This is a genomic window from Chitinophaga sp. 30R24 (genome assembly GCF_049056765.1).
Classification (GTDB): domain Bacteria; phylum Bacteroidota; class Bacteroidia; order Chitinophagales; family Chitinophagaceae; genus Chitinophaga.
Genome location: NZ_JBJGXX010000001.1, coordinates 1153432 through 1211102, shown reverse-complemented (window position 1 = coordinate 1211102; position 57671 = coordinate 1153432). Strand labels below are relative to the sequence as shown.

General features: G+C 44.7%; 50 protein-coding genes (2 of these 50 only partly in view). 9 read left to right on the top strand and 41 right to left on the bottom strand.

Annotated elements, in window-relative coordinates:
• The 15 genes from ACDQ55_RS05080 to ACDQ55_RS05010 all read right to left on the bottom strand — a co-directional run.
• Positions 1 to 1331, bottom strand: partial view of a BamA/OMP85 family outer membrane protein gene (locus tag ACDQ55_RS05080; RefSeq protein ID WP_420980093.1) — the 5' end (the start) only. 1429 nt of this gene lie to the left of the window's left edge; only the first 1331 of its 2760 coding nucleotides appear in the window; its start codon is at positions 1329 to 1331; its stop codon lies off the left edge, out of view.
• Complete coding sequence (locus ACDQ55_RS05075; protein ID WP_420980092.1) at positions 1312 to 2073, bottom strand: isoprenyl transferase; 762 nt, start codon at positions 2071 to 2073, stop codon at positions 1312 to 1314. The genes ACDQ55_RS05080 and ACDQ55_RS05075 overlap by 20 nt, the downstream gene beginning before the upstream one ends.
• Before the next feature lie 218 nt (positions 2074 to 2291).
• Positions 2292 to 3158 carry a DUF6089 family protein gene (locus ACDQ55_RS05070; RefSeq protein ID WP_420980090.1) on the bottom strand — a complete coding sequence of 289 codons (867 nt, stop codon included), beginning with the start codon at positions 3156 to 3158 and terminating at the stop codon, positions 2292 to 2294.
• 157 nt (positions 3159 to 3315) lie between these two features.
• On the bottom strand, positions 3316 to 4206 hold the full coding sequence (locus ACDQ55_RS05065; RefSeq protein ID WP_420980088.1) for an NAD kinase: 891 nt from the start codon (positions 4204 to 4206) through the stop codon (positions 3316 to 3318).
• A 144-nt stretch (positions 4207 to 4350) separates the two neighbouring features.
• Entirely contained in the window at positions 4351 to 5763 is a 1413-nt protein-coding gene (locus tag ACDQ55_RS05060) for a POTRA domain-containing protein (RefSeq protein ID WP_420980086.1), read from the bottom strand.
• Positions 5764 to 5946: 183 nt separating this feature from the next.
• Entirely contained in the window at positions 5947 to 6606 is a 660-nt protein-coding gene (locus tag ACDQ55_RS05055; protein WP_420980085.1) for a CBS domain-containing protein, read from the bottom strand.
• A gap of 117 nt (positions 6607 to 6723) precedes the next feature.
• The gene (locus ACDQ55_RS05050; RefSeq protein WP_420980083.1) at positions 6724 to 7500 is read right to left on the bottom strand and encodes an alpha/beta fold hydrolase; all 777 of its coding nucleotides are present in this window, start codon (positions 7498 to 7500) and stop codon (positions 6724 to 6726) included.
• A 61-nt stretch (positions 7501 to 7561) separates the two neighbouring features.
• On the bottom strand, positions 7562 to 8104 hold the full coding sequence (locus tag ACDQ55_RS05045; RefSeq protein WP_420980081.1) for a CvpA family protein: 543 nt from the start codon (positions 8102 to 8104) through the stop codon (positions 7562 to 7564).
• A gap of 63 nt (positions 8105 to 8167) precedes the next feature.
• On the bottom strand, positions 8168 to 8617 hold the full coding sequence (locus ACDQ55_RS05040; protein WP_420980079.1) for a GatB/YqeY domain-containing protein: 450 nt from the start codon (positions 8615 to 8617) through the stop codon (positions 8168 to 8170).
• Between the two features lie 18 nt (positions 8618 to 8635).
• Positions 8636 to 8980: a gliding motility protein GldC gene (gene gldC, locus ACDQ55_RS05035; protein WP_420980077.1), complete on the bottom strand. Its 345-nt coding sequence runs from the start codon at positions 8978 to 8980 to the stop codon at positions 8636 to 8638.
• Positions 8981 to 9021: 41 nt separating this feature from the next.
• Complete coding sequence (locus tag ACDQ55_RS05030) at positions 9022 to 10137, bottom strand: glycosyltransferase family 4 protein (RefSeq protein ID WP_420980076.1); 1116 nt, start codon at positions 10135 to 10137, stop codon at positions 9022 to 9024.
• A gap of 73 nt (positions 10138 to 10210) precedes the next feature.
• Entirely contained in the window at positions 10211 to 10645 is a 435-nt protein-coding gene (locus ACDQ55_RS05025; protein ID WP_420980075.1) for a hypothetical protein, read from the bottom strand.
• A 52-nt stretch (positions 10646 to 10697) separates the two neighbouring features.
• Positions 10698 to 11822 carry an ABC transporter permease gene (locus ACDQ55_RS05020; RefSeq protein WP_420980074.1) on the bottom strand — a complete coding sequence of 375 codons (1125 nt, stop codon included), beginning with the start codon at positions 11820 to 11822 and terminating at the stop codon, positions 10698 to 10700.
• Between the two features lie 18 nt (positions 11823 to 11840).
• Positions 11841 to 12983, bottom strand: coding sequence for a glycosyltransferase (locus ACDQ55_RS05015; protein WP_420980073.1), 1143 nt, complete (start codon positions 12981 to 12983; stop codon positions 11841 to 11843).
• A 6-nt stretch (positions 12984 to 12989) separates the two neighbouring features.
• Positions 12990 to 13790: an alpha/beta hydrolase gene (locus ACDQ55_RS05010; RefSeq protein ID WP_420980072.1), complete on the bottom strand. Its 801-nt coding sequence runs from the start codon at positions 13788 to 13790 to the stop codon at positions 12990 to 12992.
• Between the two features lie 160 nt (positions 13791 to 13950).
• On the opposite strand from ACDQ55_RS05010, the gene ACDQ55_RS05005 reads away from it, so the two are divergent.
• Both ACDQ55_RS05005 and ACDQ55_RS05000 read left to right on the top strand, forming a co-directional pair.
• Positions 13951 to 15744 carry an acyl-CoA dehydrogenase family protein gene (locus ACDQ55_RS05005; protein WP_420980071.1) on the top strand — a complete coding sequence of 598 codons (1794 nt, stop codon included), beginning with the start codon at positions 13951 to 13953 and terminating at the stop codon, positions 15742 to 15744.
• Between the two features lie 121 nt (positions 15745 to 15865).
• Complete coding sequence (locus ACDQ55_RS05000; protein WP_420980070.1) at positions 15866 to 17617, top strand: N-acetylmuramoyl-L-alanine amidase; 1752 nt, start codon at positions 15866 to 15868, stop codon at positions 17615 to 17617.
• Positions 17618 to 17672: 55 nt separating this feature from the next.
• Here ACDQ55_RS05000 and ACDQ55_RS04995 read toward each other — a convergent pair whose 3' ends face one another.
• Positions 17673 to 19886: a transferrin receptor-like dimerization domain-containing protein gene (locus ACDQ55_RS04995; RefSeq protein WP_420980069.1), complete on the bottom strand. Its 2214-nt coding sequence runs from the start codon at positions 19884 to 19886 to the stop codon at positions 17673 to 17675.
• A gap of 195 nt (positions 19887 to 20081) precedes the next feature.
• Between ACDQ55_RS04995 and ACDQ55_RS04990 the strand changes: the two genes are divergently transcribed.
• Both ACDQ55_RS04990 and ACDQ55_RS04985 read left to right on the top strand, forming a co-directional pair.
• A complete protein-coding gene (locus ACDQ55_RS04990; RefSeq protein WP_420980068.1) occupies positions 20082 to 20426 on the top strand; it encodes a carboxymuconolactone decarboxylase family protein in 345 nt (114 codons plus the stop codon).
• Between the two features lie 142 nt (positions 20427 to 20568).
• Positions 20569 to 21606: a 2-oxoacid:ferredoxin oxidoreductase subunit beta gene (locus ACDQ55_RS04985; RefSeq protein WP_420980066.1), complete on the top strand. Its 1038-nt coding sequence runs from the start codon at positions 20569 to 20571 to the stop codon at positions 21604 to 21606.
• Positions 21607 to 21676: 70 nt separating this feature from the next.
• Here ACDQ55_RS04985 and ACDQ55_RS04980 read toward each other — a convergent pair whose 3' ends face one another.
• Together ACDQ55_RS04980 and ACDQ55_RS04975 are read right to left on the bottom strand one after the other, a co-directional pair.
• Positions 21677 to 22315 (bottom strand): LysE family translocator, encoded by a 639-nt coding sequence (locus tag ACDQ55_RS04980; RefSeq protein ID WP_420980065.1) that lies wholly within the window; start codon positions 22313 to 22315, stop codon positions 21677 to 21679.
• A 35-nt stretch (positions 22316 to 22350) separates the two neighbouring features.
• Positions 22351 to 23889 carry a GH3 family domain-containing protein gene (locus ACDQ55_RS04975; protein ID WP_420980064.1) on the bottom strand — a complete coding sequence of 513 codons (1539 nt, stop codon included), beginning with the start codon at positions 23887 to 23889 and terminating at the stop codon, positions 22351 to 22353.
• A gap of 180 nt (positions 23890 to 24069) precedes the next feature.
• On the opposite strand from ACDQ55_RS04975, the gene ACDQ55_RS04970 reads away from it, so the two are divergent.
• Positions 24070 to 24840 carry an inositol monophosphatase family protein gene (locus tag ACDQ55_RS04970; protein ID WP_420980063.1) on the top strand — a complete coding sequence of 257 codons (771 nt, stop codon included), beginning with the start codon at positions 24070 to 24072 and terminating at the stop codon, positions 24838 to 24840.
• Between the two features lie 12 nt (positions 24841 to 24852).
• On the top strand, positions 24853 to 25887 hold the full coding sequence (gene thiL, locus ACDQ55_RS04965; RefSeq protein ID WP_420980062.1) for a thiamine-phosphate kinase: 1035 nt from the start codon (positions 24853 to 24855) through the stop codon (positions 25885 to 25887).
• A 79-nt stretch (positions 25888 to 25966) separates the two neighbouring features.
• Here thiL and ACDQ55_RS04960 read toward each other — a convergent pair whose 3' ends face one another.
• From ACDQ55_RS04960 to ACDQ55_RS04880, 17 genes are all read right to left on the bottom strand, one after another.
• Complete coding sequence (locus ACDQ55_RS04960) at positions 25967 to 27643, bottom strand: ArnT family glycosyltransferase (RefSeq protein WP_420980061.1); 1677 nt, start codon at positions 27641 to 27643, stop codon at positions 25967 to 25969.
• 32 nt (positions 27644 to 27675) lie between these two features.
• Positions 27676 to 28407, bottom strand: a complete 732-nt coding sequence (gene nagA / locus ACDQ55_RS04955) for an N-acetylglucosamine-6-phosphate deacetylase (RefSeq protein WP_420980060.1) — start codon at positions 28405 to 28407, stop codon at positions 27676 to 27678.
• Positions 28401 to 28772: a hypothetical protein gene (locus ACDQ55_RS04950; protein ID WP_420980058.1), complete on the bottom strand. Its 372-nt coding sequence runs from the start codon at positions 28770 to 28772 to the stop codon at positions 28401 to 28403. The genes nagA and ACDQ55_RS04950 overlap by 7 nt, the downstream gene beginning before the upstream one ends.
• A 54-nt stretch (positions 28773 to 28826) precedes the next feature.
• Positions 28827 to 29231 carry a VOC family protein gene (locus tag ACDQ55_RS04945; RefSeq protein WP_420980057.1) on the bottom strand — a complete coding sequence of 135 codons (405 nt, stop codon included), beginning with the start codon at positions 29229 to 29231 and terminating at the stop codon, positions 28827 to 28829.
• A gap of 12 nt (positions 29232 to 29243) precedes the next feature.
• Complete coding sequence (locus ACDQ55_RS04940; RefSeq protein WP_420980056.1) at positions 29244 to 30041, bottom strand: amidohydrolase; 798 nt, start codon at positions 30039 to 30041, stop codon at positions 29244 to 29246.
• Positions 30042 to 30107: 66 nt separating this feature from the next.
• Entirely contained in the window at positions 30108 to 30566 is a 459-nt protein-coding gene (locus ACDQ55_RS04935) for a regulatory protein RecX (protein ID WP_420980055.1), read from the bottom strand.
• A 36-nt stretch (positions 30567 to 30602) separates the two neighbouring features.
• Positions 30603 to 32933 (bottom strand): ATP-dependent helicase, encoded by a 2331-nt coding sequence (locus tag ACDQ55_RS04930; protein WP_420980053.1) that lies wholly within the window; start codon positions 32931 to 32933, stop codon positions 30603 to 30605.
• A gap of 163 nt (positions 32934 to 33096) precedes the next feature.
• The gene (locus ACDQ55_RS04925) at positions 33097 to 34170 is read right to left on the bottom strand and encodes a fatty acid desaturase family protein (protein WP_420980051.1); all 1074 of its coding nucleotides are present in this window, start codon (positions 34168 to 34170) and stop codon (positions 33097 to 33099) included.
• Positions 34171 to 34577: 407 nt separating this feature from the next.
• Entirely contained in the window at positions 34578 to 35078 is a 501-nt protein-coding gene (locus tag ACDQ55_RS04920; RefSeq protein ID WP_079471211.1) for an RNA polymerase sigma factor, read from the bottom strand.
• A gap of 286 nt (positions 35079 to 35364) precedes the next feature.
• Positions 35365 to 35916 (bottom strand): HdeD family acid-resistance protein, encoded by a 552-nt coding sequence (locus ACDQ55_RS04915; protein WP_420980049.1) that lies wholly within the window; start codon positions 35914 to 35916, stop codon positions 35365 to 35367.
• Positions 35917 to 36456: 540 nt separating this feature from the next.
• Positions 36457 to 37986 carry a M28 family peptidase gene (locus ACDQ55_RS04910; protein ID WP_420980047.1) on the bottom strand — a complete coding sequence of 510 codons (1530 nt, stop codon included), beginning with the start codon at positions 37984 to 37986 and terminating at the stop codon, positions 36457 to 36459.
• A gap of 109 nt (positions 37987 to 38095) precedes the next feature.
• Positions 38096 to 38554, bottom strand: coding sequence for a ribose 5-phosphate isomerase B (gene rpiB, locus ACDQ55_RS04905; protein ID WP_420980046.1), 459 nt, complete (start codon positions 38552 to 38554; stop codon positions 38096 to 38098).
• Between the two features lie 28 nt (positions 38555 to 38582).
• Positions 38583 to 39440 (bottom strand): twin-arginine translocase subunit TatC, encoded by an 858-nt coding sequence (gene tatC / locus ACDQ55_RS04900; protein ID WP_420980044.1) that lies wholly within the window; start codon positions 39438 to 39440, stop codon positions 38583 to 38585.
• Between the two features lie 592 nt (positions 39441 to 40032).
• Positions 40033 to 41304 (bottom strand): hemolysin family protein, encoded by a 1272-nt coding sequence (locus ACDQ55_RS04895; RefSeq protein WP_420980043.1) that lies wholly within the window; start codon positions 41302 to 41304, stop codon positions 40033 to 40035.
• A 42-nt stretch (positions 41305 to 41346) separates the two neighbouring features.
• Positions 41347 to 41916, bottom strand: coding sequence for a guanylate kinase (gene gmk / locus ACDQ55_RS04890; RefSeq protein WP_420980042.1), 570 nt, complete (start codon positions 41914 to 41916; stop codon positions 41347 to 41349).
• A 105-nt stretch (positions 41917 to 42021) separates the two neighbouring features.
• Positions 42022 to 43335, bottom strand: coding sequence for a UDP-N-acetylglucosamine 1-carboxyvinyltransferase (murA, locus tag ACDQ55_RS04885; protein WP_420980041.1), 1314 nt, complete (start codon positions 43333 to 43335; stop codon positions 42022 to 42024).
• On the bottom strand, positions 43332 to 44045 hold the full coding sequence (locus ACDQ55_RS04880; protein ID WP_420980040.1) for a DUF4290 domain-containing protein: 714 nt from the start codon (positions 44043 to 44045) through the stop codon (positions 43332 to 43334). Before ACDQ55_RS04880 ends, murA begins: the two co-directional genes overlap by 4 nt.
• A gap of 143 nt (positions 44046 to 44188) precedes the next feature.
• On the opposite strand from ACDQ55_RS04880, the gene ACDQ55_RS04875 reads away from it, so the two are divergent.
• Together ACDQ55_RS04875 and ACDQ55_RS04870 are read left to right on the top strand one after the other, a co-directional pair.
• Complete coding sequence (locus ACDQ55_RS04875; protein WP_420980039.1) at positions 44189 to 44941, top strand: SDR family NAD(P)-dependent oxidoreductase; 753 nt, start codon at positions 44189 to 44191, stop codon at positions 44939 to 44941.
• Positions 44942 to 45079: 138 nt separating this feature from the next.
• On the top strand, positions 45080 to 45787 hold the full coding sequence (locus ACDQ55_RS04870) for an alpha/beta fold hydrolase (protein ID WP_420980038.1): 708 nt from the start codon (positions 45080 to 45082) through the stop codon (positions 45785 to 45787).
• Between the two features lie 6 nt (positions 45788 to 45793).
• Here ACDQ55_RS04870 and ACDQ55_RS04865 read toward each other — a convergent pair whose 3' ends face one another.
• The 6 genes from ACDQ55_RS04865 to ACDQ55_RS04840 all read right to left on the bottom strand — a co-directional run bounded on the left by ACDQ55_RS04865 (position 45794) and on the right by ACDQ55_RS04840 (position 56736).
• Positions 45794 to 46723 carry a tryptophan 2,3-dioxygenase family protein gene (locus ACDQ55_RS04865; protein ID WP_420980037.1) on the bottom strand — a complete coding sequence of 310 codons (930 nt, stop codon included), beginning with the start codon at positions 46721 to 46723 and terminating at the stop codon, positions 45794 to 45796.
• Between the two features lie 63 nt (positions 46724 to 46786).
• Positions 46787 to 47254: an Lrp/AsnC ligand binding domain-containing protein gene (locus ACDQ55_RS04860; protein WP_079471223.1), complete on the bottom strand. Its 468-nt coding sequence runs from the start codon at positions 47252 to 47254 to the stop codon at positions 46787 to 46789.
• 367 nt (positions 47255 to 47621) lie between these two features.
• Positions 47622 to 50894 (bottom strand): efflux RND transporter permease subunit, encoded by a 3273-nt coding sequence (locus ACDQ55_RS04855; protein ID WP_420980036.1) that lies wholly within the window; start codon positions 50892 to 50894, stop codon positions 47622 to 47624.
• Positions 50891 to 54151 (bottom strand): efflux RND transporter permease subunit, encoded by a 3261-nt coding sequence (locus ACDQ55_RS04850; protein WP_420980034.1) that lies wholly within the window; start codon positions 54149 to 54151, stop codon positions 50891 to 50893. Before ACDQ55_RS04850 ends, ACDQ55_RS04855 begins: the two co-directional genes overlap by 4 nt.
• 14 nt (positions 54152 to 54165) lie before the next feature.
• Positions 54166 to 55338 (bottom strand): efflux RND transporter periplasmic adaptor subunit, encoded by a 1173-nt coding sequence (locus ACDQ55_RS04845; protein ID WP_420980033.1) that lies wholly within the window; start codon positions 55336 to 55338, stop codon positions 54166 to 54168.
• Positions 55339 to 55356: 18 nt separating this feature from the next.
• Complete coding sequence (locus ACDQ55_RS04840) at positions 55357 to 56736, bottom strand: TolC family protein (protein ID WP_420980032.1); 1380 nt, start codon at positions 56734 to 56736, stop codon at positions 55357 to 55359.
• 281 nt (positions 56737 to 57017) lie between these two features.
• On the opposite strand from ACDQ55_RS04840, the gene ACDQ55_RS04835 reads away from it, so the two are divergent.
• On the top strand, positions 57018 to 57671 hold the 5' portion of the coding sequence (locus tag ACDQ55_RS04835; protein WP_420980031.1) for a DUF6600 domain-containing protein. Its footprint extends 315 nt past the window's final position; only the first 654 of its 969 coding nucleotides appear in the window; the start codon lies at positions 57018 to 57020; its stop codon lies beyond the right edge, outside the window.

The window sequence follows — 57671 nt, the reverse complement described above, 5'->3', positions numbered from 1 at the left end:
GTTTTTTCGTTACCGGCAATACGCACTTCCTTAATCCTGGCCTGCGGACCTTCACGCAAACGAATTTCATAATCAATGGTATCGCCCCGGATACCTATCTCTACGGGGTCTATCTGGAAGAACAGGTAGCCAAAGTCCATGTAATAGCCGCTAATATCGCCGCCTTCCTGTGACATTTGTTTACCCAGTCTTTTTTCCAGCAGCTCCAGGTTATACACATCTCCTTTTTTGATACCCAAAATGCGGGTCAGTACGGAGTCGGAATACCGGGTATTACCTTTCCAGGTGATATCGCCGAAGTAATATTTTTTACCTTCAGCAATCTGCATATCGATGTTCTGATTCTGATTATGGGTTTTATAGGTAGTATCCCTTGTAATCAACGCATCGCGATAACCTTTGGAGTTATACAGGCTGATTACCTTTCCTTTATCTTCCTGGTATTTGTTTTCATTGAATTTGGAAGAACTGAACAACTTAAAGCGGAAATAAGGATCCAGTTTTTCCAGCGCTCTGGTAGGCTGCAGGAACCCGTAGGTTTGCCAGAAATCATCTGGCGCTGCCAGAGAATCCACATAAACATGCTCAATATCCGGATGCAGGGTAATACGGGTGCGTTCTTTAGTACCCTTCATCCGTTTTTTGATCTTTGAATCCGGGATGTTATAGTTACCTACTATATTGATGTTCTCTGTGTGTACTTTATTTCCTTTATCTACTATAAAGATAAGGCGCATGGAATTTACCTGGCCTGTATCTACTTTTTCATCAATCTTTACGGTAGCATTGCCAAAACCTTTATCAGCATAAAATTTGTGAACAGTGCCGATCACATTTTGCTTGAGGCCTGGGGTTACTACGCTTCCTTTACGTAAAGTAGCCTTGGTAGCGATATCTTCGCCTTCCGACTTCTTGATACCTTTAAAAGAGAAAGAAGACATACGGGGCATTTCCGTTAGTCCTATTTCGAGCCAGATTTTATCATCTTCTATTTTAGTCACATAAATAGTAACATCAGCAAAAAGCCGTTGCGACCACAGGCTTTGGATGGCCTTGGTAAACTGGTCGCCACCAGGATAGGTTACCTTGTCGCCTACACTTAGGCCGGAAAGGGACAGCAGCAACGACTTATCCAGGTATTGCGTACCGGCAACGGTGATATCGGCAATTTCGTACTGTTGCGGAATGCCCGGACTGATCGGAGCAATGGCCGGCGGATTAGCAGGCGGCTGTGTCGGAAGCACGGTATCTTTCTGCTGAGCGGATACACGAATGCCTGCACTGCAACATAATGCTATAGCCAGAAGGCCCTTAGGAAATAATTTCTTCATTCTGCTGAATTTGTTCGCTTGTTTTGCCAAAGCGCCGTTCTCTGGTCTGATAATTTAAGATGGCTTGGTAAAGATGTTCATTGCGGAAATCCGGCCAGCGGGTATCTGTGAAATACAGCTCCGCATAGGCCAGTTGATAGAGAAGGAAGTTACTGATCCTGCATTCTCCACTAGTACGAATCATTAATTCAGGGTCCGGCAGTCCATAAGTACAGAGATATTTTTCCCATACCTCAGGTGTAACAGCTATCGGGTCCAGGGCTCCATTTTTCACATCCAGGGCTATTTTCCTGGCTGCATTCACGATTTCCCACCTTGCACTGTAGCTGAGAGCCATAATGAGATTTAGGCCGGTATTCTGGCTGGTAAGGGCAATGGCTTCTTCCATTTCCTGCTGACATTGGGGTGGCAGCATTTCCATATCGCCAATAACACTCAACCGTATATTATTTTTTGATAACGTATTCACTTCCCGGCGGATAGTGTTTACGAGTAACTCCATGATGCCATTAACTTCATAAACCGGGCGATCCCAGTTCTCGGTGGAAAACGCGTATAGGGTAAGATAACCTATTCCCAGTTCTGCACAGGTTTCCACTATATTGCGCACACTTTCTACCCCTTCGTGGTGCCCGTACAGCCTGTCTTGTCCCCGCTCTTTTGCCCAACGGCCATTCCCGTCCATAATAATGGCTATATGGCGCGGTAACCGTTGTAAGTCCAATTTATCCTTCAAGCTCATTTTGTGTCAGGCGAATTATACAGATTTAACAGATCTACTAAAAGGGTGCAAAGATACAAAAATAGAGTAATGACTTTTTTGGCAAAGCCTGAGAAGGTGTTTTAACGTAGTTTTAACAGCGAATGCAATACCAGTGGGGATCTCGGCAAATTCGGAGATTTATCGGGGCGGTTCGCAGGCGTAGAAAGGTCGCCGGCAGAAAGTAATTTCTTTATAAATTAAAATTTACAGTGGTAAGCAGTAAACAGAATACTGATAGTCAGCTCAATGGTCAGATACTGGTCTTTATCCCGGCTGTTACCCCGCTGCCGCCCCATTACTCCTATAGGCGCACCTTTAGCCCCTGAACGGTCCTGCAATTGGGCTGCTACACTAGGCTGCCCGTTTGCCAATGTCGGAAAAACCGCCATGCCGGCGTAAGTAGTGCTCACATCATCCAGGTAATCCGTTTGGGTAAAGCGGTATAACGCCTCTAACCCCACGTTTACCTTACTGGAAAGATTATATTTAAACCCTCCTCCTATCAACCAGGCATAAGAAACCAGACTATAAGGCTTACGGTCTGGATACATCGCCGTTCCCTGCCCCTCTGTGCGCATGGGCTGCAAATAATATTTCACCCCATTCAGATAGGCGTAAGGGTCAAAATAAAAAATACTGGCGCCACCAGTCAGATAAGGAGAAAACCGCTCGTATAAACTCCCCGGTTCAAACCGGAAAAAATTAAAATCCCCCTGTAAAGATAATTCCCACAAGTTAGTATTGAAACTAAGATTTCTGCGGTTCTCGAACTCATTTTTATTATACACATCTGAATACCCCAACTGCATAAACCTGCCATGGGCACGAACACCCACATAATCGTTCAGGTATTTCCGGTAATAGATACCTACCGCCGGCTTCGGAGTATTTAAAGCCCCCCTGGTATTAAGATCGCCAAAGTATTGCGCTCCCCCAACAGACACCCCTAACTCCCCTACGTATTGCAGCTCATTTTGGGCAATCAACCGCTTAGCAGGTAAACACGCTACCGCTAACAACAACAAGAAAATAATATATTCAGGATATCGGAAAGATTTCAGCATAAATCAGTTCAAGCTTAAACGCTAAAATGCCGGATTTATTTAATGTATGACTGACGATTATGCTGGCTATAATACTCACCTTTACTGTCGCGGGGCATAATTGACATTACTATCAGCAGCAAATATATTTGTAAATATAACAATATAATTTATATTTCTATATTTTAATCATGTTTCTTGCGTCAATCCCCCATAATAGTTTATTTCGCAGGGTATGTAGGAAGTTACTATCGTCTAATCTTAAAAGGCTGATTTTGAAGCGTTCTTTCTTAATGGCTAGTTGCACCGTGCTATCAATGGTCTCCATTCTGCTATCCAGCGTACATAAAAACTGATCACTACGACCCTCTACTTCAAAAGAAATAATATTGTCGCTAGGCACTATAATAGGTCTTACATTAAGGTTATGCGGGGCTACCGGGGTAATAATAAAGTTACCTGCGTCTGGGAACACAATAGGACCACCACAGCTCAACGAATATCCTGTAGAACCGGTAGGTGTGGCCACAATCAAACCATCCGCCCAATAAGTATTCAAAAACTCCCCATTTAAATAAGTATGGATCTTCACCATAGCAGAAGTATCCTTCTTATGGATGGTAAACTCATTAAGGGCATATGGCACTTCACCAAACAAAGGAATATTGGCGTCGAGGTGTAATAACGACCGCTGGTCTACTATGTAGGTCCGGTTCAGGAGCGCCTGTACCAGTGCATGTATTTCTTCTTTACCAATACTGGCTAAAAATCCCAGGCGCCCGAAATTGATTCCGATCACCGGGATGTTGGTATCCCGTATAAAACTCACTGTATCCAGGAGGGTTCCATCCCCACCAAGGCTCATTAAAAATTCTATCTTTCCTGGCAGGTCTGCTGCTGTGGAAAATAAAGTCGGAATAGTGTCGAAAGGAATATGCTGTTGCAGGGTACCGAAAAAAGGCTCATAAATGATCGCCTCTATTTCTGCGCGTTTTAGTTCCTCCAGCAATAGGCGGATGTTGCCAATATCTTCTGTAATAAATCCCCTACTATATAGTGCTACCTGCATGTTGTTAACTTTTAGCGGCTAGTTGCCAGCTCCTAATGGTTAAAGCCTGATGGCCAATATCTCCCGCCAGCCGTTGGGCTACTGATCTCAGCACCTGGCGAAGCTGCGCTGAAAGGATAGTCTGCAGCCAGTTCCCTGTGCTGGCTACATATCTACACTTGCGTGTAAAAATAATCCTTTTTGTCCTAACTGATTAAAGCTGTACTCAATCCGCAAGTTGGTATCGTAGAAGGAAACAATGTCTAGCCCCAACCCGCCTGTATATAGCATACGGTTATTTAAGAAACTGTTGCCAGGATATTTATTATATACATACCCTCCATCACCAAACACTTTTGCAAAAATGCGGATGGGCACAGTACTAAACTTCTTTGGCACTACCGGTAGTCTGAATTTAAAAGACAATATCTCTTGCCGCAGGGTTGTTTTCAAAATTGCGAAAGCTGTTCCGTCTATCACGTAATATTCGAGCCCCCGCAGATAGTCGTCTCTATATCCCAGTGCAAACTGGTTCATGTAGGGTTGCTCATTGGAAAACTTGAGCATACCACGTACCCCCACCGCGGCAAAGGTTTTGGGTAATAATTGCCAATACCGCACTGCATTAACACGGAAGTGAATATCGCTGATATCATTGAAGGGAGGGATACCCCGTTTGGCGATTTCCCCCATCAGGCTAAATCCTCTGAGTGGAAATACCCAGCTATCGGCATCTATGTAGGTATACCGGTAAATGAGGTCCATAAAATTTACCCGGGTACGCCCTTTCCCGAGGTAGTTGGGATTTAGGATAGCTACCGAATCAGCCACTTCCTCAAAATTATAGTTCAAAAAAACCTGGTGCCGGCCGTTGATCGCCTTGCGGTAAGTATAATTGAGCCCTATAGTATATACTTGCCGCAGAAATTCGTCTTTACGGAAAAATTGTTGTTTGTTACCACTAGTACTATCATTCACCTCGTGGTTCCGGTTATACGAAACAGTTATACCCACCCCATGTCGGAATGTTTTATCGATATACGGTAAATTATATTGTAACGCAAAACGCTGGGTGTATCCAAACTGTACTACCGCATCCACGGCATCGTTCCGGCCGGTAAGATTTCCCTGGATACCGGTTACTCCTATGTTAATCCGGTTAAAGCTGTGATTTTTCTCTACCCACCACTGGTTGAAGTTACGATCGGCCAGGTGCACAATAGGAAAAGCGAAAGTATACCAACGCTCCCACACGTCAAATACCAGATCGGCTTCATTACCGCTCCAGTTTTTAACGTTGGCAGAAACACTCAGGAAAAGAGAAGTATTCAATAATTGTTTCCTGGTAGCCTCCAGGGTATTAGACAGGTCACTGAGATACACCGTATCTCCAGGCACGGTACGGATTTCCCGTAAAATTACGGAAGTACGTGTTTTCTTATTGCCGGCAATTACAATATTCCGTACCACCAGATAACTGCTATCTTTTGCAGGTACAGACTGTCCACGAGCAAGTTCAGGTAACGCTAATCCCAGCAGGCAAATGATGGCCAGCAGGCAGTGACAGCATCTCAGCATGTAGGTCCGGTAATATTAGTTTAAAAGTAATGACGATCTCCAAATATAATAAAAAGCTTTTAGCAGATATTGAATACATAGATTTTCCTCATTTATTTTATACCCGGCAAAACATCAAAAAAGCAAGGGGGAAACCATAGTCTCCCCCTTGCTTTTTTGATAAATATCTATAAACCAAGCTGGTTACATACCAATATAGTTCATCAGCAGATCGTAGTTTTTCTTTAGCAGCTCTTCTTCTTCCTCTTCGGTAAATACGTATTTGATTACATAATTAAACCGCTCAAAAGTAGCGATCAGCCCTTGTAATTCCTGGCGGTTTGTTTTCAGTACCACTTCCAGCTTACCTGTTGTAGGGTTGCTGATCGTATTTACGCTCAGGAGCGTCACATCATTGGATTCAGCAATGCGGGCAATTTCACTGAGGGCATAGTCACGCGGCTCTACATCGAAAGCAACGATACCGCCAGGTTCCTTTACCCCGTTGTATCTTGCGAGGGCAGCCAACAGGTTGTCTGTAGTAATAATGCCCAGGTATTCATTTTCCCTGGTAACTACAGGCAATACAGACAATCTAAAATCGTAAAACAGCTTAAGCGCTTCAAATAAGTGGGCGTATTCCATAACAGCCGGGTGAGGACTCCTGGTAGCAATGCCTTCCAGGGGAACTTCCGGGTTTTCTAAGTCCAGGATATCATCTTCTTCAATCAGCGCCAGGTATTTGCTATCCACTACCAGCGGCAGTTGCGTCAGATGGTATTCATTCATCAGACGCAGCGCTTTAGAACCTGTATCCGAAGGATGCAGGGCGGGTAATGAAGATATGAGTTCTCTGGCGATCATGGTTTGCGTATTCTTATACAATAATAGTAAAGAATATGCCAACAGAAAAACAAATTACATGTACGCGAAACCAATGCACCTTTCGGCGCAGTCATAAGCAAGCTGACAGCTTCATTTTTAACTGACAGGCTGATGTTTCAGCTTCTCCAAGAAGGCATGAAGTATTTTGTTGAATTCATCCGGTACTTCCATCATAGGAGCATGTCCGCACTTATCTATAAACTGCAGCTCAGAATTAGGGATCAGCCTTTGGAATTCTTCTCCCACCATAGGAGGCGTTACGGTGTCGTTCTCACCCCATATTAACAGAGTGGGCTGTTTAATATCTTTCAACTCATCCCCCAGATTGTGACGGATAGCAGATTTAGCCAGTGTAATAATCTTAATTACCTTCAGCCGGTTGTTCACAATTTCGAACATTTCATCTACCAGTTCTTTGGTAGCGATTTTTGGATCGTAAAATGTGAGCTCCGCTTTTTTACGGATATACTCATAGTCTCCGCGTTTAGGATAGGTTTCTCCCATTCCATTCTCAAACAGGCCGGAACTGCCTGTGAGAATCAATGATTTAATAGGTGCTTCGGGATGCTTCAGCAGGTATACCAATGCTACGTGCCCACCTAGTGAATTGCCCAGCAGGTGTACATCTGTATAACCCCTGGTTTCAATAAACTTATGCACAAATTTAGCCAGTCCTCCTACCGATGTTTCCAGGATGTTTAAATCATACAGGGGTAACATCGGGATCACAACCTTATTATACTGCCTGAAATATTCGATCATGTGCGAGAAATTGCTCAACGCACCAAAAAGTCCATGCAATAATACCAGCGGCTCTCCTTCTCCTTCTTCTATAAAATTAAACTTACCCTGTGTTTTGATTTCGTAATCCATTGCCAAATCTTGAAAGTCAATTTTACGCTAAAATAATTCTTTTTATTAATCTAAATAACCCTCAGCGCATGTGAATATGCTGAGCTGCCTTCTCAAAAAATGCCTGTAGTTGGGAAAAAGTATCCTTAAAGATTGGTATCACATAGGCCATATGATCCAATGCCCATGGGCCAATATGCTCAATATAAGGATATACAACAGATTGCAGCTTGGTTTCGGGACTCAACCAATATACCTGATTGGCAATCCACAACATTACACTATAAATTATTATAAATATAACGCTGTATAACAAAATTCCGCCCAGTTTATTTAGCCAACCTAACATCACGGCCTCTACCAGTCGCTGTAAGATACTTGCTCCCAGCCTTACTACCAATACTACCCCCATAAACGGGAACAAGAAAGAAAAAACAGGTAACCAGCGGGAGTGGAAGTCCCAATGCTGCTGTACATATAAAGCGGTAACCGCCGAAAGTTTCAGGGCTGCAGCCAACCCTAGCATCACAGCCAGGAATGAAAACAACGCTACTATTAATCCACGTGTATAACCCCTATAAAGGGCAAATACTATAATAATAGCGAAAATAATATCAATAGGCATAATGGAATTATTGTTACCCGGCACCTGATAAAGTGGAGCCGGGTAACAATATAATCAATGTGTTTATTTAAGCAGTTCTTTTACCAATGCGGAAATGGCTTTCCCATCAGCCTGACCGGCCAGTTGCTTGGTAGCCACGCCCATTACTTTACCCATATCGGCAGCAGAAGCCGCGCCGGTAGTAGCTATAATATCGGTGATGGCTGCACGTAATTCTGCTTCACTCATCTGTTTAGGTAGGAAACGTTCAATTACTGCCAGTTCTTCTTCTTCTTTTGATGCCAGGTCTTCGCGATGCTGAGTCCGGAAAATTTCGAGGGAATCCTTCCTTTGCTTAGCCAGCTTCTGTAACAGCTTGGATTCCTCCGCAGCGGTAAGCTCACCGGTGGCGCCTTCTGCCGTTTTAGCTACCAGGATGGCGGCCTTGATAGCGCGCAATGCACGCAGATCAGCTTCCTTTTTCCCCAGCATCGCAGTTTTGATCTCTGCGTTGATATTTAATTCTAATGACATATAGTAAGGTTTAATGGATTATTGTTCCGCTTCCTGTTTTTCCTGGAATTTTTTGAAGAAATCCCGGGCAAACACGCGCATATCCTCTGCCTGATCCCTATAAGGCGTAGCCCTGGCGTAAGTATCGGCCATGGTCATCATTGTCTGAAAAAAGAAATCCGCCATTTCGTCTACCATCATGTCTTTTGTCCATAAATCAATACGCAGGGCGGCTTTCTCTGCCGGGTCCCAAAAAGATACAATCATCCCTTTAGCCTTCATCATCTGCTCATCCTTATTATCTGTAGCGCTCCATTGAATAGACTCGGGCACCTTCTGTTCGTCCAGTCCAACCTGGATCTGTATGGTAGATACTTTACTCATTTTTTTATAATTAAAGCGCAAAAATAGCCACATTTACTGATTTACGTGGTCAAATGTGCCCATAACTGTATAGCCGCGTGTTCCCAGCTGTTATAAGGCTTTATGGGCGGCTCTTTCACCAGTAAACGGGAGCGCAATTGTTCATCTTTATATAACAGACTCATTTTCTCTGACAAATCATCCTGGCTTGCCGGATTCACATATAATACGCTATCACCGCCAGCTTCCCTCGCGGCTGCACTGTCCAGGGCAATCACCGGCACCTGGCAACGCTGGGCGGCATATACTGGCAATGCCAGCCCATCCAACCGGGCCGGGTATATCAGGGCATAAGCCCCCCCCGTTAGCTTTGCCAATGAAGCCTCGTCTGGATTTTCAACGAGCACCACATCCTGCCGGAACTTATAACTTTGCAGGGCAGTGGAAATTTCGGCGCCGGCCGGTGTAATGCTACCCGCTAATACTAACCGGATATTACTGCGCTGCCGCTTTTTAAGCGCTGAAAATGCTTTTAGCACGGGTATAATATTATTCCGGGGATGCAGGCTGCCGGTTACCAGAAAATATTCTGCCCCATTGGTAAATTCTTTCTTCACCGCCTCCCGTTCTTCCCATTCCAGGGGTTTATATAAGTGACTTAAGCCAGTATCCAGCCGGGCAGTTTTATCTGCTACTGCTGGTGCTAAACGCAATAGCTCCTCCCTACTAACGTCAGACAATACCGCCACTCTTCTGGCCTGTGCGAGGTACTTGACGATATTTTTTCTCAGCCCCCGCTGCTGGGCGGCTGGTTGCAGACCAGCGTCCTGTAAAAAAGAAAGGTCCCGGATCAATAAACCAGCAGGCACCTGGCTGCGCAATGGTAAAGCTCCCCCCAATCCCAGAAACAAGTCTGGATGAAAGGGCCTCATGGCGTGCACTAGTTGCCACTCCTGCCACCAGTAATAATGCCAGGGCTTATTACCTTTCCGCGGTAATAATACGGTGGTAACATTTGCCGGGAAATGCAAATCCACCGGAACAGGCCCATCAAAAAAAAGAGTGAACTGATGTTCCGGTTGCTGCCGGCACATCGCCAATATAATCTCTGTAGCTACCCTCCCGGTATCGGCAGGCATATCCTGTTGTAGGTAGGCAGCATTAACAGCAATTTGCATAAACGAATCCTTTGTCTGCGAGGATGCAAACCTACATAATTTTTTTGCACAGGGCGGCAAAGGGTTTTGCTACCTATTCAGCCGATTTATTGGTAAGATAAAATATCTTAGGTGTGGCTACATTGGCAGTATTTCCCAACGAGGCCAGGGTTACCGTTACCTCATACGTTTTTAAGGGCTTCAAATGCCGCAGTGTAATGATAAAAGGCGTATTTTTTGTATCTGGCACAGTATCCTGTGGCAATGGGATCGTATTTATTTCCGTCGCTACATTCACTGTCACCTTTACGCCTTTGTCTGGTATCTTAGAGGTAATATTTACTTTCAAGGCGTATGTACTGTCCAACGCAGTATTATATTTTCCTATCTGTATTTCAGGCAATTCAAAGCTAAGCGCTTCTTCCTGCACACTGGGCGCAGGAGTATCTCCATTATTCTTCTTCTTACAGGAAGTAAAAGGCAGTAATGCAATAGCAATAAAAAAAGGGAAAAAGGTTCTCAATAACATATTTCAAAATTGTATGCCGGGAATATAAAATTATAATTTTATTATATATAAATCAAATTTTACTTCTTACATCCAGCGCATCCCGCAATCCGTTCCCCAATAAATTGAAAGCCAGTACCAACAACATAATGGCAATACCTGGGGCTAATGCCAATAATGGATTGTGGGTAATGATGAAATTATAATTTTCCTTAATCATGAGCCCCCAGGAAGGTTGGGGCGGCTGCACGCCCACTCCCAGGAAACTTAACCCGGCCTCTATTACAATCGCGGTGGCAAAATTGCCGGCGGCTACCACCATTACCGGGCCCATGATGTTGGGTAAAATATGTTTCACTATAATACGGGCATGCCCGTAACCCAGTGCCCGTGCGGCCTCCACAAACTCCAGTTCACGGATGGCCATTACCTGCCCCCTGATAATACGGGCCACACCTACCCACATGGTAAGGCCTACAGCGATAAATACTTGCCAAAACCCTTTACCCAGCGCTAGCGTAAGGGCAAATACCAGCAACAGGGTGGGCATAGACCAAACTACGTTTACCCACCACATCACCAGATAATCTGCACGTCCCCTGAAATAACCCGCTACCGCGCCCAACGCCACACCAATGCTCAGAGAGATCATCACAGCAATGCATCCCACTCCCAGGCTTACCCGGGTACCTATAAGCAGGCGGCTCAGGATATCGCGGCCAAATTTATCTGTACCTAACCAATAAGTTTGCGTGAAAATACGGGCGCCAACAATGTTTTCCTGAAGGCGATTTACTTCCAGCGGATGTGCAGGCGATTTGCCATACCAAACGGTTGTAAGGGGGTATGCTTCTTCCCTACTGGTGGATTCATCTACATACCGTTGCACCACCAACATAGTGTCGCGGAAATGCCAGGAACGCAAAGGTATCCAGGTCATTTCCGACTCCTGTCCATGCAAGAAAAATTGGAAAAAAGAACCACGGGGAACAGTACGGCCATTTTTCATGGCCAGCATCGTAACGCGGAAGCCTGGGTGCTGCCCTTCTATTTCCAGCACCATCCGGTTGGCATCCGGTGTATGGTCGGGCGCTATGAAGTAGGCCGCCATGGCCACTACTGCCGCTACTACAATAACCAGTAAACCGGCCACTGCACCCTTGTTCCGTAACAATCGTTTCCAGGAAGATGATTGCATAAATGATCGGGAAGCATTTTAGTTCACCCGGCGGCCTTTCCATTGATAACTGCCAAACTTACCCAGCCAACCGGCAACAACAATATAAGGAATATGGAATAACTGCCCCGGAATAAACCACAGCAACAGCTCCGTTTTATGGAAGAACCGCGCCACCGGCAACAGAAAATATAATTCCAGCGTAACCTTAAACAATAATACGATCAGGAACCAGGGCGCCCAATCAGGCAGGAACAACACACTAATTCCCATTGCCAACATGGCTGCATTAAAGAGATATACCAGCAACAACACCCAGGTAAGGCGCTTGTCTTCGTACTTATCCGCTTTGGAAGACCAACGGATACGCTGGTTCATAAAGTCCTTCAACGTATCTACTGCCAGGGTACGCACAACTACGTCTTCACATTTCAGGTACTTTACTTTATCCGGATAAGCATTGTAAATTTTATACATCAGCAACATATCATCGCCGGAGGCGATATTATCGATACCTGCAAAACCACCTACATCATGAAAGGCCTGCTTTTCGTATGCCAGGTTAGCGCCATTGCACATGGTGCCGGAGGCCAGTTGAGCCACCGCACCGGTAATGCCTTGCATAGTCATAAAATCCAGCGACTGCAACCTTTTAAAAAAATTATGTTCTTTATAAAAACTCACCGGCGCTGCAATGAATTTTGGCTGATGATGTTCATAGTATTGTACAATTGTTTCTATCCAGCGGGGGCCCATCACACAATCTGCATCCGTAGTAACGATCAACTGCCCCTTGGCCTGAGAAATGGCTATTTCAATCGCTTTTTTCTTGTAAGAATTTAACCGCTCCTGCTCATTGAGATACTCTTTTAATGCCAGCAGCCGAACATTCTCTGCCGGAAAGCGGCAAACTATGGCAGCAGTATCATCTGTAGAAAAATCATCGATCACGATCACTTCCAATAAACCAGGGTCATAGGTTTGCCGTTCCAAAGCTTCCAGTAACGCAGGCAAATTACTGGCTTCATCCCTGGCTGGGATAATAACAGTAACGGGCGTACGACCAGGGTGTGGGTGCGCTACAGAAAAATCTTTCAGCCGTTTCCAGCCAAGACTATACCATAGCATTAATATACCATAGCCTAAAGCCAGTACAACCAATATGATAATAAAAAACTGCATCCGGGTTTATAAATTTGATTTAATAACAACGCCCAGTTGTGTTGATATCAACTGGTGCCCTTTCTCCAATATTACTATCTTACAGGGAAAAGAGCCATCGGCAAAACGGGTACCCAATACAGGAGGAATAACACGGTCGTACTTCCCGAATACCAGAAGTGTTAAAACGTTATATTGAGATAATAATTGTTTCACCCGTTTTTTATCAGGCATCATGCGACGCAGGTTTGTCCATACGTTATACACCAGCTCCCGTTTATATGTTTCATTCATCCGGTTCAGCGCAAATTTATAAATGCTCTGGTTCAGCCATCCTAGCGACTTCCCGGTATTTAACAAGGTAAAGAACAACCTGGGATGATAAGTATTGTATTTAAACAACTGGTTACCCAACCTGGTTTGCGTAACAAACAGATGCCAGGGATTATTCTTCAGGCCATCTCCGGCCACCATGATCAGATGATCCATATGGTTGGCCATCAGTTCTACCAGGCATAAAGCCAAACGTCCGCCCATGCTGTAACCCAGCAGTGAAAAACGCTCCTGTCCTTGTTGCGCCAATACCAACCGTACCACTGCCGCCAAGTCTTCTTTTTCAAATGCCCGCTGTTCCTGCCAGATAGTATCACCATGCAAGGGCATGTCCAAAGACACGAGGGTAAACAAATCTCCTAGTGTGTCGGACAATGGATGAAAACTCACTGCCCGCTCGCCGAAACCATGTAAACAGATCAGCAATGCTTTACCCTTACCCTCACAGGTACCATGAAAGCGGCTATTCAAATATGACAAATAAAAATCAGACATATAGGCGGACAATGATAGTGAATTAACTTTAGAATGGAAAGTTACAACCGTAAGTCGTTGTAACTGTGATTTTAACGTTTCTTTATTCTTTCCTCTTCTCCCTGCGCCCCAGCTTTCTGCTTTTTTCAGTAAATTACAGAACTACCAAAAATTCAGTAACATGGACGCAACAGTAGATCATAAAACTGCGTTGAAAGGCGCAGAATTCCTGGTAAAGGAAAGCACTCCTGAGGAAGTGTTTACTCCCGAAGATTTTTCGGAAGAACAACTGATGATTAAAGATATGGCCGATCAGTTCATCAGTAAGGAGATAACGCCTATTGTAGAGCGAATAGATAAACAGGAAGAAGGCCTCATGCAATCGCTGCTGGAAAAAGCAGGAGAACAAGGACTGTTAGGGGCTTCTTTTCCGGAAGAATATGGAGGATTAGGAAAGGATTTTGTAACAGCCACCATCATCAATGAAGGCCTGGGCGCCGGTCACTCATTTTCTGTAGCCATGGCTGCCCACACGGGAATCGGTTCTTTGCCGATCCTTTATTTTGGTACCGAAGAGCAAAAACAAAAGTATATACCCAAACTGGCCACCGGCGAAATGAAAGGCGCTTACGCCCTTACCGAACCAGATTCCGGATCAGATGCCCTGGGCGCCAAAACTACCGCCAAACTAGTAGAAGATGGCAAGTACTACTTACTGAACGGACAAAAGAGCTGGATCACCAATTCCGGTTTTGCAGATGTTTTTACCGTATTTGCTAAAATAGATGGAGACAAGTTCACCGCCTTCATTGTAGATAAAGGTACCCCCGGCTTCACCCTGGGCCAGGAAGAACATAAAATGGGTATCAAAGGCTCCTCTACCCGCCAGATCTATTTCCAGGATGCTAAAATCCCTGCGGAAAACGTGTTAGGCGAAATTGGAAAGGGCCACCTGATCGCTTTTAATATCCTGAACATCGGTCGTTTAAAACTTTGCGCCGCTGCATTGGGCGCTTCCAAAAAGTGTATTAATACCTCCGTTCAATATGCCAATGCCCGTGTACAGTTTAAGCAGCCCATCGCCAACTTTGGCGCTATTAAGCATAAACTGGCGGAAATGGCAATACGCACATGGACTTCAGAAGCAGCCCTGTTCCGTACCGCCCAGCTCATCGACGATAAGGAAAAAGAATTACTGGCAGCTGGCCAACCTTTTAATGAAGCCTTACTAGGCGCTGCAGAAGAATATGCAGTGGAATGCGCCATCCTGAAAGTAAATGGCTCCGAAGTACTCGACTTCGTGGTGGATGAAGGCGTGCAAATACACGGCGGTAACGGTTTTAGCGACGAATACATCATCTCAAAAGCCTACCGTGATTCCCGTATCAACCGCATCTTTGAAGGCACCAACGAAATTAACCGCCTGCTCACGCTAGACATGACCTTAAAACGTGCAATGAAAGGCAGACTGGATCTGATGAACCCAGCCATGAACGTCATGAAGGAACTGATGGATATCCCCAGCTTTGGCGACGATGACGATAGCAGCTTCAGTAAAGAAAAGCAACTGATCTCCAACTTCAAAAAAGCTATCCTGATGACAGCTGGCGCTGCTGCACAGAAACTCATGGTAAAATTGGAAAACGAACAGGAAATCCTTATGGATATTGCTGACATGGCCATTGAAACTTACCTGGCCGAAAGCGCCCTGCTACGCCTCATGAAGCTGACCAGCCACCAGGGCGAAGATGCCGCCTCCATCCAGGCAAACATTGTACGCACCTTCCTCTACGACGCGGCAGACCGTATCAATAAATCAGGTAAAGATGCCATAAACGGCTTTGCTGAAGGCGACGAACAACGCATGATGCTGCTAGGCCTCAAACGGTTTACCAAAGCTGAACCTTTTAATGCAAAAGAAGCCCGCAGAAACATCGCGGACAAACTAATTGCAGATAATAAGTACAGCCTTTAAATAACTTTTTGCATCCAACCTTTACTAATTAAAGGTTGGATGCTTCATTTTTCTACCGGTTTGTTTCCTATTCCCTTCACCTGCTTATCTTTACATTCTTTCAGGATATTGATGACAGGTTATGATGCTATCAGCAAAGTTTTTACTTCAGATTTTAATAGCGGTTTGTATCCCCTTATTTGCTGCCAGCCAGGCTACACTGCGAATCAGCCAGCCTTCCCGGGAACAAAATAATGTAAGCAGCGCCAAACAGTTCATCGCCGGCCGTACTTGCACAGGCTGTATGGTGACTATCAACAACGATAGCGTACACGTATATACGACAGGGACGTTTGCCGCTAAATTTGAACTCAGCAACGGAAAAAACACCTTCTCTGTAACAGCCGCCACACCTAACGGAGAAACCACTACGAAAAATATCACTTACTATTACAATCCACCTCCGGCACCTGCCGCCACCAGCGCTTTCCGGATCGATTTCATGGAAATAACGCCCTCCGGCAACCTGTTGCTTTCGGAAGGGGACACCCTGCGTATAAGAATGAAGGGATATCCTGGCGTAACCGCCACCTGGCTCAACAACATAGTATTAAAAGAAATACCCGCTTCCCAAACAGGCGGCGTGCCAGGCTATTACAGTGGTATGTATGTGATAAAAGCCGCCGACTCGCTGCTAAATGGCAAAATCACCGCCCACTTGCACCGGCCTAACGGGGAAACCACTACGCTCGTCAGCCCCTATCATTATAGTGTAATGCACAACGAGATTCCCTTTACCGGGCGCGCCATAGACAACATGACCTATTTAACTTCCAGTCCCCGTGGCGACCGCCTCGGGCCCAATAAAATCGGCTACCTGGACAAAGGCGTATTACTGCATATTGTAGGTAAACAAGATGACTATTATAAAGTAAAGCTATCTTCCAAAACGAATGCCTTTATTCCGGAACCGCTGGTAGACACGGAAATTCCACAGGAAGAACTACCCGTAAGCATCGCTGATGATGCCAAAATATGGGGCGACGAACAAGCCGATTACATTTCCGTTGCTTTATCCGATAAACTACCTTACACTTCCACCCAGCTAGTAGCCGCCAAAAAAATTATGGTAGACATCCACGGCGTATACTCAGAAAAAGGACTGAGCACCCTGCTGCAAAATACCAAAGAGATCGCCTCCGTATCCTGGGGACAACCTGCTCCGGATGTATGCCGCATGGTGATTTCCTTAAAACATGCTCCCTGGGGCTACCAGATCTATTACGACAACCACCGTATAACGGTAAAGATTAAACGCGTTCCGGAAAAATTATCCCTTTCCCGTTTGGTGATCGGCATAGATCCCGGGCATGGAGGCAATAATCCGGGAGCCGCCGGCCTTACCGGCGCCGTAGAAAAAAATTATACCCTCCTGCTCTCCCTCCTATTGAAAACCATGTTGGAGAGGGAAGGCGCTACCGTTATTATGTCGCGCACTACCGAAAAATTTGTCGCCAATGAAGACCGGCTCTCCTTCTTCCGGCGGGCTAATCCGGATCTGTTATTAAGTATTCACCTGAATTCCTCTGTAAACCCGGTAGATGTATCGGGTACCGCTACCTATTATAAATGGCCCTTCTGCGAACCACTCTGCAGCGCTATCCACAAACGCCTGCTGGAAACAGGATTACAGGACTTCGGCAACAACCCCGACTTTAATTTTATACTAAATAACCCTACCGAGTTTCCGGACGCACTCATAGAAACCCTTTTTCTCAGTAATCCCGGAGATGAAGAAAAGTTGTTACAACCGGCTTTCCAGCAACTGCTGGTAGAAAAGATCATAGCCGGCCTGAAAGACTACTTACAGGAAGAAGCTGCTTCTGGCAAATAAATACAAAGCCCGTTGCAAAATGCAACGGGCTTTGTATTTATTTTTTTTCAATTTATCATCGACGCGCCACAGCATATAAATATGCCGACAACCGATTAATTGCTGTGGCTACCACAGTAATCTGTTCCTGCGCTTCCTGCCACCGCCGTTGCTCTATTGCTTCCCTAACTCCTGGGATCGTTTTTACACCGTAACCAGTGTAAAAGCCGGGAGCATAAAGCGTATGTTTATACCAGGAGCGGGCAGGCAATCCTTTATCATCCAACAACTGTTGCTCTGCCTGATACAAGGCTTTATTGAAAGCGGCAGTTGCCGGCCAACGGGAAACCGCTAGTACCAGTGTAACGGTATCCAGTCCTTGCACCGCATTTTGCAGGGCGGAGAAATCCAGATAAGGCACAGTTGATTTAAGCATCGGTGGCAATAAATGTTTTGCAGTATCGGTGGCTAACTGGTATTTATATTCTCTGATCAATTGATTTTCTATTGCTGTTGATTCCCGCATGGTGGCAGCCAGTTCTGTGAGCTCGTTTACATAACCGCTTACCGTTTCGTACAGCTTACGGAAATCGAATGGCAATGTGGTAGCATCAGCGATACGCAATACCGTATGGCCGGCCATTTTCGACAAAGCCACTCCATAATTAAATCCGGGATCTTTAAACCGGATATAGTCATCATAAGAATCATAGATAGAGTGATATTCACCACCAGCATCTTCTCCTCCAAAACCCAGGTCTAGCGATGGTACACCCAAATGTTGCAGAAAGGAAGAATAATCCGAGCCAGACCCCATAGCACCAATAGCCATCCCTGTTTTATTGAGGCGTTCCTTTTTCAGTTTGGGGGTAGTGGCTTTTAATACGTCTGCAGCCTGTTTGCGAGCCAGCAGGGTTACCTCTGTTTGGGGATCGGTAATATCCCTGGCTACTTCATTCACCAGTGTTTCCAGCGCATGGGAGCCACTGGCACTCAAAAAGCCACGGCCATTGTTATCTGAGTTGATATATACTACCGCTTTTTCTCTCAATTCAGCGGCATGGTCTTCTACCCACTCCGTAGAACCCAGCAGGCCTGGTTCTTCTCCATCCCAGGCGCAGTATACCAAGGTGCGGCGGGGCTGGTAACCCTGTTGGTGCAAGGCGCCAATGGCTTTGGCTTCTTCTAGCAGGGCAGCCAAGCCACTCACTGGATCTGCTGCACCGTTTACCCAGGCATCGTGGTGATTGCCACGGATCACCCATTCATCCGGCGCTTCACTGCCTTTCAGCCTGGCGATCACATTGTAGCAAGGCCTGATCTGCCAGTCGAACAACAATTTCAGATGCACTGTCCCTTTTCCACCACCGATATGATAGGTAAAAGGCAGCGCACCTCGCCAGTCTTCCGGCGCCACAGGGCCATCGAGCGCTTTCAGCAAAGGAGTAGCATCATGATAACTAATCGGCAATACGGGTATTTTGAGCAGATTGGGAGCTTGCAGGCGGTTTAACCGCTGGGCATCGGCAGTAGCCCCTTTGTTGGGCGTGAGCGGATCTCCGGGGTATATCACAATATCCATTACAGACCCCCTTTGCACTCCATATTCATTTTTAAAGGCGCCTTGGGGGTATACATCGCCATTATAATAACCATCATCCTTGGGATCAGAGTAAATAATACAGCCAACAGCGCCATGTTCCTGGGCTACTTTAGGCTTGCTGCCCCGCCAGGAACGGCCATACTTGGCTATAACTATTTTTCCTTTCACGCTGATGCCGGCACGATCGAGGTATTCATAATCTTCTGGTAATCCATAATTTACGTATATTAGCCCTGCCTCTACATCTCCATCGGCGCTCCAGGCGTTGTAGGTAGGCAGCTGCCCTTCCTCACCGGAAGTAGCGTCTTCTTTCAAGGCAGGTTCTTTTAACAGGGCTTTATAGGCAACAGGCGCCTTCAGTTCCAACACCCTTTCTTTAGGCGTGGGAAACAATACCTGGTAAGTAACAATTTCCGCGTCCCAACCATAACTTTGAAAACGCTGCAAGATATCTTCCGCCACAGCCTTGCCCCTGGCGGAACCAATATGATGCGGCTGCGAGGATAATGCTTTAATAGTTTCTCCAATGTGGGCGCTGCTCAATTGTTGATCGAAACGGGATTCCAGCTCCAGTTGGTTAACGGCGCTGCTGTCGGCATATCCCAACAATTTTTTCTCTTGTGCTTTACTGATGGCGCCTATGCATAGTAATAAGGCCAATAGCCGGGAAAAGAGGGTTGTTCTCATAAGTAATGTAGATCTTGTTTGATATTGGTGGGTAGATACAAGATAGCGAAAATAGAAATAACTTTTAGCTATGCGCCATAAATAGAGGTTATAGCCCTAATAGTCTACCTAAAAAGTAGATTAGTCTATATTTGTAAATCCTTTCATAGCTTTATTGCGTGAATTGAAAACTATAACAATATAAACCACAGTGATATGGGCAATGCGATTCAGGAGTTTAACGACTACCGTGCTAAAATGAATGAGGTTATACTGGGCAAACAAAATAAAGTGATCAACCGCTTGTTTAACCTGGATACCAACACCTATGCAGAAGGCGCTTTAAGCACAAAAACCAAGGAAATGCTGGGCCTGGTGGCGTCTATGGTATTACGCTGCGATGATTGTATCAAATACCATCTGGGAAAAGCCTTTGAACAGGGTGTTACTACAGCAGAAATGTATGAAATATTTGCTGTAGCCAATATTGTAGGTGGTACCATTGTTATTCCGCATACCCGCCGGGCGGCAGAATACTGGGAAGAGCTGCAGGCGCAATAATACGCCGTTCCCTTTACCGGAATTATGCTATTTTATCCCACCGCTGAGGTTAGTGGGAACTGCAGGCACAGACCTTATATTTACAGGGATCTGTTGTAACTTTACAGCAGCTATATCATAATATTATCATTAACTCATACAAATGTCAACAGCAACTATAGTTCCACCCGCAGCATTAACGGCAAAAGACTTTGCAACAGACCAGGAAGTACGCTGGTGCCCTGGTTGCGGTGACTACTCTATACTTAAACAGGTACAAACCATTATGCCTACGCTGGGCGTTCCCCGCGAAAATATTGTGATCATTTCCGGTATTGGCTGCTCGTCCCGCTTTCCATACTACATGAATACGTATGGCATGCACTCTATCCACGGCCGCGCTACCGCTATTGCTTCTGGCCTAAAGGCTGCCCGTCCGGAACTAAGCGTATGGATCGTAACCGGCGACGGTGACGGCTTGTCTATTGGAGGTAACCACACCATTCACCTGCTGCGCCGTAATTTTGATGTAAACATTATGCTGTTCAATAACCAGATCTATGGTTTAACCAAAGGACAGTATTCTCCTACCTCAGAAGAGAACAAGGTCACTAAATCTACCCCTATGGGTAGTATCGACCATCCGTTTAACCCAATGGCCCTGGCCTTGGGTGCAGACGCTACCTTCATTGCCCGCAGTATGGACCGTGATCCTAAACACCTGCAGGAAATGCTGAAACGAAGCCATGCGCACAAAGGTGCTTCCTTCCTGGAAATATACCAGAACTGTAACATCTTCAACGATGGCGCTTTTGAAGCTTTTACAGAAAAAGGCACCAAAGCAGAAGAAACCCTTTTTGTGGAGCACGGTAAACCATTTGTATTTGGCGCCCAGAAAAACAAAGGCGTCCGTTTGGACGGCTTAAAGCCCATAGTAGTGGAGCTGGGAAATGAATTTACAGAAAGCGACCTGTGGATACACGATGAAAATGACTTTTATAAGGCGCAACTGCTCACCCGCATGTTCGACGATCCCCGTATTGAAGGTCATCTACCCCGTCCTTTCGGCGTGTTTTACCAGGTATACCGCCCTACTTATGAAGAGATTATGTTGGCCCAATTAACAGAAGCGATAGCTAAAAAAGGTGAAGGCGACCTGGATAAGTTACTGGCTGGTAACGAAACCTGGACCATTAAATAAATAACGAAACTAAAAATAAAGGGCTAAATGAATAATCATTTAGCCCTTTATTTTTATAGCACATTGATAATCAATGCCCCAAGGCACCTACATCAAACAATACCTTATACAACAACACCACCCCAAAAATGATCATACTGGCCCCGGCAATGCGATTCAACCACTCTACATTGGTTAACGTAAGCTTATGGCGGATTTTATTAGACACAAACACTTTAAGGATATCTGCCGATAATACCATACTCAAACAAATGGTATACATGATAATACGGTGACCGACAGGAGTAGCGCTATTCGCTACACAAACACCTAACCAGAAAATGACCACTCCTGGATTCAGGGTGTTCATTAAAAAACCAGCCAGCCATATCTTCAGATAGTCATGCGTACGGAACATTTCGGGCTTCTCATCTCCCGTACTGATCCTCACTTTCTTAAACAACAATCCGTAAATGCCCATACCTATCAATAAACAGCCGCCTACTATACCTATATGTTTTTTATAATCTTCCAACCCGCTAATGAAAGAAGTAGCCAGGTTACCGATAAGTACAAACGCAATATCACTGAAAGACACGCCCAGTGCGAAACTGATGCCTGCCTTAAAGCCATTGTTAATGCTGTACTTTATAATGGCGAATATTACGGGGCCTACCGATAATGAAAGAAATAATCCAAGTCCCAGTCCCGCTACAATTGCTGCTATCATGCTTATAATTTCCGTGTCACAAGTACTACTTATACTTAATACTTAACGGTTTTGCCAGCCAGAAATTTTTCCCAATCCTTCAATTTCTCTCCCTTCATCACCCGTGGAAACTTGTTCATAGCCCCCTCCTTGCCTTTGCAACGGAGATAATCTATAAACATTTCATTTGGCAATATTTCTACAAATACTTCTTTCAATGCCGCAGAACGCTCTACCGCATAGTCGTCGTTCACCTCGCAAAGCGTTTGATCGATGATCTCCCGAACTTTTTCAGCATCCACCCCCGGCGTATCTGTGCCTACATACCAGCGGTGAGCAAACAGGTTTTGGTAAGGGAAACCCGCTACGGTAAACTCTCTGACAGTAATGCCTAATTTCTTTTGTACATTGTCAATGGCCTTGTTCATGTTGTCGATACTCATGTGTTCCCCACAAAGGCTCAGGAACTGTTTGGTACGGCCAACAATCACAATTTCATGCTCTTTTACAGAAGTAAACTTCACCACATCACCAATCAGGTAACGCCATGCGCCGGCACAGGTAGACAGCATCACCGCGTATTCCACATCTTCCACTACCTCATGCACCATGTAAGACTTAGGATTAGGCTTCACCTCTCCTTCGGTATCAAAGTTTTCTTCGTTAAAAGGTATGAATTCGAAGAAAATACCGGCATTTAACACCAGTTTGATCCCTTTAGTACCCGGACGGGCCTGGAAACCGAAAGACCCTTCTGAGGCCATATAGGTTTCAATGAACGCAATGGGCTTTCCGAGCAGCTTCTGGAAGCTGTCGCGATACGGCTCAAAGGACACACCTCCGTGTATATATACAGCCAAATTAGGCCATATTTCGTGTATATGCTTAACGCCGTGATATTTGATAATTTCTTCTAATACAATCTGTACCCACGCAGGCACTCCGCAAACGGTACCTACATCCCAATCTTTGGCCTTGCGCACAATGAGCTTGATACGCTGTTCCCAATTAGGCTTCCGGGAGATTTTCCCCCCAGGCTTATAGAAACGGCGAAACCAACGGGGAATATTCTTGGCCTGAATGCCACTCATATCGCCCTCATAATAATCGCCTTTCTCATACAAGGAAGTAGTACCCCCCAACATCAGAATGCCTTTTTCGAAAGAACGGGGTGGAATATTGAAATTAGCCATAGAATACAGCTGTTTCACACCCACTTTCTTCACCGTTTTCAACATCGCCCTGGTAACAGGGATGTGTTTACTGGCAGACTCCGAAGTACCAGAGCTCAATGCAAAATATTTGATCTTCTCAGGCCAGCTCACATTCGCTTCCCCTTCCAAACAGCGATACCACCATTCCTTGTGCATTTTAGTGTAATTATGCACCGGTACTTTCTCACGGTATTGTCCTATAAAGTTTGGACTATCCAGTATCTCCTGAAATTGGTAGTGGCGACCAAAGTCAGTCTCCTTAGCCTTTTCCAGTAAGCGGTGCAGCACCTGCAACTGGTATTGGCGCGGTGTACCTAATTTAAATGTGAACTTCTTCCTGATACGCAGTGACCTGGAAATAAGATTACCTATAATGGCCATTAACTTACCCTCTCTTTAATTGAACTACAAAAATAAGTGGAATATTGAATATAAGATGACTGAGAATTTCGAATTACAGGCTATGAGTTATCGATAAATCGTCTATACATATAAAATATCCCTAAGATGTAGGTTAGAAATCGCAATCTATAATTCGTAATTCATAATTACCTTTGCGGCATGCTAAAAACAACTTTACTCAAAGCTACTGAAGCCAGCGGAAAAATACTGCAACAATATTTCAATGGCCCTTTCGAGGTGAGCAGTAAAAGTACGGTAAACGACCTTGTAACAGAGGTGGATAAAAGGTCGGAAGCAGCCATCATAGCTATTATCCGGGAAACTTACCCAGATCATTTTATCCTGAGTGAAGAAGCAGGAGAAATAAAAACAAACTCCACAATAAAATGGATCATTGACCCTATAGACGGTACCGTGAACTACGCCAATGGTATTCCCATCTGCTGTGTATCCATAGGTGTGGAAAAAGACGGTGAAATGATACTGGGAGCGGTGTACAACCCTTTCATGAATGAACTGTTTGTAGCGGAAAAAGGCCAGGGCGCCACCCTGAATGGCCAACCCATTCACGTATCCAGGAAAACAGAAGTCGCCAAATCCTGCCTGGTAACCGGTTTCCCTTACCAATGGGAAGATATGCCCAATAACCCATTGCAGATGTTTGAACGGGTCATTAAAGCGGGCATACCTTTACGGCGCTTAGGTTCTGCCGCTATAGACCTCTGTTGGGTGGCCTGTGGCCGCTTCGACGGCTTTTATGAACACCACCTGCAGCCCTGGGACTCCGCTGCCGGCGCCCTTATCGTGGAAGAAGCAGGCGGCTTGGTAACCGACTTCTCCGGAAATAAATATACACCCTGGCAAAAACAGGTATTGGCTACTAACGGCCATATACATACTGCCTTACAAGAACTTGTTAACGCTAAATAAGCATTGGGAAAAATGGAACAAGAAAGAACTGAAATACAAGACCTGGGCGAATTTGGCCTGATAGACTATCTCACCCGGAATATAGAAATACAAAATGCCAGCACTGTATTGGGCGTAGGCGATGATGCTGCCGTGATAGACCACTTTGGCAAACAAACCGTGATCAGCACCGATATGCTGGTAGAAGGCATCCACTTCGACCTGATGTATACTCCCCTGAAACACCTGGGCTATAAATCAGTGGTAGTAAACCTTTCGGATATCTACGCTATGAATGCCACCCCTACACAGATCACTATCAGCATCGCCTTTTCTAACCGCTTCTCCCTGGAAGCGATGAACGAGTTCTATGAAGGCGTATATGCTGCTTGCGAAAAATATGGGGTAGACCTGGTGGGCGGTGATACCAGTAACTCACAAAAAGGATTTATCATTAGCGTTACCGCCATAGGCGAAGTAGCCCCCGACCAATTCGTAAAGAGATCTACCGCCCAAAAAGGCGACCTGCTCTGCGTAACCGGCGATCTGGGAGCAGCCTACCTGGGCCTTACCCTGCTTGAAAGAGAAAAAAAGATCTTCCTCGAAAGCCCGGATATAAAACCGGATCTGGAAAATCAAACCTATATTATCGGCCGCCAGCTAAAGCCGGAAGCCCGTAAAGATATCATCGAATTCCTGCAGCAGGAAGATATTGTACCTACCGCAATGATGGACGTAAGCGATGGCCTCAGCTCTGAAATATTGCACATCGCCAAACAAAGCAACCTGGGCGTAGTATTGTATGAAGAAAAGATACCAATTGCACAGGAAAGCCGGGAAATAGCCATGAAATTTGGCCTGGACCCTACCGCAGCTGCATTGAGCGGCGGAGAAGACTATGAACTGCTGTTCACTATGAAACAGCAAGACTACGATAAAATTGTACTCAACGAACAAATCAGCGTGATCGGCTACATGACCGATATCGCTGATGGCGCCCATATCCTTACTAAAGGAGGCAACAAATTTAAACTAGTAGCCCAGGGCTGGAACGCTTTCCAACAGTAAGAACTCACGATATGCAAAAATGGCTGGCCCCTAACCTGGCCAGCCATTTTTTATTGAACCTCCCTTCATAAAGGACAGCTTATTCTACTATCAATGGAATTAACCGGCTATTATGGGTAGGTGGCAACACTCCGGCAAATACAGAAAATTTAAGGTGGTATTTTCCTGGCTTATCTGGCATCACCACTTCCAGGTTGGTTAGCTGGCGCTGTACCGCTGCTTCCAATGTAATAGCGGTTTTCACCGGCGGAAACAACTCCCCTTCAGCCAAGATGCCATACCCCAATACAGATGCAGTATTCCGGTCCCAAGAGATAGGCTGATGGTAATTATTATCTACCTGTAACATCACATTTACATGCGCACCACGCTTTGCCCTAATCACTCTTAAAGCAGGCTTTAATTGTATCAGCGAATATGAATAGTACTGCGGCATAAGGTAATAATCCCAGGTGCCACGCACCGTTTTCAGGCTATCTGTAACCGGCATATCCAGCCCCGGATCAAATACTACCATCACCGGCCGGCCCCATAACCGGGTTTCTGTATCCCAGAAATTATATTGGCTTCTCCGGGAGTACCAGGTATTAAGACTATAAGACAATTGGCCTGTATAGAACATATACTTGGAAGGCTCCTGGTAACTGTTAATAAATACTACAGGCCTCCCCTGGGCGCGGGCAGCTATCTGGGAAGTCCATTCACGATTGTGGTGGATCTCAGGCCTTATTTTTACCCCTGGCATAAAATCCCAGATCATGTACACCCTGGCAGCCAGTACCAACAGTAAGGTTAATGGCAATGTATACAACCACCACCGCTGCGACCAACCTTTCCGCACAATTGCCTGATGAGCCAGTATCACTACCGGAGTAAACAACATCACCGTCCAATTGGCCTCTACCCTACCTTTAAAAGTACTGAGAAGGAAAAAAGCCAGCACACCTACAACACAATATTTCAATGCCCGCTCAAATGAATTTTGCACAGGACTGCGGAAAGCATAGTACAATATCAGCCAACCCAGTAAAGGACCAAATAAAAGCAATTGCCCGGCAAGGTAATCCAGCGAAAAACTGATTTGATAGGCAGATGCGTTCCGCTCTATCAGATGGTATTGCAAGGAAGGAAAACCATGTGTATACTGCCAGTAAATATGCGGAAAAAATAACAACGTGGTGATAATACAAGCGATATAGAACTTGAAAACCTTCAGTAGGTTAATATTGGATAACAAAGTAAAAAATACCAGCAGTACACCGTGATATTTACTGTAAAACATCAATGCCATGGCAACACCCAACAGCAAAGTATTTTTCCAGTTTTGCTCTTGAAGGAAATTACGGTATACCCAGAAGTATACAGCAGCAAAGAATATGAGCGGCACATCCGGCACCGCCAATATACCACCAATCTGCATGGCGCCCATGGCGCCTATAATGAGGTAAAAAAGCTTATTATCTTTCGAGGCAATCAACCTGGCCGTGATCCATAAGGTAAGTGTATTGATAATCACGATCAGCAAACGTACGCCCAACTCATTATGAAAAATGCCGTATCCCGTTTTGATCAACAGTGCTATCATGGGCGGATGATCAAAATACCCCCAGTCGAGATGACGGGAATATACCCAGTAATAAGCTTCATCGTCCCATAGCTCAGAGAAGCCAGCCTGTATAAGACCCAATACCAGCCAGGTAAACAGGAACAAATTTTTATACCGGTCTTTTTTAAAAAAACGAGTCAATGCACTCATGTTGCTTTATTAATGCTACGAAGATAGGGCTATTAACAGTATACTATTGTATTCCAGTTGGAGCGAATCGCTACCAGCGAGGCATCGTATCCTACTGCAATCCTTCCAAGCGACTGTTCCCGGCCTATCGCCCGTGCAGGATACAGGGAGGCCATACGCAAAGCCTCTTCCAGCGGAACACCTACTTGTTCCACACAATTATGCACTGCATTTACCATAGTCAGGCAAGAACCTGAGAGCACGCCAGTAGCATTCACATAGCGGTCTTTTTCCCGGAAATATACATAAGCGCCATCCTTACTTTCCTCTACCGCGTCTGTGATCAGGAACAAACGGTCCTGCATGATCTTTTTACTGATACGCACTGCGGCAAAATCTACGTGCACGCCATCTGCTACAATGCTGGCCATTACCTGCGGATGGTCATATACCGCGCCTACCAGGCCTGGGGCACGGCTTTCTAGCGGCGACATGGCATTAAAAAGGTGGGTAGCGTGCCGGATACCATTATCAAAAAACGTATAGGCCTGGGAGTAAGTGGCATTGCTATGCCCGGCAAACACCGTAATACCCGCTGCCTGTAATTGCCTTACCAGTTCAGGACTACAGCATTCCGGAGCCAAAGTCATGATTTTCACCACGCCACCGCCGTTTTCAAGTATCCAGTTAATATCTTCCTGTGTAGGCGGATGGATATACTGCTCCAGATGAGCGCCTTTTTTTACAGGATTTATAAAAGGGCCTTCCAGATGCAACCCTAACACACCCTCTCCCCCTGCTCCCAATAGGCGCGCACGGCTTGCATAGCAGCCAACACCACTTCGGGCGCCGAAGTAGGTACAGTAGGCATTATCCAGGCAGCGCCACCTGCTTTACTGTAAGCTACTGTGGCGGCAAGGGAAGTAATAGACGGATGCTGGAAAAACACGTGGCCATTGCCACCATAAATCTGCAGATCTATAAATGCCGGTGCCAGCAGCGCCCCACCCATATCTGTTTCATGACCATCGGAGGTCCATTCCGATACTGGCACAATACCGGTGATCTTTCCCTGCCAGGTACTTAATACATGATCATCTAATATTTCTTCTCCTGTAAATATCCTGGCATTAATGTAGTGCGCTAACATAAACTGCTGTCTTTAATAAGAGATGATGCTATTGGGAACCATCCGAAAACATGACTACACCTGAGTGGAAATCATTACTTCGTAAAGTTCCAGGGGCAACCCGTCTGGGTCCGCAAAAAAGGTAAATCGTTGTTGGGTGTGCGGATCAACGCGCAAGGGTTCCGTTGTTACGCCTTTCTGCAGCAGCTGTTGTACAGCCGCTTCAATATCGCTAACGGCAAAAGCCAGATGACGTAGCCCACAGGCTTCCGGACGACTTACCCTCGGCGGGGGATCAGGAAAAGAAAACAATTCAATGATATATTGGTTGCCCAGTGCGAGATCCAGTTTCCAGGAATCGCGTTCTTCGCGATATATTTCACGTATTATCTGCAGACCCAGCACATCGGTGTAAAAAGCTTTGCTACGGGCATAATCAGCGCAGATTACAGCGATGTGATGAACAGCCTGTAATAACATAAGTAGGTTGTTTTAAGAAAGGATGGTAAATGCATCAGCATCTTTCAGAAAAGGAATATTTTTCCTTACCTCATCCAGGTGCTCACGCTGAAGGGTATACGTAAAAATATCTTCATCATGCGATTTACGGTAGATGATCTCTCCCATAGGATCAATCAGGCTGGTTTCTCCGCTGTGATAAATATTGTTGCCATCATTGCCAACACGGTTAACACCAATAGCAAAAGACTGATTTTCAATTGCGCGGGCCTGCAACAGGGTAGTCCAGGCCGTTTTACGTCTTTCCGGCCAGTTAGCCACATATACCAACACATCGTAAGCCGGTTCCTGGGTATCTGGCTGTATGGTATTGCGCGCCCAAACCGGGAAACGCATATCATAACAGATATTGAGATTTATTTTCCAACCTTTTACCTGAGCGATCAAACGTTTGTGGCCAGGCTGGTAATGATTGTTTTCTCCTGCGTAACCAAACAAATGTCGTTTATCGTAGGTGCCATAAGTACCATTAGGTAACATCCAGATAAGGCGGTTCAGGTATTCGCCATTTTCTTCTATGATGAGACTGCCCGTAATAATAATATTTTTCTCCGCGGCCTTCTGCTTCATCCACCTTACAGCACTGCCATCCATGGTTTCTGCCAGGCGTTCGGGCTGCATGCTGAAGCCGGTGCTGAACATCTCTGGTAAAAAAACTACTTCCATTTTTTCTTTGATGCTGTTGATCTTCTCATCAAACATGCGCAAATTGGCGGCTTTATCTTCCCAGTGCAATTGCGACTGTATAAGCGTTACTTTCAGATCTGACATTGGTTGGTAATTATATCTACAAAATTACGGCCTGACCGGTTAAAAACTTTTAAAATTATTGCCTGCTCAGGCTTCATTATTTGCGATTTGTTCAAGCGCATCGTTGATCAAATCCGGTTCATATCCCCGCTGTAGCAGGTATTGCATGGTTTTATACTTCCGTTTGATAGCTGGTTCCCGCTGCAGCAACGCATATTTCTTTTCTGTAAGCTTATAGAGCACAGCAGCATAGTCGTCTTCATCTATTTCGGCCAACCCTTTCTTAATGCAATAAGCAGATACCTGGCGTTGTTTTAGTTCCATCAGTATTTTCTTCCGGCCCCATTGTTTGATACGGAATTTCCCTCCGGCAAAGGCTTTGGCAAATCGTTCTTCATTAAGAAAATTTTCCGCTATCAGTTCCGCAAGGGCCTCCTCTACCTCGTTGCCCCGCAATCCAAGCTCAAAACATTTATATTTTGTTTCCTGATGGCTTCTCTCCTGGTAAGCGCAAAACTGGCGGAGCTTTAACATAGCTGTTTCCATGGAATCGATGTTGGCTACTGGTGTAGCTAATAGTATTTATCTTACTATCCGCAATTTGGCGTAATTGAGCATAATTTTCTTCTCGCCCCCACCTTTCGGGAACACGATGGTAGCAATTCTGTTATTGGGTGCACCTTCCATACCGGTAATAGTACCAAAGCCAAATTTCTGGTGCTCTACCTCCATGCCAGGTTGCATACCTGCCGGATCATCCGGGGTAAAGTTGGCAGAAGGCACATGTGAAGTAGCTGCTGTAAACGTAGGCTTAGGAGCTGATTGCTTTGCCATAGGCTGTTGTTGGGCCGGCGCTTTTTTCTGCATCCGGTCAAACATGTTGTTGCTATTGCTCCAACCGTTGGTACTGCCGCCACCAAAAGCATTGCGCACACTGCCACCACCAGCATAACTACGGTCGATGAATTTTTCCGGCATTTCCTCCAGAAAGCGACTAGGCTCATTCTGCACCAGGTTACCGAAACGATAACGGCTATTGGCGTAAGTAAGCCACAAACGGGTTTTTGCACGGGTGATAGCAACATAGAACAGCCGTCTTTCCTCTTCCAGTTCTTCCCGGGTATTGATAGACATTCCACTGGGGAACAGGGTTTCTTCCAGCCCTACGGTAAATACCACCGGAAACTCCAATCCTTTCGCCGCATGGATGGTCATCAGCTTTACCACATCACTGTTTTCATCGTTACCCTGATCGGCATCGGTGAGCAGAGTGATCTGCTGCAGGTAGGAGCCCATGCTTTTATCCAGTAACTCTCCTTCTTCGTCGGGAGTTTCAGTAAACTCTTTGATAGAGTTCAATAATTCCTGCACGTTCTCATAACGGGCAAGACCCTCCGTAGTTTTATCGTTAAACAGCTCTTTTACAATATTGGTAGACTTACCCACTGTTACAGCCACATCATAGGCATTCTGGGCAGTGAGTAATGCCTGAAAGCTCTTGATCATTACCACAAAAGCCTCAATAGCTTCCACAGTACCTCCTTTAAAACCAAATTCCCGGGCTCTTTCCAGCACTTCCCACATGGTGATATTGTGTTCGTTACTCAGTACAATGGTTTTTTCTATGGTAGTTTTACCGATGCCACGTACCGGATAATTGACGATCCTTTTCAGGCTCTCTTCATCCCGGGTGTTCATTACCACACGGAGGTAGGCCACAAAATCTTTGATCTCCTTGCGCTGGTAGAACGACAGGCCACCGAAAATGCGATAAGGAATGGCTTTACGGCGAAGGCTTTCCTCGAAAGAGCGGCTTTGGGCGTTAGTACGGTAAAGAATCACGAAATCGCGATTGTCGTAATGGTTACGCAATTTCTGTTCAGCAATAGTATCCGCTACAAACTTCCCTTCTTCATTATCCGTCATAGTACGCACCAGCTTAATGGTGTCGCCCTCGGTATTATCTGTCCACAGATTTTTTTCGATCTGTCCTTTATTATGGGCAATTACTTCATTGGCCACATTCAGGATGGATTTGGTACTGCGATAATTCTGTTCCAGCTTCACTACTTTCACATCATCATAATCTTTCTCAAACTGGAGGATGTTTTCTATAGTAGCGCCACGGAAAGAGTAAATACTTTGCGCATCATCTCCCACCACACAAATATTTTCATGAACAGCGCCCAGCAGTTTGATGATCTCATACTGAGCCGGATTGGTATCCTGGTACTCATCGATCATTATGTATTTGAACTTATGCTGGTATTTATGCAGTACTTCCGGGAATGTTTTGAGCAATACGTACATTTTAAACAGGAGATCATCGAAATCCATGGCGCCATTTTTAAAAGTGCGCTTGGCGTACATATCATAGATTTTCCCGATAAGGGGCCTGTTCGCGCGCATGTCTTCCTGCTGTACAAGACTATCTAGCTGATAAGCTTCTGGGCCCATCAGGCTGTTTTTGGCAGCGGAAATGCGGTTGTATACAAAAGTAGGTTTATAGTGTTTATCGTCCAGATTCAGTTCATTGATGATTGTTTTGATCACGCTTTTAGCGTCGTCTGTATCATAAATGGTGAAATCATTGGGATAACCAAGCCGGTAGGCTTCTGCACGGAGCAGCCTGGCAAATACGGAGTGAAAGGTGCCAATGTAGAGGTTACGGGCTTCACTGCTGCCAAGTATCCTTTCCACACGTTCTTTCATTTCCCGGGCAGCCTTGTTGGTAAAGGTCAGAGACAAAATATTAAACGCATCCACACCATTGCGCATCAGGTGCGCAATACGGGTGGTCAGCACCTTGGTTTTTCCCGAACCGGCGCCTGCTACAATCATCAAGGGGCCATTGATATGTATTACTGCTTCCCGCTGTTGTTCGTTAAGCTCGTCTAAGTAGTTTGCCTTCATCACGACTGTTTATAATAAAATTTATATATAGAAAGATGTAGTATTTAAGAAGGGTGTAAAAGTACGAAAAAGGAGGGAAGGATGGAAACATAGGGTCTTGTCTTAATCAAAATAGAACGGCGCGCCTATGCTATCATAGGCGCGCCGCTTTGTTCACAAAAGTTTAGTGGGGTTTTACTCCTAACGTCTTCATAAAACGAAAATGCGAAGCTACCGCTCCCTGCATTGTAGGGATTGAATTATATACCAAACCATGCTCTATACATTTGGCTTCCACTATCTTACTTAACGCAGGATAATGAACGTGGCTAATACGCGGAAAAAGATGGTGTTCCACCTGGTAATTCAGTCCACCAGCGAACCATGAAATCAGCTTATGCCCGGGAGCAAAGTTGGAAGTTGTTTTGATTTGATGTATAGCCCATTCATTTTCAATCACTTTAGCATCATCCCCTACCACTTCAAATTGGGTTTCTTCCACTACATGGGCTAATTGGAATACGATACCCAATGTAAAGCCCATAATCACATGCATTACAGCAAAGCCAATCGCCCAAGCTTGCCAACCCATCAGTACAACTGGCAGTACTATGTAAAAAAGTACATATAGCAATTTGCTTACCCAGAACGTTACATGGTCTGATAGCTTCATAGACTGAAGAGGCGTTCTATATACCTTGCGACTCAAATATTTTGTAAAATCCATGATAAAGATCCAGGCAAAAGACGATATCGCATATACAGCCACCACATAGATATGCTGTAAGCGATGCATAGGTACCCATTTTTGAGAACCGCATTGTCTCATCAGCGGACTCTTAGCAATATCATCATCCAAACCGTCTACATTAGTATAAGTATGATGTATAATATTATGTTTCTGTTTCCAAATAAAAGCATTACCACCAAGTGCATTAAGGGTGAGCCCTAAAGTATCGTTGACCTGACTACGGGAAGAATAACTACCATGGCAGGCGTCGTGCATCACATTAAATCCTATACAGGCCAATACAAAGCCAAGCACTGCGCATAGGCTAATGGAAAGAGCTGCCGGCATAGGGATCAGCAATACAGAAAGATAAAGGGTAATAGCAGCAGGAATCAGGACCACTGTTTTAAGGTATAATTCCCAATTCCCTGTTTTAGGAATGTTGTTAATACTAAAATACTCCTCCACAGCAGACTTAAGGGCAGGGAAAAAGAGTGCATTCTTGTTGTTAAAAGTAACTTTTGGCATAGATAGATAAGAATTATTAAGCGACTACAGGCAGTAGCAGAAATTTCTGAAGCAATAAATAATAGTGCTAATTAACGGTTTAAAAACCAGTAATACTATTTTCAGGGACTACAAAACGTTTATTTAACAAAGAATTGTGCCTTAGGGACAAAAGCAATATAACAGCCAAGCGGGCTGGAATCTGGAAGTTGGCAGCTAGCAACAGGAGTCTGCAAACAAGCGTACAGCAAGTGCACTGCTTACTTATAAGGATCAAGACAGCTATGCCGTGGAGCGTATCATCGACAATCTTAAGCTCACTACCGGGTGTTCATAGTACTTTTAGCAACAGCTGACAATGGTCTTTGCTGAGGGTTTGCAGACTTCTGCTATCCAAAAGTCTGATTAGTGTATTCAGATATGATCCATCAATGCCGGGTGATGCGTGTTTTCAACATTTTACGTGCAAAGTGGATGCGGCTTTTTACGGTTCCTAAAGGTTCATTGAGAATAGCGGCGATCTCATAGTATTTATATCCTTCAAAATATAACAGAAACGGTTGTTTAAAGATAACAGGGAGGTTATAAACAGCCATTTGTACATCTTTAACCCGCAGGTCCGATTCTGCAAAGTTCCCGATAGCAGAGGGTTGATGGCTCAACAAATAATCACCAACAGCATTATCCAATAAACGGTATTGCCGGTTACCACGACGATAGTTATTAATGAAGATATTTCTCATGATGGTATACAACCAGGCCCGGATATTAGTGCCTGCAAGGTATTTATCACGATTAGACAATGCCCTGAACAGCGTTTCCTGGTAAAGGTCTTTAGCTGATTCTGAGTCTTTAGTTAAAGTAACAGCGTAAGGGCGCAGAAAATCTGCATTTCCAAGTAACAAATTATTGAATTCGGTGGATGACATAACGGTTAACTTTAAATTATTCATAAAATAACCATGGCAGCGGCCTGTAAGGTGCTGGGAGAAGAAAACTTAGACAGTAATGGTAAAACACCGGATTCTCCGCCGGCGAGTACTGTCGGCACCTGCAGCGCTTATTGATACAGGGAGGTATCAACACCCTGAAAAGCAGCAGCAACAGGTGCCTTAGTCAGGTGTAACGGTAATCATTAGGAATAGTTTTTAGTTAAAGAATAAGCTTGCATATGGGGTACTTTAAAAATAGTAAACAGGGTACCGGATCTTTCGTCTAAGCTATCGTTCTAGGCCTGCTATGTCTACGTAGTCTCACGGATAGTATTATCAAAAATAAACCGGTGAATATGGCGTAAATACCAAATATCCAGGTAAGTGTTACTGCGGGGGCAACGGGGTTTGCGGCTAAAAGAGTTCCAAACAAGATCGTCAGCAAACCTCCTAAAATATACCAACCTTCACCAGTAACAACCCTTCGCAATCGGATAGCAATGATCAGTTCCAATAAACCAGCTATCAAAGCCCAGCATGCTATCAGATAAATCAACGCAGCACCTGTTGCAAAGGGATTATAAAATGTGAGGATACCTAATATAATGCCGAAGATGGCTGAAAAGAGAAAAACACTCCAGTTTTCGCTTGTTTTCCGGGCCGCTATAACACCAATGACAGCCAAAATACCTGCTATAAAAAGATAAGTCCCGAAGAAAACAATCAAAGTAGTAAAAGTAGCTTCCGGCCACCCTACCGCTAAAATGCCTAATACCAAAGCAAAAATTCCTCTCAACAAAAAAATCCACCAATAAGCATTATAAAAACCGTGCATGCATTCTCTATTTTATTTTAGATTTCACCATGAGCATAGCAGGTATACCAAATTGCGTGCAGTGAGCATTTCCGTTTAATCATTCTGAACAACCAGGACAACTAATAAATAAGGTTAAAAATGCATGTATACTAAGTGTTTCCGTCAAGATATCTATCTATAAAGCACACAAGTGCGATCGCCTTGCTGAATCAAAAATGCATAAACTTGAAAAGGTGGCAGGTGTTTTCATAATGGTAATTTATATGGTTACAGATAGCGATATCCAGCAAGAAAACTCATTGCCGGTAAAAGCCATTTGATCCTATAAATACCGACTGAACAACAACAGCTTAGTTAAAAATGTTTAATAAGTATCCGGATGTTCAAAAACCATTTTTAACCAATCCCTACATTCACCAATCACTATATCAAGTGAAAAAATAATTATGTTTTGATACTGAAAACAAAGACTCTATACACAATTTAAAATAAATTGTTAAAATAAACAAAAAGGATTTGGGTTAATTATAAGGGGTGCTACCTATTTGTTGCAAACGCTTATTTGTCATGCTTGTCCACTACCAATCTATGTTCACGGTTAGCAATATCCCAGGCGGTAAAAAAAACAAGCTGTGCTCTCTTTGCCAATAAGCTAAAATTAATCTTCTCTACCGTATCTGTTGGCTGATGATAATCGGCATGCGTGCCGTTAAAATAAAAGATGATAGGAATACCATGCTGTGCAAACATGTAGTGGTCGGACCTGTAGTAGAATTGCTCGGGGTCGTTGGGATCGTTGTATTTATAATCCAATTGCAATTTCGTATAGGCGTTGTTAGCGCTTTCATTGATGGTGCGCAATGTTGAACTAAGCTTATTATCCCCAATAATGTACAGGTAATTAGTATCCTTTTCATGTGCAGGATCAATACGCCCGATCATATCAATATTCAGGTCGGTTACGGTTTCCTTTAAAGGATATACCGGATGTTCTGTGTAATACTGAGAGCCCAGAAGGCCTTTCTCTTCGCCCGATACCGTCATAAACACTATACTTCTGCGCGGGCCATGCCCCTCTTGTTTCGCTAGTGCAAATGCCCTGGCAATCTCTATTACAGCGCTGGTACCAGAGCCATCGTCGTCTGCGCCATAAAAAATATTACCGCCATTCTTTCCCAAATGGTCGTAATGCGCCGTTATAAAAACAACCTCATCTTTCTTGTCTGTTCCTTCCAGATAGCCCAATACATTAGATGGCAACAACGTAGTGCCCTTTTTATTCAACGTAAGCTGCAACGTCGTTTTTACCAATGCTGGCGCCTGTATTTTTTCGATGTGCAACAAAGGCTCTCCCTTACTGCCAACGCCTAAAATAACGGCCGCCATGGCAGGAGAAATATAATAGACATTAGGGGATTGAATACTATCTTTTTTTAGATAGATACCTGTTGTACGCAATTTATCCTGATTGATGCCACTTGCATAAGGCGTAATCACCATCAAAGCGGCCACTCCTTTCTCATCGGCCGTTTTAATCCTCTCCTGCAAACTGCTCCTGTTGCGGGACAACTCATGTTTTACTTCCTCCCTGATCAACACTACCTGGTCTTTCACTTCCAGGCGGTCGTAATCGTCGCGCTCATTATTAACAATGCCCTGGCCTGCGTAAACTACCTGGTGCACAGCAAGCACCTGGCTGGCGCCGGCGCGCAGATCTGCATAAAAGTCACGCCCATATATAAAAGTGCTATCACCAACTATAATAGCGCTGTTGAGCAATGAATCCGTATATAAGGGATAATACTGTTCCCATTTGCCCTGTACGCCAGGCTGCAAACCTGCCTGCTCAAACTGGCTGATAATATAGGCAGCGGCCTTTTGCTGCCCGCGGGTAGCCGTTTCTCTTCCTTCCATTTCAGGCCCCGCTATAATATGTAGTTGCTTGCTCAACGCTGCCGGTGTAATGCCCTCCCCATAGCGAACTGCCGTAGGGTCGAATCCCGGCTCTGACCGGTGATGTGGGTTTACTTGCGCACAAGCTGCGGTAACAAACAATAAACAACTACTTAAAATAGCAATCCTTCTCATGGTATATTTTTTTGAAGTATCGTTTTCCTTCCCTTCAACAAAAAAAGCCGGATATACTCCCGGCTCTTTTTTTATTCAGATATTTTCGTTTACATGTTATTAAGAGTGCTTAAAGGCAAGCCATTTTACGCACTCTATCCTGATGACGGCCACCTTCGAATGGAGTATTGATAAACACTTCCACCATTTGGTTAGCCATCGGCATATCTACAAAACGGGCCGGGATACACAACACATTAGCATTATTGTGGGAACGGGCCAGCCTAGACAGCTCTTCTCCCCAACAGATCGCTGCGCGTATACCCTGGTGCTTGTTAGCAGTAATTGCCACACCATTCGCACTACCGCATATCAGGATACCAAAAGCTGCCTGCCCTGTTTCTACCGCTGTAGACACCGGATGTGCATAATCTGGATAATCCACCGAATCCTTAGCATACGTGCCATAATCTTTCACCGCTACTCCTTTTGATTCCAGATAAGAGATCACAGCTTCTTTATATTCAAATCCTGCATGGTCGGAACCAATAGCAACAGGCAGTGTCAGATCAAATACGGTATTTTCCATTCACTTTACTTATTTACAATTGATGATATTAAGACCACTCTTCTACTTCTACTTTGGTCAGCTTGTCTTCCCGGTCTTTCAACGCCTTCTTGGATATAAAGATACTAATTTCATAAAGACAGTATAAAGGCACGAATACGATCAGCTGGTCTACCAGATCTGGAGGCGTAATAATTGCCGCCAGAATAAGGATCACCACAATAGCATGCCTTCTGTATGTTCGCAGGAAGTCAGGCGTAAGGATGCCAATTTTTGTGAGGAAGAATACCAGGATGGGCAATTGGAACAAGAGCCCCATACCCAATACAATCTGGGTCATCAGATCAAAGTAATCGGCAATAAAAAACTGGTTTACTGCTTTTGTGGTTACCGTATAGGAAGCCAGGAAGTTAATGGTAAAAGGCGCCATCAGGAAATAAGCGAAGCTGATGCCCAAGAAAAACTGGAACGACACCCAGAAAATAATACCACGTGCTCCCTTCAGCTCCCTTTCTTTCAAGGCAGGTTTTACAAAACGCCAGAACTCCCAGAATATATAGGGGAAGGCGCAAACAAAGCCAATGATAAAGGCGAGCTTAAACTGTAGCATGATCTGCCCTACCATTTGAGAATTCAGGAACTGCACCTTTACCGGAGTAATACACAAACGATCACCCAAACCCACCCAGTGACCCAGTTTACATAATATGATATAAGAAGGGAAGTTGGCGTTGGTAGGTCCAAAAATTACATTATCCAGGATCTCCTCTGTATACAAGAAGCCGAATATACTGAATACAACAAGCGCCAGGGCTGATCTTACGAGATGCCACCTAAGGTCTTCCAGGTGGTCGAAAAAAGACATTTCAGCCTTGTCCTCATTATTCGAAAATAATTTTTTTAACATACTTTACTTTATACGGTCGATGTTGAATACAGTTGCATTAAGGATCACAAATATAGCGGTTGAGCACTACAAATTACAGTAAGCCAGGGATAAAGTCCCCTAATTTTACAAGGCTTTAACTTGTTGCTTGCTATGTGCAGGATCAGATACGAAATAAAGCAGGAGAAAGATGAGATAGGGTAAAAAAAAGAGCCAGCCCGAGAAGAATCAAGAGCCGGCCTTTCATCCATTGTTTGTTAACCCCAAAAAAGTTGAATTCGAGAATGTCTTTAGCTTCCAGTGACGCTACTTACCTAATTGATGGCAAGCGTTCAGAATAAGTAAGAATCGCTGGTTGCGTTTTATATTGTAATACAAAAATAACAAGAATTATTTTATTATCAATGTTGGAACACTTTTTTTACAACCTTTTAACAAAAATCAAATCATTGTGTTACATCAACAGGAGCAAATGTATACAATCCGTGTTAAATTCCTACTACTTTTTTAAAAAAAGGCCCTGTAAAATTGTTATTGACTCGTTAATACGGATATTATAAAAAGATTTATATCATATTAATATCTGATAAATGCCCCTGATTAACGGTATAGGCTATATCAGCATCTTCATTTTCACCATTTCAATTCTGGTATCCGTAACATTCAGAATATCAAACTCATAGTCATCAATTATGATACGTTCTTTGATCTTCGGAATTGTTTCGTGATGGTTGATAATATACCCTGATAGTGTTTCACTTTCATCTTCCGGAAAATCCAGTCCATATTTTTCATTCAAGTAATCAAGCTCCAATCTGCCGGAAAAAATATATTCTTTTTCTGCAATCTGCTTTTCTACAAATTCTTCTTCATCATGTTCATCTTTGATTTCCCCGAAAATTTCTTCCAGCACATCTTCGATGGTAACAATACCTGCAGTACCACCAAATTCATCTACCACCCAAGCAATGCTCTTCCGTTCTTTATTGAACTTACTAAGCAAGTCTATTGCACTCATGGTTTCAGGCACGGCCAAAATAGGATGAATAATGCTGTTGATATCTTCCGGATTCTTGAACATATCTAACTGGTGGATATAGCCGAGGATGTTATCAATAGACCCTTCGTAGATGATGATCTTGGATAATTTGGTATCCATGAACTTCTTCCGTGCGTCATTAATAGGCCGTTGGATTTCCAGCGCCTCAATCTCCTTACGGGGAATTAAGCAGCCACGGATCTTTACGTGCGCCAGTGATAAGGCATTTTCAAACAGTTCCGCATTCAGCTCCTGATTATTTTCACCAAAGTGCTGTTGGGATTGCCTGATAAAATGTTCTACATCTACCCGGGTAAAAGACTCTCCGTTGTCTAGGAGGCGTACATTGAAAAGGTATTTCAGCATCCATTCTGCAATAGAGGCCAGCAAATTGCCGATCACATACAGCGGTTTGGCTACCAGCGAAAGCGGCAGTGCAAAAAAGCCCAACAATGTTTCTGGCCGGGACCTGAAAATAGCCCTGGGAATAAAAAAACCCAGGAATAGGATGATCAGGGTGGCCAATATCACTTCCAGGAAAATAACAAAAGGCTGGATGCCTGTTAACTCCGACTGCCCTACCACTGCATCCCAAGCCGGTTGAAATGCGCCAGCTACCATAATACCATAAATAACAATGGTAATAGTAAACCCTACCAGGCTGGTGGCCAGAAAACGACTGGGATGCTCATTCAAACCAGCTAATATCTTGCCGGTAGACCTGCCCTGCTTCTTTTTAAGCTCAATACTCAGCTTATTAACATTGGCAAAAGCGGCTTCTATACCGGAAAAGAAACCTGCCAGCAAGATCAGGAAAACTAGAATAATTATTGTGTATCCGTCCATCCTAACAAAAATAATGAATTAGGAAAACCAACAATCAAGCGGCTATTTTATATTTAAAAAATCTGTCACCAGCTTTTTTACTTCTTCGTATGCCTTTTCCAATTGGTCGTTTACTACAATACAGTCGAATTCATGTGCGAAAGACAGCTCATACCGGGCTTTAGCCAACCTTTCTTCCAGGGAATCCTGGGTTTCGGTACCCCTTTCACTGAGCCTTTCCCGTAGCGCATCCAATGAAGGAGGCTGTATAAAGATGGTCAGCGCATGCTGATGATATTTCTCCTTGATGGATAATGCCCCTTTTACATCAATATCTACCATCGGGATATGCTCATTGCTCCAAATACGCTCCAGTTCGCTTTTGAGCGTACCATAATATTTACCGGCATATACCATTTCGTATTCCGCAAAAGCATTTTCTTCTATCTGCTGGTGAAAATCGTCGGCAGACATAAAATAATAATCCCTTCCATGTACTTCGTTAGCACGGGGCGTACGGGTACTGGCAGAAATTGAAAAAGCCAGTACTGGCATATTAGCCAGCAATTTTTTTACGATGGTGGTTTTACCGGCTCCGGAGGGTGCCGTTACGATGATGATCTTTTTTTCCATTATTAAATTAAAATCAAGGTAGCGATCACTTCAAATGCAAAACCCAAAAACCAGTAAAAAGTTTTGCTGGAATTTGGGTGCTTATAAAAAGTAAGAATAACTATTTTACACTCTTTTGATGTCGGCGCCCAGATTTCTGAGGCGTTCATCGATATACTGGTAGCCCCGGTCTATCTGGTCGATGTTCTGGATAATGCTTTTCCCTTCTGCACTCAATGCAGCAATAAGCAGGGATACGCCGGCGCGGATATCCGGCGATGACATAGTAATACCGCGCAGTGCATGCTGCCGGCCCAAACCAATCACCACAGCGCGGTGCGGATCGCATAATACGATCTGGGCGCCCATATCTATCAGCTTATCTACAAAGAACAAGCGGCTCTCAAACATTTTCTGATGGATCATCACACTGCCTTTTGCCTGGGTAGCTACTACCAGCACTATGCTTAGCAGGTCTGGAGTGAAGCCCGGCCAGGGATGATCGGATATGGTAAGAATAGAGCCATCGAGGAAGGTTTGGATCTCGTAGGAATCCTGGGAAGGAATATAAATATCATTACCCCGGATGTCTATTTGTATACCTAACTGGCGGAATTTTTCCGGGATGATCCCCAGATGTTCCACACCGGCATTTTTAATGGTAATCTCGCTTTGTGTCATGGCAGCCAAACCGATGAAAGAGCCTATCTCAATCATATCTGGCAACATGCTATGCTCGCAACCACCCAGGTATTTTACGCCTTCAATAGTAAGCAGATTGGAGCCTATACCACTAATACGTGCGCCCATACGGTTCAGCATCTTACAAAGCTGTTGCAAATAAGGCTCGCAGGCAGCGTTATAAATAGTGGTAACACCCGACGCCATTACTGCCGCCATCACAATATTGGCGGTACCAGTAACGCTGGGCTCATCCAACAGCATATAAGTTCCTTTAAGGCCACCGGTATCGGTTTCCAGACGAAAGTAGTTATCGTCTGCATCATATACAAAACGGGCCCCCAGGTTTTGGAACCCAATAATATGGGTATCCAGCCGGCGACGGCCTATTTTGTCTCCTCCGGGCTTCGGTATAAATGCCCGTCCGAATCTGGCCAGCAAAGGACCGGCGATCATCACAGATCCACGGAGCTTTCCTGATTTCTTTTTGTATTCGGGACCTTCCAGGTATTTCAGATCAACATTGTCTGCCTGGAATTCGCAGGTATCCCTGCTAATACGATTAATTTTTACGCCAGCATCTCCTAACAGCTCAATCAATAGATTTACATCTACGATATCCGGGATATTGGTGATAGTAACCTTTTCCGGGGTCAGCATCACGGCACTGATGATTTGTAAAGCTTCGTTTTTGGCACCCTGGGGCACAATTTCCCCTTTTAAGCGGTTGCCACCTCTTACTTCAAAAGCACTGCTCACTTGTTCCTGTTTTTGTATTTATTATTGTGCTTGTTACTACTGTTTTTGCCGCTGTTATTGCTGCTTTTGAATTTGTTTTGCTGGAAATTCTTGCGTTTGCCAGAACGGAACTGTTCTCCGCCGCCGCTGGTGATGGTATTTCCGCTAACACCAAAGCCTACCGGAGCAGCCGGTTGCTGACTACTACTATGACCAGGATGATATTCCAACTGGCCCTCAGAAATAGCCATTAATTCACCCCGGATAGCATCGTCGTGTACACTTTCTTTATGCCAATTAGTGTAGGCTAATTTCATATAGTTACCGATACATTGGGTAAATCCCTCTTTCTTTTCAGGACTTTCTTCATGTACGGCTTTATCAATAATCATTTCCAGGTTTTTGCCGAAGTGACGGTTTCTGGGGTATTTTTTAGGATATGGCAGCCTTTCCGGTCTGGCTCTCAACTTTTCCAATGTAGGCACCGGGTAAGGAGATTCAACCTTTAAAGTAAAACCGGAAATATTAAAGATATGGTCCCATAATTTATGCCTGAAGTCTTCCACATTACGTAAATGCGGGTTCAGCGTACCCATAAGCTCAATAACCGCCATGGCATTACGCTGACGCTCATAGTCGTCTTCTATGGTTCCCAGGTATTCCACCATTTTCTGGATATTCCTGCCATACTCCTTCATTATCAGGTGATTACGCGTGGTATTGTATTCCATTACTAGTATTTAAAAAACATGATTCGATGATGGGACATCTTAAGTGAAGAAAAATTCATCGGCAACATCTATGCAAACATAATAAAAAAAAACGAGGAACATTTCATCGGGATGTATTGTTTATAAGGGCAAAAAAGTTTGAAATGGAACTATTGAAAAACAAGGTTGCGCTAGTTACCGGCGGTAGTTCTGGCATTGGCAAGTGTGTTGCAGAACTGTATGCCAAGCATGGCGCCAGCGTAGTACTCAGCGATATCGACGAAGAAGGTGGGAACAGCGTGGCAAATGGCATCAAAAACCAGGGCGGCAAGGCCATTTTCATCAAATCGGATACCAGCAACGCAGCAGATTGCGAACAACTGGTAGCCACCACCCTGGCCGAATTCAAACAACTGGATATTGCCTGCAACAACGCCGGCATTGGCGGCACTTCCGCCCTCACTGGTGAATACCAACTGGAAGACTGGAAAAAAGTAATTGATATAAACCTGAACGGCGTTTTTTACGGAATGCGCTACCAACTTCCGGTAATGGAAAAAGCCGGCGGCGGCGTAATCGTGAACATGGCATCTATATTAGGCGCCGTAGCATTTGCCGGCTCCTGTGCCTACGTTTCGGCCAAGCATGCCATCGTAGGACTTACCCAAACTGCCGCGGTAGAATATGCTATGAAGGGCATCCGGATCAATGCGGTAGGCCCCGGATTCATAGACACTCCTTTATTAACCAAACATCTGAGCCAGCAGGAGATGCAGGCCCTCGTAGGATTGCATCCCATAGGCAGGTTAGGCAAGCCGGAAGAAGTGGCGGAACTTGTGTTATGGCTTAGTACTCCGCTCTCTTCTTTCGTAACCGGAAGCTATTATCCCATTGATGGGGCATATCTGGCCAGATGATTTGGTTAATTACCCTTCCTCCCCATCATTACAAAGCCCGCAGCAAAAAAAATTCGCCGCGGGCTTTTCTTATCTTATCACTTACTTTGCGTCTCTTATCACTTACTTTGCGTCAAAATAATTTGCTAGTTTTAATCAATGCAGAACAATAAACTCCCCATACTCTTTTTACACGGTACATTAGGCGCATCCTCACAGTTTGAACGCCTCGCTGAAGAGCTGTCGGCATATTACGATGTACATCAACTTAATTTCAGTGGACACGGCAATATGCCTTTTTCTGAACAAGGCTTCAGCATACAGGTATTTGCGGCAGAAGTACTCTCCTACCTGGAACAACGTCAACTGGATTTCATACATATTTTCGGATACAGCATGGGTGGGTACGTTGCCCTATACTTGGCCAGGCATTACCCCGAAAAAACCGGCCGGATCATTACCCTCGCCACTAAATTCAATTGGAACGAGGCCACTGCCGGGAAAGAAATAAAGCAACTAGACCCTGTGCTGATAGAAGAAAAAGTGCCCGCTTTTGCGCAAGCACTGCAACAACGGCATATGGCCAACAACTGGAAAATGGTGGTCTCCCGCACAGCCCAGCTCATAGAAGAACTGGGACACCAGTCTTTGCTGAAACAAACCGACTATGCCCAAATTGTGACTCCCTGCATGCTGATTATGGGAGATAGCGACAATATGGTATCTTTCCAGGAAACCATTGAAGTGTACAAATCGTTGCCCCTAGCACAACTAACCGTGCTACCAAACACGGCACATCCGCTGGAAAAAGCAGATGTACCGCTATTGGCTTACTATATAAGAAGATTTACTACACAGGATATTTAGACCACCTTATTCGCCCATGGCCATTTTCCCCCAATTATTGTACTCTTCCTCAGACCAGAGTTCCGGGAAAAATACTATACGCTTGTTTTTCGGAGGCAAATACTGCTGCCAGTTAGTACCACCGGTAGCGGCAATATCCTCTGGCTTTTTATGGAGATATCTCACGGCAGATTTATAATGCATCAGTGGCCAGCGCACATTGATATTCAGGTCATATTCTTTTAAGAGTGGAATCACGTCGGCCTGTTCTTCCAGCGTTAACTGCTGGTAACGGGCCTGCATATTATTGTGCTCATAGCGGGTAGCCAGGTGGAAAAAAGCATCCATATATTTCAGCTCAAACTGGCGCAAGGTCAGGGTTTTCTTGCCTGTGGCCAGCTCTGTGGCGCCACTTCTCCAGTAAATGCTATCCAGCACTTCATTCAGGGGGAGATGCGCTACCTGGGGCCGCAAGGGCTCATATACCAGGTTAGATAAACGGGTGGAACAGATCTCGATCATGCGGAACTGCCCACTTTGGAAACCACTGGCAGGTAACAACGCCATGCGGAATTGCAGAAACTGTTCCTTATCCATCCCATCCACCATGATCTCGAAAGAGTTGATGAGATTACGGAAATAATTATTAATCCTTTTTAACTGGGTTTTAAATATATCGGCCGTTACTACCGGCGCCTGGCAAATCTGTTCGATAGCCTGCAGCGATAGCTTAAAATATAATTCCGTAATCTGGTGGTAAATGATGAAAATATTTTCATCCGGAATCGGCGTGCGTGGATGTTGTAAATTCAGCAATACATCCAATTGAATATAATCCCAATAGGTAAGGTAATCCGCATACAGCAAGCCATCCAGATAGGATGACAGATTCTGGCCCATGGCGGCATACTTTTCTTCCAGCCGTTGTATTTTCTCGGCAATTTCTGTTGTAACCATGGACGAAAATTAATAATTAAGAATGAAAAAGCAACCAGGTTCCTCCTCATTCCCAAAAACCAACTATTCTACCACGTTAATAGTCCGGTAAAAACTCTCTTCGAGGGATATCAGGGTTTCGGTTCTTTCAATACCTTTTATTTTCTGCAGCTCATCATGGAGAATACGACGGAGCTGCGTAATATCTTTACAAATAATCTCAGCAAACATGCTATAGCTGCCAGTAGTATAATTGAGACGTACCATTTCCGGTATCTTCCTTAGTTCTTTTGCAACGGTATCATACATGGAACTTTTTTCAAGATAAATACCTATAAAGGCTATTACATCATAGCCGATCATTTTTAAATCCACATGTAATTTAGTACCTTTAACTACACCCAGTTCTTGCAATTTCTTCATTCTAACGTGGATAGTCCCGCCGGAAACGAACAATTTCTTCCCCAGATCAGCGTAAGAAATCTCAGCATTCGACATCATCTCGCTGATAATCTGTAAATCGAGTTTGTCAATATTCAAATTGTGGCTCATTTTTACAATTTGTTTTTGAAAGCTTTAAAGTTATATGCAAATATTTAAAAAATATCGAAAATTCCAAAATTTCTCTTAAAAAATTTGCAATAAATTAGTCCTCTCGTTAGATTTGCATCACAATCACTAACGAACCGGTTAACGAAAAGCAATAACCAGAAGTGATGATAAAACATACTGTGGGATGATGAAATTGGCAGACATGCCCTCTTGTCTCGAGGGTGGGGATCACAGGATAAACGTAGTATAATTGGGTTGACCACTAATCTTATTTGTGCTATGGCTAACTGCCCCGTGGAGGTTCGACTCCTCCTCCTACAGCCAAATTGGTTTAAAGAGCTCGTAAGCGTATGCCTACGGGCTTTTTTTATTTTGCATCTTCCTTACCTTCTGCCTTTCCTGCCTCATTGCTCATCTTGATATCATACTCCAGCTCCGGATCAATATGCTGCTGATCCATCTTTCTTTCCTTCTCCATCAATTCTTCGTGATGCTCCTGCAACCAGGCCAGACGTTTTTTTCCATAAGAGAAGCGGGTGAACAACACAAATAGTACCGGCACAATAAATATAGAGATAGAAGTAGAAGCGATCATTCCGCCTAACACTGTAAATCCAATAGTATTACGGGCTACCGCTCCTGCACCCGTAGCCAGCACTAAGGGCATTACGCCCAGTATAAAAGCCATGGAGGTCATTATAATTGGGCGTAAACGCAAACTTACCGCCTCCAGCGTAGATTTGATGAGCTCCTCCCCCCTGTCTACCCGCACTTTGGCAAATTCAACAATCAGGATGGCATTTTTAGCAGATAGTCCTATCAGGGTGATTAACCCTATTTGGGCATATACATTATTGGTTAACCGCGGTACCAGGCTAAGCATCAATATAGCCCCAAATACGCTGATAGGCACTGCCAGCATCACCGAAAAAGGCACCGACCAACTTTCATATAAGGCTGCCAGGAACAAGAACACAAATCCGATCGAAAGCATAAAAATATATACTGTGGTGGCGCTGGCCCGGATCTCTTCATAACTCAATCCACTGAACTCATAAGTATACCCCTGTGGCAATACCTTAGCAGCTGTTTCTTTAAGGGCCTCAATTCCCTGGCCTGTGCTGTACCCCTGCGGAGTAGAGCCGTCTACCTCAGCAGAACGGAAGATATTAAAATGCTGGATCAACGGTGCCGTTGTAATAGGCTGATAACTGATTAATGTGCTCAACGGCAGCATTTGCCCGGCGGAATTACGCACATAATACTTATTCATATCTGATACAAGGCGGCGGAAAACCGTATCTGCCTGCACTACCACGTGGAAAGTACGGTTGTATAATGTAAAGTTATTCACGAAAAGACTGCCCATGAAGGCTTGCATTGCCGTAAACACATCGGCGGTATTTACCCCAAATTTCTGACAGCGCTCCCGGTTCAAAGTAAGGCTATAACTGGGAGTGTGGGCCGAATAATAACTAAAGGCCGTGGAAATAGCCGGGTTTTTATGCGCCGCCGCCACAAATTTCTTCACCACATCTTCAAAAGCATGTACATCATCCGTTGTACTACCCTGTTCCAGTTGCATACTAAAGCCCGCGGCCTGCCCTATTCCCGGAATTGGCGGGGGCGGAATAACAACGATATTGGCATTCTTAATACCAGCAGCAGCTATCCGCTTTTTGATCACATCTATAATGCCTGGTATCTGTTGGCTCGCCTCTGTTCGCTCACTCCAGGGTTTGAGCATACAGAAAATGGTACCATTATTAGAATTATTGCCCGAATTAAGAATATTCAAGCCCGACAAGGCGGCATAATGATCCATCCCTGGGGTTTTACCCACAACGTCCATCAACTTGGTCATAACGGCTACGGAAGCAGTAGTGGAAGAGGCTTCCGGCAACTGGTAAGTTACGTACATGCGACCGCCGTCTTCAGACGGAATAAAGCCGGATGGCTTGGTTTTAAACAACATCCAGGTAGCAATGCTAATGCACAGCAATAAGATGACAATCAATACTGGCGCATTTATAGCACGTTTTACACCATGAGTATACTTCAAATTTAGCCACTGGAATCGCTTATTAAACTGATAGAAGAATTTGTCCATCCAGGATTTCCGCTTATCAATGGCAGAAGGCCGCAACAACAGCGAGCAAAGCGCGGGAGTCAGCGTTAATGCAATTAAGGCCGACAAGATCACTGATATAGCAATGGTAATCGCGAATTGCTGATACAACCGCCCCACAATGCCGGGAATAAAACCCACCGGTACAAATACCGACGCCAGGATGAGGGCAATAGCCACCACGGGGGCAGAAATATCGTTCATCGCCTTATAGGTGGCCTCTTTGGCCGACATATGCTGTTCATCTATATAGTGTTGCACCGCTTCTACCACAATAATGGCATCATCTACCACAATACCTATAGCCAGCACAAAGCCAAACATAGTGAGCGTATTAATAGTAAAGCCAAGCGGAATAAAGAAAATAAAAGTACCAAAAATAGATACCGGGATAGCGATTACCGGTATTAAGGTAGACCGCCAGTTCTGCAGAAACAGGAACACCACCACAGCTACCAGGCCCAGGGCCTGCAACAGGGTTTTTACTACCTCCTGCATGGATACTTTAATAATGGTCACCGATTCAAATGGCACTTTGTAATCCACATCTGCCGGGAAGCTTTTCTTTAACTGCGCCAGGGCTGCATATACGTTATTGGCGGTTTGCAAGGCATTGCTGCCGGGCGCCTGAAATACCTGCAGGTAAGAGGCCCGTTTACCATCTACAAAGGAATTACTGGAAAAAGTAAATTTGCCTAATTCTACACGGGCAACATCTTTCATATATACCAGTTCTCCGGTGGCAGGATTATTTTTAACAATAATCTTTTCGAACTCCGGCACTTGGCTCAATCGTCCGTTTACCAATAGCGTATATTCATTCGTTTGACTAACGTATTGCGGCGGCGCTCCTACAGAGCCGGCGGCCACCAGGATATTCTGGGCATTTAAAGCCGCTATTATATCAGTAGGCGTAAGGCTGTAATCGGCCATCTTATCCGGGTTCATCCAGATACGCATACTAAACTGATCGGTACGAGTAGTGATATCCCCCACACCCGGCACACGCAATAAAGCATCCGAGATAAATATATTGGTATAATTATCCAGGAAGGTAATATTATGACTTCCTTTAGGAGCGTAAATCGCTACCAACATCAGCATACTGGTATTACGGGCGCGCACTGTGAGGCCTAACTGGCTTACCACTGCTGGCAACAAGGGCGTGGCGATGCTTACCCTGTTCTGCACATTGAGTGCGGCGATATGCACATTGGTGCCCACCTTGAAAGTAACGGTGATACCCATCTGCCCACTGTTGGTATTAGTACTCTGCATATATTCCATACCAGGAGCACCGTTTACTTGTTCTTCTATGGGGGTAGCCACCGTTTGCTCTACTGTTTGTGCATCGGCGCCAGTGTATTGCCCGGAGATACCTACCACCGGAGGGGTAATGTCAGGATACTGATCTACCGCCAGATTATCAGCGGCAATCATACCCGCAATGGTGATCACCAGGGATATTACAATACCTGTTACCGGCCGTTTTATGAAGGTAGTAGCAATCATTCTCCTTCCGTTTTACCTTGATTACGGGATTGCTGTATTTCGTATTCCAGTTCAGGATCTATATCCTGGTGCTCTACCAACTTTGATTTCTCCATCAATTCTTCATGATGTTCCTGCAACCAGGCCAGCTGTTTCTTACCATAGGAGAAACGGGTGATTACCACAAACAATACAGGCACAATAAATATAGCCAACGATGAGGCGGCCACCATTCCCCCCAGCACCGTAAACCCGATTGTTCTTCTCGCCACAGCTCCCGCACTGGTAGCAAATACCAGCGGCAATACACCCAAGATAAAGGCCATGGAAGTCATGAGGATAGGACGTAAACGCAGACTCACTGCTTCCAGTGTGGATTTGATCAGCTCGTCCCCCCTGTCTACCCGCACCTTGGCGAACTCCACAATCAGGATAGCGTTTTTAGCAGCCAACCCAATGAGGGTGATCAAACCAATTTGTGCATACACATTATTAGTTAGCGCTGGCACCAGCTCCAGGGTAAGAATAGCGCCAAAAGCGCCTATAGGTACGGCCAGTAATACGGAGAAAGGCACCGACCAGCTTTCGTACAGGGCCGCCAGGAAAAGGAACACAAAGGTGATAGAGAAAATAAAAATATAGATCGTCGTTGAACCAGCCCTGATCTCTTCATAGCTTAACCCCGAAAATTCATACGTATAGCCCTCAGGGAGTATCCGGTCGGCAATACGCTTTAAGGCAGCAATGGTTTCCGTGCTGCTATATCCTGGCGCAGGAGCGCCATCTATTTCGGCTGAACGGAAAATATTAAAATGCGATATCAACGGCGCCGTTTCTGTAGGCGCATAACTGACTAACGTACCTAAAGGCACCATGTTACCCGCCTGATTACGCACATAATACTTGTTGAGATCTGTGATCAACGTACGGTAAGCAGTATCTGCCTGTACCACCACATGAAAGGTACGGTTATAGGTGGTAAAATCGTTGATGTACTGGCTGCCCATATAAGCCTGGATGGTAGTAAATACATCTCCTATATCCACACCCAGCTTTTCACATTTATCGCGGTCTACTGTTACGTTATAACCAGGCGTATTTGCAGAATAAAAGCTGTAGGCACCTGATACTGAAGGGTCCTTGTTCGCTTCTTTCACAAACTGCTGTACTACTTTCTCAAAGGCCTGCAGATCGTCGTTAGTATTACGCTGCTCTATCTGGAAACTAAAACCTGCTGTTTCACCCACACCGGGTATAGGAGAAGGTTGTATCACTTCCACATTGGCGTTTCGGATACCTGCGTCGGCAATACGTTTTTGCATCACCTTCATAATACCTGGTACCCTTTGCTCCGTTGTAGTACGATCGTCCCAGGGCGTTAACTGTACGTAAATAGTTCCACAATTGGAGTTGGTAGCATTGTTCACCACATTTAATCCCGATAAGGCAGCAATATGGCCTACCCCTGGCGTGGAGGATACTACTTTCATAAGGGCAGACATTACTGCCACCGATTGGGCTGTGGAAGACGCCGGCGGCAGCTGGAAGGTAACATACAGATTACCATCGTCTTCCGAAGGAATAAAGCCCGTAGGCTTATGCATAAATAACAGGTAAGTACCTACGCAGATACAAATAAGCAGGATAACAATAAACCGGGCTGCCTTGATACATTGTTTTACGCCATTGGTATAATTAGCTGTGAGCCGCTCAAACCAGGCATTAAATTTATAAAACCAACGGTTAATACCATGGGCCTCCTTTTTAATTTTGGTAGGCTTCAGTAATAGGCTGCACAAAGCCGGCGTAAGCGACAAGGCAATAAATGCCGAAATCATCACGGAAATGGCAATGGTAATGGCAAACTGTTGATATAAGCGCCCTACGATACCCGGAATAAACCCTACCGGCACAAATACTGCCGCCAGGATCAGGGCAATAGCTATTACCGGCGCGGAAATATCTTTCATGGCATAATAGGTCGCTTCCTTGGCAGACATCCCTTGTGTGTCGATATAGTGCTGCACCGCCTCTACAACAATAATGGCATCATCCACCACAATACCGATAGCCAGCACAAATCCGAACATGGTTAGGGTATTAATAGTAAAGCCCAAAGGAATGAAGAAGCAAAAAGTACCAAAGATAGATACCGGGATGGCAAGCACCGGAATAAGGGTAGAACGAAAGTTTTGCAGAAATAGAAATACCACAACGGCCACCAGCCCTAATGTCATCAACAGGGTGCGCACTACGTCTGTCATGGATACCTTTACCACAGTCACCGACTCAAATGGCACTTTGTATTCCACATCCGCCGGAAACGACAGCCTTAATTGTTTGAGGGTACTATACACACCATTTGCTGTTTCCAGCGCATTACTACCGGGAGCCTGGTAAATCAGCAGGTAAGAAGCACGGTGTCCGTCTACAAAAGAGTTACTGGCAAAGGTAAACTTACCCAACTCCACACGGGCCACATCTTTCATATATACCAGCTCACCTGTAGCAGGCAAGGTTTTTACGATGATGTTTTCGAATTCCGACACCTTGCTTAAGCGGCCATTTACCAGGATGCCCAGCTCAAAGGTTTGCGTTTTCTGCTGTGGGGGTACACCGGCAGAACCAGCCGCAACCTGCACGTTCTGCGCATTCAATGCATTGATGATATCCTGGGGCGTTAGGCTGTAAGAGGCCATTTTATTGGGATTCATCCAGATGCGCATACTGAAATCATCTGTAAACCGGTTGATACTACCTACACCGGGTACACGCAGTAAGGCATCCTGCACAAATATATTGGTATAGTTATCCAGGAAGGTGATGCTATGGGTTCCTTTAGGCGCATATACCGCCACCATCATTAGCATGCTCGGGTTCACCGCACGCACGGTTAACCCTAACCGGCTAGCAGTTGCCGGTACCAACGGCGTAGCAATGCTCACCCGGTTCTGTACATCCAGGGCGGCAATATCGATATTGGTGCCAATATCGAAGGTGACATTGATCGTCATGAGCCCATTATTGGTGCTATTGCTTTGCATATATTCCATACCAGGCGTTCCGTTGATCTGCCCTTCTATGGGAGTGGCCATTGTTTGCTCCACTGTTTGGGCATCGGCACCGGTATACTGTCCATTTACCTGTACGATCGGCGGTGTAATGTCCGGGTACTGGTCTATGGGCAGGTTCAGAATGCAGATTGCACCCGTCAGTACCAACACGATAGCTATCACAATAGCTGTCACCGGTCTTTTGATAAATGTATTGGCTATCATAGAATGATGCCTATTTAGTTTTTATTTGATGTATGGTGCGCGTTTCCTGTAGTAATCCGGGAACCATCCTGTAAGGATTGTAAGCCATCTACAACAACACTGTCGCCCACGTTAATGCCGCTTTTGATAATCACGTTTGCTCCCAATGTTTGCCCGGGCATTACTTTTCGCTGTAAGGCATACAGATGGTGCTCCATAAGATGGTTTATATGTGCGGTATCATGCCCGCTACGCATTACTGTGTCTTTTGCCACAAATACAAAGTATTCACCCATTTGCTCTACTACTGCACGGCCGGGAATCACTATTTGCGGGGTAATATCCTGGTTATGTACCCGTACAATGCAGCTCATACCATCTTTCAGCCAGTTCTGTGGATTAGGGAACACCAGTCTTACCGTAATAGTGCCGGTTTGCGGATCTACGCCACGGTCTATCACCGAAATTTTTCCCAACTCCGGATAAAGGCTATTATCTGGCATCAGAATAGAAAAAAGAGAATCGCCTGGCAGCGGGGGTTGTTGTTTCAGTTGCCGGAAATGCGCCAACTGCTTTTCGTTGATCAGGAAATCAACCCCCATAGGATTATTAGTAGATATCGTATTGAGAAGTGTTTGCCCTACGGTGACCATATTCCCGATCTTCACCTGGGAAAGGCCAATAGTACCATCGAAAGGGGCGTAAATAGTTGCGTAGCTGAGGTTGGTTTTAGCCGTTTTTACGTCTGCTTGCGACGACATCACCTGGGCCTCTGCATTTTTCAGGGTAATAACGGCATGATCATATAACTGGGAGGCTACTGCCTTATATTTATTCAGGTACACATACCGGTCGGCATCCTGTTGAGCCTGTACCAAGGTACCCTGTGCCATTTTAAGGTTGCCCACTGCCGCGTTGTAGGCTGCCAGGTAGAGGCGGGTGTCTATTTCGTATAGCTTTTGCCCCTTTTTCACCAGGGTACCTTCTTTAAAAAATATCCCTGTAATATACCCCTGTACCTGCGGTAATAGGTTTACCACGCTAATAGCCACTGTAGTAGCAGGATACTGATCATAATAGGTAACATGTTCAGCAGTTACTGCCAGCAGGTTAACAGGTATGGGAGGGTTAGGCGGCGGCTTATGCGGCCTGCATGAATAAAAGGCTATGCAATAAACAATCATTATTCTTAACTGCACGCGATTCATACAAATGATTTATGATAGTTAGTAAGTAATGATTCCCAATGCCTTCTCCAGGTCTATCTTATTAGACAGTACCTGATATAAAGCATTGATATAATTTATTTCAGATGTTATCAGATTGGTTTCGGCGGTAATCACATTTAGATAAGCCACTATACCCTGCTTATACTGCAGGTCTACCACGAAATATACCCGTTCTGCCAACGCCACATTTTCCTTCATCATCTGCATACTATACAGGTTGCCTCTATAGTTAGCCAAAGCGGTTGCGTATTCATTATTAATTTCCAGCTCCAACGCCGTTTCACCCCAGTTGAGCTCCTTTTCCATTAGCCTTGAACGTTGTATGTTCTTTATCCTGGCAAACCCTGTAAAGATGGGTATCGTAAGGCTTAACCCCAGGTATGAGTAAGGATATATAGCCCTGTAAAGATTGCGGTACTTATTGCTTTCAAATTCTGCATTGTAATTAAAGAAAGCATTCACAGAGGGTAAATAAGCATGCTGGTAATACATGGTAAGTTGTTGTTGCAATTTTTTAGATGTCTGTAAGAGTTGATATTCTATACGTTTTTCATATTGCAACTGCTGCGTTGTATCTATATAAATATCTTTCAATATTTTATCACTGTCTACAACTATATCAAAATTCTGATCAGGCAGGAATCCCATTAATTGCTTCAACGTCGTATAGGCAGGGCGCAGATTTTCGGTTGCCTGCCTCAGCGAGGCTTTGGAGTTATTCAGTGAAATAGCCGCCTGTTTATAGTCTGTTTCGTCTACAATACCCCCTACATACTGATGGTAGGCATCTGTAAGGCTGCGCGACAGCCGGATGGTATCTTCTTTTAAAACATTGATCTGTTCCAGCGTCAGCAACACGCTATAGAAAGATTTACTCACGGCAGCCACCAGGTCAATTTTAGTACTATCGGTAATCTGAGTAGCCTGCTTCGTGTATAACGGGGCCGTTTTACTCGCGTACACCAAACTGGGATTAAAAATAGTTTGTGTAGCCGATACTCCAGGAATCGCAGTATTCACGATGCCGGTCTGTTCCAATATAGCTGAACTCGGATTATTGGGATCTGTTACATAACTGGTAGGCAATTGCAGGTAATGCGTAATATTCATATTGCCGCTCACCTGCGGGTACCAGCCAGAAAGATTGATGGCGTTGGTTGCTTTAGTAACCGCCTGATTCAATATCGCCTGATTCAACGCCGGCTGATGCTCTAATGCATAACGGATACATTGTTCCAAAGTCAGATAATGAGTAGTATCCGTTATGTTTTGTGCATTACCATTTACAAATATGCCGGCAAAAAAAGGAATAAACAACAGCACGCGCAGTAAACCATTGGCTCTTTTTAATGGGCGAATTCCTTCTACGAACATCATTTGCTTGATTAAAATAAATATTAATCCGATACGGTCCTGGATAAACAAACAGGAGCAATGATAATTAGAACAACAACATGCCCTTCTTTGTTAAGGTAATTAACATTAATTAGCACTTTCTGACGAATTTATTGTCAGGAAATAAACAAATAACACCATCAAAGCCTGATCTGTTCTTTGCTATGCTGATAAAATAACGCTATCGCCCCAACGTTGGTTCGTTTTTTACCGGGCATTATGTAACACAAAATTCCTTCTGGCAAGTTTAAATCAATGTAAACATGAAACACTGTATTTCTCGTTCTGGCCTGCGGGCATTTTTACTAGTTGTACTGCTGTGCAGTGCCGCACTCAGTAAGTCGTACGCACAGGTAGCGCCACCTGATGCGGCACCGCCAACAGCTTCCGGTAACATTACCTATCAAACCTTTTATGACGACCTAGCTCCTTACGGTTCTTGGCTGGATTATCCAGCTTACGGCTCAGTCTGGAGCCCCAGGGTAGATGAAGATTTCAGACCCTATGCCACCAATGGCTATTGGGATTATGCCACCGATGGGTGGACCTGGATGTCTAATTACCCCTGGGGTTGGGCGCCTTTCCACTATGGCCGCTGGATATATGATAATACATACGGCTGGCTGTGGGTGCCTGGCTATGAATGGTCTCCTGCCTGGGTTACCTGGGGAGATTATGATAATTATTATTGCTGGGCGCCATTAATGCCGGATGTAAACGTGGGAATCGCCTTCGGAGGCTGGCGACCACATGATTTTTACTGGAATGCAGTACCCCGCGGCAATATTTATGACCATAACCTGGGGGCTGCCCTGGTACGGCCCGGTACTATTAACAGAATATCCAGACATGTTAACATAATTAATAATTTCAATACCACTAACGGCCATAACCAATATTATTCGAGAGGTCCGGCC

Coding starts and splice junctions, on each gene's coding strand:
- ACDQ55_RS05075 (WP_420980092.1), bottom strand. CDS start 2,073: ATGAGCTTGAAGGATAAATTGGACTTACAACGGTTACCGCGCCATATA.
- ACDQ55_RS05070 (WP_420980090.1), bottom strand. CDS start 3,158: ATGCTGAAATCTTTCCGATATCCTGAATATATTATTTTCTTGTTGTTG.
- ACDQ55_RS05065 (WP_420980088.1), bottom strand. CDS start 4,206: ATGCAGGTAGCACTATATAGTAGGGGATTTATTACAGAAGATATTGGC.
- ACDQ55_RS05060 (WP_420980086.1), bottom strand. CDS start 5,763: ATGCTGAGATGCTGTCACTGCCTGCTGGCCATCATTTGCCTGCTGGGA.
- ACDQ55_RS05055 (WP_420980085.1), bottom strand. CDS start 6,606: ATGATCGCCAGAGAACTCATATCTTCATTACCCGCCCTGCATCCTTCG.
- ACDQ55_RS05050 (WP_420980083.1), bottom strand. CDS start 7,500: ATGGATTACGAAATCAAAACACAGGGTAAGTTTAATTTTATAGAAGAA.
- ACDQ55_RS05045 (WP_420980081.1), bottom strand. CDS start 8,104: ATGCCTATTGATATTATTTTCGCTATTATTATAGTATTTGCCCTTTAT.
- ACDQ55_RS05040 (WP_420980079.1), bottom strand. CDS start 8,617: ATGTCATTAGAATTAAATATCAACGCAGAGATCAAAACTGCGATGCTG.
- gldC (WP_420980077.1), bottom strand. CDS start 8,980: ATGAGTAAAGTATCTACCATACAGATCCAGGTTGGACTGGACGAACAG.
- ACDQ55_RS05030 (WP_420980076.1), bottom strand. CDS start 10,137: ATGCAAATTGCTGTTAATGCTGCCTACCTACAACAGGATATGCCTGCC.
- ACDQ55_RS05025 (WP_420980075.1), bottom strand. CDS start 10,645: ATGTTATTGAGAACCTTTTTCCCTTTTTTTATTGCTATTGCATTACTG.
- ACDQ55_RS05020 (WP_420980074.1), bottom strand. CDS start 11,822: ATGCAATCATCTTCCTGGAAACGATTGTTACGGAACAAGGGTGCAGTG.
- ACDQ55_RS05015 (WP_420980073.1), bottom strand. CDS start 12,983: ATGCAGTTTTTTATTATCATATTGGTTGTACTGGCTTTAGGCTATGGT.
- ACDQ55_RS05010 (WP_420980072.1), bottom strand. CDS start 13,790: ATGTCTGATTTTTATTTGTCATATTTGAATAGCCGCTTTCATGGTACC.
- ACDQ55_RS05005 (WP_420980071.1), top strand. CDS start 13,951: ATGGACGCAACAGTAGATCATAAAACTGCGTTGAAAGGCGCAGAATTC.
- ACDQ55_RS05000 (WP_420980070.1), top strand. CDS start 15,866: ATGATGCTATCAGCAAAGTTTTTACTTCAGATTTTAATAGCGGTTTGT.
- ACDQ55_RS04995 (WP_420980069.1), bottom strand. CDS start 19,886: ATGAGAACAACCCTCTTTTCCCGGCTATTGGCCTTATTACTATGCATA.
- ACDQ55_RS04990 (WP_420980068.1), top strand. CDS start 20,082: ATGGGCAATGCGATTCAGGAGTTTAACGACTACCGTGCTAAAATGAAT.
- ACDQ55_RS04985 (WP_420980066.1), top strand. CDS start 20,569: ATGTCAACAGCAACTATAGTTCCACCCGCAGCATTAACGGCAAAAGAC.
- ACDQ55_RS04980 (WP_420980065.1), bottom strand. CDS start 22,315: ATGATAGCAGCAATTGTAGCGGGACTGGGACTTGGATTATTTCTTTCA.
- ACDQ55_RS04975 (WP_420980064.1), bottom strand. CDS start 23,889: ATGGCCATTATAGGTAATCTTATTTCCAGGTCACTGCGTATCAGGAAG.
- ACDQ55_RS04970 (WP_420980063.1), top strand. CDS start 24,070: ATGCTAAAAACAACTTTACTCAAAGCTACTGAAGCCAGCGGAAAAATA.
- thiL (WP_420980062.1), top strand. CDS start 24,853: ATGGAACAAGAAAGAACTGAAATACAAGACCTGGGCGAATTTGGCCTG.
- ACDQ55_RS04960 (WP_420980061.1), bottom strand. CDS start 27,643: ATGAGTGCATTGACTCGTTTTTTTAAAAAAGACCGGTATAAAAATTTG.
- ACDQ55_RS04950 (WP_420980058.1), bottom strand. CDS start 28,772: ATGTTAGCGCACTACATTAATGCCAGGATATTTACAGGAGAAGAAATA.
- ACDQ55_RS04945 (WP_420980057.1), bottom strand. CDS start 29,231: ATGTTATTACAGGCTGTTCATCACATCGCTGTAATCTGCGCTGATTAT.
- ACDQ55_RS04940 (WP_420980056.1), bottom strand. CDS start 30,041: ATGTCAGATCTGAAAGTAACGCTTATACAGTCGCAATTGCACTGGGAA.
- ACDQ55_RS04935 (WP_420980055.1), bottom strand. CDS start 30,566: ATGGAAACAGCTATGTTAAAGCTCCGCCAGTTTTGCGCTTACCAGGAG.
- ACDQ55_RS04930 (WP_420980053.1), bottom strand. CDS start 32,933: ATGAAGGCAAACTACTTAGACGAGCTTAACGAACAACAGCGGGAAGCA.
- ACDQ55_RS04925 (WP_420980051.1), bottom strand. CDS start 34,170: ATGCCAAAAGTTACTTTTAACAACAAGAATGCACTCTTTTTCCCTGCC.
- ACDQ55_RS04920 (WP_079471211.1), bottom strand. CDS start 35,078: ATGTCATCCACCGAATTCAATAATTTGTTACTTGGAAATGCAGATTTT.
- ACDQ55_RS04915 (WP_420980049.1), bottom strand. CDS start 35,916: ATGCACGGTTTTTATAATGCTTATTGGTGGATTTTTTTGTTGAGAGGA.
- ACDQ55_RS04910 (WP_420980047.1), bottom strand. CDS start 37,986: ATGAGAAGGATTGCTATTTTAAGTAGTTGTTTATTGTTTGTTACCGCA.
- rpiB (WP_420980046.1), bottom strand. CDS start 38,554: ATGGAAAATACCGTATTTGATCTGACACTGCCTGTTGCTATTGGTTCC.
- tatC (WP_420980044.1), bottom strand. CDS start 39,440: ATGTTAAAAAAATTATTTTCGAATAATGAGGACAAGGCTGAAATGTCT.
- ACDQ55_RS04895 (WP_420980043.1), bottom strand. CDS start 41,304: ATGGACGGATACACAATAATTATTCTAGTTTTCCTGATCTTGCTGGCA.
- gmk (WP_420980042.1), bottom strand. CDS start 41,916: ATGGAAAAAAAGATCATCATCGTAACGGCACCCTCCGGAGCCGGTAAA.
- ACDQ55_RS04880 (WP_420980040.1), bottom strand. CDS start 44,045: ATGGAATACAATACCACGCGTAATCACCTGATAATGAAGGAGTATGGC.
- ACDQ55_RS04875 (WP_420980039.1), top strand. CDS start 44,189: ATGGAACTATTGAAAAACAAGGTTGCGCTAGTTACCGGCGGTAGTTCT.
- ACDQ55_RS04870 (WP_420980038.1), top strand. CDS start 45,080: ATGCAGAACAATAAACTCCCCATACTCTTTTTACACGGTACATTAGGC.
- ACDQ55_RS04865 (WP_420980037.1), bottom strand. CDS start 46,723: ATGGTTACAACAGAAATTGCCGAGAAAATACAACGGCTGGAAGAAAAG.
- ACDQ55_RS04860 (WP_079471223.1), bottom strand. CDS start 47,254: ATGAGCCACAATTTGAATATTGACAAACTCGATTTACAGATTATCAGC.
- ACDQ55_RS04855 (WP_420980036.1), bottom strand. CDS start 50,894: ATGATTGCTACTACCTTCATAAAACGGCCGGTAACAGGTATTGTAATA.
- ACDQ55_RS04850 (WP_420980034.1), bottom strand. CDS start 54,151: ATGATAGCCAATACATTTATCAAAAGACCGGTGACAGCTATTGTGATA.
- ACDQ55_RS04845 (WP_420980033.1), bottom strand. CDS start 55,338: ATGAATCGCGTGCAGTTAAGAATAATGATTGTTTATTGCATAGCCTTT.
- ACDQ55_RS04840 (WP_420980032.1), bottom strand. CDS start 56,736: ATGATGTTCGTAGAAGGAATTCGCCCATTAAAAAGAGCCAATGGTTTA.